Annotated in this window: 47 protein-coding genes and 1 pseudogene (1 of these 48 cut by a window edge); 31 read left to right on the top strand and 17 right to left on the bottom strand. The window is 70.5% G+C overall.

Features of this window, described 5'->3' with window-relative positions; all coding sequences use genetic code 11:
• The 4 genes from cas6e to ACPT94_RS33150 all read left to right on the top strand — a co-directional run.
• Nucleotides 1-680 carry the 3' portion of a type I-E CRISPR-associated protein Cas6/Cse3/CasE gene (gene cas6e / locus ACPT94_RS33165; protein ID WP_425247517.1) on the top strand. 79 nt of this gene lie to the left of the window's left edge, so 680 of the gene's 759 nt are visible here — the last part of the coding sequence; the start codon falls outside the window, past its left edge; it ends in the stop codon at nt 678-680.
• 4337 nt (nt 681-5017) lie between these two features.
• On the top strand, nt 5018-5269 hold the full coding sequence (locus tag ACPT94_RS33160; RefSeq protein ID WP_079662466.1) for a type II toxin-antitoxin system Phd/YefM family antitoxin: 252 nt from the start codon (nt 5018-5020) through the stop codon (nt 5267-5269).
• Nucleotides 5257-5655: a PIN domain-containing protein gene (locus tag ACPT94_RS33155; protein WP_355737139.1), complete on the top strand. Its 399-nt coding sequence runs from the start codon at nt 5257-5259 to the stop codon at nt 5653-5655. Before ACPT94_RS33160 ends, ACPT94_RS33155 begins: the two co-directional genes overlap by 13 nt.
• A 678-nt stretch (nt 5656-6333) precedes the next feature.
• Nucleotides 6334-6534 (top strand): response regulator transcription factor, encoded by a 201-nt coding sequence (locus tag ACPT94_RS33150; RefSeq protein ID WP_360344949.1) that lies wholly within the window; start codon nt 6334-6336, stop codon nt 6532-6534.
• Nucleotides 6535-6688: 154 nt separating this feature from the next.
• On the opposite strand, the gene ACPT94_RS33145 is transcribed toward ACPT94_RS33150, so the two are convergent.
• Nucleotides 6689-7312, bottom strand: a complete 624-nt coding sequence (locus ACPT94_RS33145; RefSeq protein WP_079662470.1) for a TetR/AcrR family transcriptional regulator — start codon at nt 7310-7312, stop codon at nt 6689-6691.
• 204 nt (nt 7313-7516) lie between these two features.
• On the opposite strand from ACPT94_RS33145, the gene ACPT94_RS33140 reads away from it, so the two are divergent.
• From ACPT94_RS33140 to ACPT94_RS33105, 8 genes are all read left to right on the top strand, one after another.
• Nucleotides 7517-8332 carry an oxidoreductase gene (locus tag ACPT94_RS33140; protein ID WP_360344866.1) on the top strand — a complete coding sequence of 272 codons (816 nt, stop codon included), beginning with the start codon at nt 7517-7519 and terminating at the stop codon, nt 8330-8332.
• Nucleotides 8333-8445: 113 nt separating this feature from the next.
• Complete coding sequence (locus ACPT94_RS33135; RefSeq protein WP_360344868.1) at nt 8446-10086, top strand: NAD(P)/FAD-dependent oxidoreductase; 1641 nt, start codon at nt 8446-8448, stop codon at nt 10084-10086.
• Nucleotides 10087-10097: 11 nt separating this feature from the next.
• Complete coding sequence (locus ACPT94_RS33130; protein ID WP_425247542.1) at nt 10098-11555, top strand: ATP-binding protein; 1458 nt, start codon at nt 10098-10100, stop codon at nt 11553-11555.
• 191 nt (nt 11556-11746) lie between these two features.
• Complete coding sequence (locus ACPT94_RS33125; RefSeq protein ID WP_360344872.1) at nt 11747-12625, top strand: alpha/beta fold hydrolase; 879 nt, start codon at nt 11747-11749, stop codon at nt 12623-12625.
• A 59-nt stretch (nt 12626-12684) separates the two neighbouring features.
• Nucleotides 12685-13200 carry a DUF302 domain-containing protein gene (locus ACPT94_RS33120; RefSeq protein ID WP_360344874.1) on the top strand — a complete coding sequence of 172 codons (516 nt, stop codon included), beginning with the start codon at nt 12685-12687 and terminating at the stop codon, nt 13198-13200.
• A gap of 266 nt (nt 13201-13466) precedes the next feature.
• Nucleotides 13467-13718 carry a hypothetical protein gene (locus tag ACPT94_RS33115; protein WP_425247516.1) on the top strand — a complete coding sequence of 84 codons (252 nt, stop codon included), beginning with the start codon at nt 13467-13469 and terminating at the stop codon, nt 13716-13718.
• A 314-nt stretch (nt 13719-14032) separates the two neighbouring features.
• Nucleotides 14033-15076 carry an NAD(P)/FAD-dependent oxidoreductase gene (locus ACPT94_RS33110; RefSeq protein WP_425247515.1) on the top strand — a complete coding sequence of 348 codons (1044 nt, stop codon included), beginning with the start codon at nt 14033-14035 and terminating at the stop codon, nt 15074-15076.
• A gap of 94 nt (nt 15077-15170) precedes the next feature.
• Nucleotides 15171-16802 (top strand): MFS transporter, encoded by a 1632-nt coding sequence (locus ACPT94_RS33105; RefSeq protein ID WP_425247514.1) that lies wholly within the window; start codon nt 15171-15173, stop codon nt 16800-16802.
• Nucleotides 16803-17532: 730 nt separating this feature from the next.
• On the opposite strand, the gene ACPT94_RS33100 is transcribed toward ACPT94_RS33105, so the two are convergent.
• From ACPT94_RS33100 to ACPT94_RS33085, 4 genes are all read right to left on the bottom strand, one after another.
• Nucleotides 17533-17703 (bottom strand): hypothetical protein, encoded by a 171-nt coding sequence (locus ACPT94_RS33100; RefSeq protein ID WP_425247513.1) that lies wholly within the window; start codon nt 17701-17703, stop codon nt 17533-17535.
• A gap of 82 nt (nt 17704-17785) precedes the next feature.
• Nucleotides 17786-18145: a thioredoxin gene (gene trxA / locus ACPT94_RS33095; protein ID WP_425247512.1), complete on the bottom strand. Its 360-nt coding sequence runs from the start codon at nt 18143-18145 to the stop codon at nt 17786-17788.
• A gap of 20 nt (nt 18146-18165) precedes the next feature.
• Nucleotides 18166-19155 carry a thioredoxin-disulfide reductase gene (gene trxB / locus ACPT94_RS33090; RefSeq protein ID WP_425247511.1) on the bottom strand — a complete coding sequence of 330 codons (990 nt, stop codon included), beginning with the start codon at nt 19153-19155 and terminating at the stop codon, nt 18166-18168.
• Nucleotides 19152-19565: an arsenate reductase ArsC gene (locus ACPT94_RS33085; RefSeq protein ID WP_425247510.1), complete on the bottom strand. Its 414-nt coding sequence runs from the start codon at nt 19563-19565 to the stop codon at nt 19152-19154. The genes trxB and ACPT94_RS33085 overlap by 4 nt, the downstream gene beginning before the upstream one ends.
• A gap of 91 nt (nt 19566-19656) precedes the next feature.
• Between ACPT94_RS33085 and ACPT94_RS33080 the strand changes: the two genes are divergently transcribed.
• The 4 genes from ACPT94_RS33080 (at nt 19657) to ACPT94_RS33065 (ending at nt 22705) form a co-directional block, all read left to right on the top strand.
• Nucleotides 19657-19965 (top strand): ArsR/SmtB family transcription factor, encoded by a 309-nt coding sequence (locus ACPT94_RS33080; protein WP_425247509.1) that lies wholly within the window; start codon nt 19657-19659, stop codon nt 19963-19965.
• A 40-nt stretch (nt 19966-20005) separates the two neighbouring features.
• Nucleotides 20006-20776, top strand: coding sequence for an aquaporin (locus ACPT94_RS33075; RefSeq protein ID WP_425247508.1), 771 nt, complete (start codon nt 20006-20008; stop codon nt 20774-20776).
• Complete coding sequence (locus ACPT94_RS33070; RefSeq protein WP_425247507.1) at nt 20773-21828, top strand: ArsO family NAD(P)H-dependent flavin-containing monooxygenase; 1056 nt, start codon at nt 20773-20775, stop codon at nt 21826-21828. Before ACPT94_RS33075 ends, ACPT94_RS33070 begins: the two co-directional genes overlap by 4 nt.
• Nucleotides 21829-22168: 340 nt before the next feature.
• Nucleotides 22169-22705: a DinB family protein gene (locus tag ACPT94_RS33065; RefSeq protein WP_425247506.1), complete on the top strand. Its 537-nt coding sequence runs from the start codon at nt 22169-22171 to the stop codon at nt 22703-22705.
• 48 nt (nt 22706-22753) lie between these two features.
• Here ACPT94_RS33065 and ACPT94_RS33060 read toward each other — a convergent pair whose 3' ends face one another.
• A complete protein-coding gene (locus ACPT94_RS33060) occupies nt 22754-23128 on the bottom strand; it encodes an ArsR/SmtB family transcription factor (RefSeq protein WP_360344893.1) in 375 nt (124 codons plus the stop codon).
• A 49-nt stretch (nt 23129-23177) separates the two neighbouring features.
• Nucleotides 23178-24239, bottom strand: a complete 1062-nt coding sequence (locus ACPT94_RS33055; protein WP_425247505.1) for a flavin-containing monooxygenase — start codon at nt 24237-24239, stop codon at nt 23178-23180.
• 107 nt (nt 24240-24346) lie between these two features.
• Between ACPT94_RS33055 and ACPT94_RS33050 the strand changes: the two genes are divergently transcribed.
• The 4 genes from ACPT94_RS33050 (at nt 24347) to ACPT94_RS33035 (ending at nt 29609) form a co-directional block, all read left to right on the top strand.
• A complete protein-coding gene (locus tag ACPT94_RS33050) occupies nt 24347-25711 on the top strand; it encodes an FAD-dependent oxidoreductase (protein WP_425247504.1) in 1365 nt (454 codons plus the stop codon).
• Between the two features lie 27 nt (nt 25712-25738).
• On the top strand, nt 25739-26197 hold the full coding sequence (locus ACPT94_RS33045; RefSeq protein WP_425247503.1) for an ArsI/CadI family heavy metal resistance metalloenzyme: 459 nt from the start codon (nt 25739-25741) through the stop codon (nt 26195-26197).
• An 8-nt stretch (nt 26198-26205) separates the two neighbouring features.
• Nucleotides 26206-27417, top strand: coding sequence for an MFS transporter (locus tag ACPT94_RS33040; RefSeq protein ID WP_425247502.1), 1212 nt, complete (start codon nt 26206-26208; stop codon nt 27415-27417).
• Between the two features lie 707 nt (nt 27418-28124).
• Nucleotides 28125-29609: a ricin-type beta-trefoil lectin domain protein gene (locus ACPT94_RS33035; RefSeq protein WP_425247501.1), complete on the top strand. Its 1485-nt coding sequence runs from the start codon at nt 28125-28127 to the stop codon at nt 29607-29609.
• Nucleotides 29610-29824: 215 nt separating this feature from the next.
• On the opposite strand, the gene ACPT94_RS33030 is transcribed toward ACPT94_RS33035, so the two are convergent.
• Nucleotides 29825-30784 (bottom strand): DUF3152 domain-containing protein, encoded by a 960-nt coding sequence (locus ACPT94_RS33030; RefSeq protein WP_360344905.1) that lies wholly within the window; start codon nt 30782-30784, stop codon nt 29825-29827.
• 139 nt (nt 30785-30923) lie between these two features.
• On the opposite strand from ACPT94_RS33030, the gene ACPT94_RS33025 reads away from it, so the two are divergent.
• The 4 genes from ACPT94_RS33025 to ACPT94_RS33010 all read left to right on the top strand — a co-directional run bounded on the left by ACPT94_RS33025 (nt 30924) and on the right by ACPT94_RS33010 (nt 34648).
• On the top strand, nt 30924-31616 hold the full coding sequence (locus ACPT94_RS33025) for a response regulator (protein ID WP_360344907.1): 693 nt from the start codon (nt 30924-30926) through the stop codon (nt 31614-31616).
• 35 nt (nt 31617-31651) lie between these two features.
• Nucleotides 31652-33100, top strand: coding sequence for a sensor histidine kinase (locus ACPT94_RS33020; protein ID WP_425247541.1), 1449 nt, complete (start codon nt 31652-31654; stop codon nt 33098-33100).
• Complete coding sequence (locus ACPT94_RS33015) at nt 33097-33723, top strand: hypothetical protein (RefSeq protein WP_425247500.1); 627 nt, start codon at nt 33097-33099, stop codon at nt 33721-33723. The genes ACPT94_RS33020 and ACPT94_RS33015 overlap by 4 nt, the downstream gene beginning before the upstream one ends.
• A 91-nt stretch (nt 33724-33814) precedes the next feature.
• The gene (locus ACPT94_RS33010) at nt 33815-34648 is read left to right on the top strand and encodes an SAM-dependent methyltransferase (protein ID WP_360344911.1); all 834 of its coding nucleotides are present in this window, start codon (nt 33815-33817) and stop codon (nt 34646-34648) included.
• Nucleotides 34649-34688: 40 nt separating this feature from the next.
• Here the strand turns inward: ACPT94_RS33010 and ACPT94_RS33005 are convergent, their stop codons facing one another.
• On the bottom strand, nt 34689-36158 hold the full coding sequence (locus ACPT94_RS33005) for an APC family permease (RefSeq protein ID WP_360344913.1): 1470 nt from the start codon (nt 36156-36158) through the stop codon (nt 34689-34691).
• A 77-nt stretch (nt 36159-36235) separates the two neighbouring features.
• Nucleotides 36236-36970: a FadR/GntR family transcriptional regulator gene (locus ACPT94_RS33000; protein WP_360344915.1), complete on the bottom strand. Its 735-nt coding sequence runs from the start codon at nt 36968-36970 to the stop codon at nt 36236-36238.
• A 709-nt stretch (nt 36971-37679) separates the two neighbouring features.
• On the opposite strand from ACPT94_RS33000, the gene ACPT94_RS32995 reads away from it, so the two are divergent.
• Nucleotides 37680-39134, top strand: coding sequence for an amino acid permease (locus tag ACPT94_RS32995; RefSeq protein WP_360344917.1), 1455 nt, complete (start codon nt 37680-37682; stop codon nt 39132-39134).
• 171 nt (nt 39135-39305) lie between these two features.
• Here the strand turns inward: ACPT94_RS32995 and ACPT94_RS32990 are convergent, their stop codons facing one another.
• The 5 genes from ACPT94_RS32990 to ACPT94_RS32970 are packed head-to-tail and all read right to left on the bottom strand — an operon-like array spanning nt 39306 to nt 45301.
• Nucleotides 39306-40712: an MATE family efflux transporter gene (locus ACPT94_RS32990; RefSeq protein WP_360344919.1), complete on the bottom strand. Its 1407-nt coding sequence runs from the start codon at nt 40710-40712 to the stop codon at nt 39306-39308.
• 45 nt (nt 40713-40757) lie between these two features.
• Complete coding sequence (locus ACPT94_RS32985) at nt 40758-41903, bottom strand: cysteine synthase family protein (protein WP_425247499.1); 1146 nt, start codon at nt 41901-41903, stop codon at nt 40758-40760.
• 13 nt (nt 41904-41916) lie between these two features.
• Nucleotides 41917-43284, bottom strand: a complete 1368-nt coding sequence (locus ACPT94_RS32980) for an alanine racemase (RefSeq protein WP_425247498.1) — start codon at nt 43282-43284, stop codon at nt 41917-41919.
• The gene (locus tag ACPT94_RS32975; protein ID WP_360344923.1) at nt 43281-44315 is read right to left on the bottom strand and encodes an ornithine cyclodeaminase family protein; all 1035 of its coding nucleotides are present in this window, start codon (nt 44313-44315) and stop codon (nt 43281-43283) included. Before ACPT94_RS32975 ends, ACPT94_RS32980 begins: the two co-directional genes overlap by 4 nt.
• Nucleotides 44312-45301, bottom strand: a complete 990-nt coding sequence (locus ACPT94_RS32970; RefSeq protein ID WP_360344925.1) for a TauD/TfdA family dioxygenase — start codon at nt 45299-45301, stop codon at nt 44312-44314. Before ACPT94_RS32970 ends, ACPT94_RS32975 begins: the two co-directional genes overlap by 4 nt.
• 287 nt (nt 45302-45588) lie before the next feature.
• Between ACPT94_RS32970 and ACPT94_RS32965 the strand changes: the two genes are divergently transcribed.
• The 4 genes from ACPT94_RS32965 to ACPT94_RS32950 are packed head-to-tail and all read left to right on the top strand — an operon-like array spanning nt 45589 to nt 50493.
• Nucleotides 45589-47112, top strand: a complete 1524-nt coding sequence (locus ACPT94_RS32965) for an ABC transporter substrate-binding protein (protein ID WP_360344927.1) — start codon at nt 45589-45591, stop codon at nt 47110-47112.
• Complete coding sequence (locus ACPT94_RS32960; RefSeq protein WP_425247497.1) at nt 47097-48122, top strand: ABC transporter permease; 1026 nt, start codon at nt 47097-47099, stop codon at nt 48120-48122. Before ACPT94_RS32965 ends, ACPT94_RS32960 begins: the two co-directional genes overlap by 16 nt.
• The gene (locus ACPT94_RS32955) at nt 48119-48934 is read left to right on the top strand and encodes an ABC transporter permease (protein ID WP_425247496.1); all 816 of its coding nucleotides are present in this window, start codon (nt 48119-48121) and stop codon (nt 48932-48934) included. The genes ACPT94_RS32960 and ACPT94_RS32955 overlap by 4 nt, the downstream gene beginning before the upstream one ends.
• Complete coding sequence (locus ACPT94_RS32950; RefSeq protein WP_425247495.1) at nt 48931-50493, top strand: ABC transporter ATP-binding protein; 1563 nt, start codon at nt 48931-48933, stop codon at nt 50491-50493. Before ACPT94_RS32955 ends, ACPT94_RS32950 begins: the two co-directional genes overlap by 4 nt.
• A 47-nt stretch (nt 50494-50540) precedes the next feature.
• Here the strand turns inward: ACPT94_RS32950 and ACPT94_RS32945 are convergent, their stop codons facing one another.
• A complete protein-coding gene (locus ACPT94_RS32945; protein ID WP_425247494.1) occupies nt 50541-52637 on the bottom strand; it encodes an RICIN domain-containing protein in 2097 nt (698 codons plus the stop codon).
• 286 nt (nt 52638-52923) lie between these two features.
• Here ACPT94_RS32945 and ACPT94_RS32940 point away from each other — a divergent pair, with 286 nt between their 5' ends.
• On the top strand, nt 52924-54003 hold the full coding sequence (locus tag ACPT94_RS32940) for a LacI family DNA-binding transcriptional regulator (RefSeq protein WP_360344937.1): 1080 nt from the start codon (nt 52924-52926) through the stop codon (nt 54001-54003).
• A 195-nt stretch (nt 54004-54198) separates the two neighbouring features.
• Here the strand turns inward: ACPT94_RS32940 and ACPT94_RS32935 are convergent, their stop codons facing one another.
• Complete coding sequence (locus ACPT94_RS32935) at nt 54199-55632, bottom strand: glycoside hydrolase family 43 protein (RefSeq protein WP_425247493.1); 1434 nt, start codon at nt 55630-55632, stop codon at nt 54199-54201.
• Nucleotides 55633-56094: 462 nt separating this feature from the next.
• Here ACPT94_RS32935 and ACPT94_RS32930 point away from each other — a divergent pair.
• Nucleotides 56095-57109 (top strand): annotated as a pseudogene (locus ACPT94_RS32930) (LacI family DNA-binding transcriptional regulator); the annotation flags it as partial.

Genomic DNA, 57109 nt, shown 5'->3' with positions numbered 1-57109 from the left:
TGGATGCCCACCACATGCATCGCATCGTGATGGGCGGCTTCAAAGGGTGGGTCCCGGACGGCGCCGACGCCCCCCGCGCCCAAGTCGGCGTTCTGTCCACCTGGTCCGCCAACTTGGCGACACAAACCCTGCTGATCATCGTTCAGTCACGCGTACGCCCCGACTGGACCGCCATCCCACGCGGGGCCCTCTGCGCCCCAGTCGACATCCGTACCGTCGACGAGACCATCAGCATCGGGGACCGATTCACGTTCCGCACCGTGGTCTCCCCGACCAAGACGCGGGCGGACCTCAAGCAGAAGGGTAAACCTGTCATCAAGCGGCTCCCGCACGTCCTCCCCGCACACGTGCGCACGTGGTTCGAGGACCGCCTCCAACCCGCTGGAACAGCCGCCACCGCGCCAAGCGGCATCCCCCGCATAGGCGCCGACGCCGAGCGGACCACCCTCGCCATCCGGATGCTGCCGCCGGTCAGTACCGACCACCACAAGGGACTGAAGATCACCCGCGCCGAAATCCGCGGCACCCTCACCGTCACCGACCCGGCCACATTCACCAAGACCATCACCACCGGCCTCGGCCGCGCCCGCGCCTACTCCTGCGGCCTCATCCTGACCAGACCCACCCAGGAACAATCCGAAGTTCAGGCAGGCACACTGCGGCTCGACGCAAGTGCATGAAATCGCACATGATCGCCACGAACGTGCCAGCTCAGGAAGGGTCGGTCCCGCGCACCGGGGATAGCTCCGGGGACCTCGACGTCCTGATCGGCGTCGACTAGTCGGTCCCGCGCACGCGGGGATGGCTCCTCGCGTGCGCGGCGGCGGTGTGGGAGGCCGGGTCGGCCCTGCGCACGTGTCGCGACGCGGGGATAGCTCCCGGACCAGGTCCGGACCGCGTTCGCCGACCCAATCGGCCCCGCGCACGCAGGGATAGCTCCTTCAAGGCGGTGTACGGCGGCGGCAGCATCACGTCGGCCCCGCGTACGCGGGGATAGCTCCTTGGCCGCGGTCTCAATGTCCTAGCGGGAACCGTCGGCCCTCATACGCGGGGATAGCTCCGGTCCGGCGCCCACGACTGCAGCACAGCAGTCGTCGGCCCCGCGCACGCGGGGATAGCCCCTACCTGGCGGGCGGGAACACGCTCGCGATGACGTCGGCCCCCCGCGCACGTGGGGATAGCCCCACGTGGGTTCCGGTGACTGGGGCGCAGTTGGTGTCGGCCCCGCGCACCCGGGGATAGCCCCCTGCGGCTGGCACCCAAGGCGGTGATGACGCTGTCGGCCCCGCGCACGCGGGGATAGCTCCGAATGCCAGAACGCAGCGAACTACCTGTTGTCGTCGGTCCTGCGCCTGCGGTGATAGCTGCCCCTCCTGCGGGGCCTCGGTCACGATGGTGAAGTCGGCCCCGCGCCCGCGGGACAGCTCCTACATCGCTCTGCTGTTCAACGGCAGCACGCCACCGGCCTTGCGCGTGCGATAGCTCCATCGTCAAGATGTACTCGCGGATGCTCCCGTCATCGACTCCGCCCATGCGGGGATAGCTCCCTTATCCAGGGCCCGGCAACCCTCTACTCTGGGTCGGCCCCAGGCACATGGGGATAGCTCCGCCCAGATGCTAATGACGTGCTGGCTCCACGCAATGGCCCCGCGCACGCGGGGATGGCTCCCCGGGCGTGTGGGTCATGAGCCAGCCGGGCGCGTCGGCCCCGCGCACGCGGGGATAACTCCTGGAACGGCAGGTTGTTCTGCCGCCAGTAGAAGTAGGCCCCGCGCTCGCGGGGTAGCTCCTTCGGCTCGGGTGCGACGACGGCCGACAACTGATCGGCCTCGTGCACGCGGGGATAGCCCCCAGGGAATCGACACCCCGGACATGGCGGGCACGTCGGTCCCGCCTACGCGGGGACAGCTCCCGAAACCCCCTGGAGGTGCTGCATAGTTCGTTGTCAGTCTCGCGTCCGGGGATAACTCCGCCATGGAGGACGCGTACACCGCGGTGCTGAAGCTGTCCTCCCGCGTGCGGCGATAGCCCGTAGGGTGTCATCGTTGAGGCGACGAAGGAAATTTCGGTCCCGGTACACGGGAATAGCTCTTGGACGTAGAGCGGCGTCAGCGTCCTGGCGATGTTGGCCTCGGACGTGGGGATAGCTCGACCACCAACGCCGGCGGCTCGGGCGGCTACTCGTCGGCCCTGCGCACGTGGGGATAGCTCCGACGGCACGTCGGAGACGCACACGGACATCTCGTCGGCCTCGCCCGCACGGGATAACTCCCCAAATTGGACAGGGTTCGTCCTTGTCAAGGAGCCGGCCCCGCCGACGCGGGGATGTCTCCGGGACGACGGTGCCGAGCAGCGGTCACATGATGTCGGCCCCGCGCACGCGGGGATGACCCCCGGTTCGGCGGGTTCGTCTACAACGCGGACGCCGTCGGCCCCACGTACGCGGGGATAGCTCCTACGGCCGCGCCCGTGGCTACGGCCAGACCAAGTCGGCCCCGCGTATGCGGGAATAGCTCCCCCTCGACCATCAGGGTCTTGGGCACTTCAAGGTTGCCCCCGCGCACGCAGGGATAGCTCCGCGCTCGCACGACGCTGGAAGATGGACGTCGAGTCGGCCCTGCGCACGCGGGGATAGCTCGATGGTCTCCTGGACGTACTCCAGGCCCGGGTTGTCGGCCCGCGTACGCGGGGATAGCCCTGGCGCCCAGGCCGCCGAGCTCGCCACAGGGTGGTCGGCTCCGCGCATGCGGGAATAGCTCATCCTTCAGGGCGTCGGCGACGATGTCGGTGTCGTCGGCCCCTCGTGTACGGGGATAGCTCCGGCAACCCGTCGTGGGACTGCTTGGGCCTGATGTCGGCCCCGCGCATGCGGGGATAGCTCCATCACCCAGGGCTACTTGTCCCGCAACAATGGGTCGGCCCCGCGTACGGGAGGATAGCTCCGGGCGCTTCCGCGCCTTCAAGGAACGGGTGCTGGAGCCCTCGCACGCGGGGATAGCTCCAACCGGGACGGCCGGTGGTCGCCGCGGAATCCGTCGGCCCCGAGTACTCGGGGATAGCTCCAGCGCCCACGTCTGCAAGTCCATCCAGCGGTCGGCCCCGCGCACGCGGAGATAGCTCGGATCAGATCACGATGGGCCGCAAGACCCTGTCATCGGCCCAGCGCACGCGGGGATAGCCCCGAGGTCAACAAGTTCATGTCGCCTATGAAGGTGTCGTCCCCGCGCAGGCGGGGATAGCTCCGTCCCTGGTAACGACCACTGGGACCCGGGTACGTCGGCCCCGCGCACGCGGGGATAGCTCCCTGGGCGTCATCCACGACTCCACGAAGTTCTCGTCGGCCCCGCGCACGCAGGGATAGCTCCGTCGCCACGCCCTGGTGTCTCGCGGAGTTCGGCCCCGCGCCCGCGGGGATAGCCCGTACGGTGTCATCGTTGAGGCGACGGAGGAAATGTCACCTCCGTGTAGGTGGGGACAGTTCCACTCCGGGTGTCCAGCAGTACGTCGGCCTCAAGTCGGCCCCTCGTACACGGGGATAGCTCACAGGCGTCGTGGCACGTTCACCTCGGCACCAGGTCGGCCCCGCGCACGTGGGGATAGCTCCGATCACACCGCCGCCTGGTCCGAGGAGGCGCAGTCGGCCCCGCGCACGCGGGGATAGCTCGGGCGTGCCCCTCACGACCGGGACGGTGACAGAGTCGGCCCCGCGCAGGCGGGAATAGCTCGCACGTTCACGTCGTCTCCGACGGACACCGCACGTCGGCTCCGCGCATGCGGGGATAGCTCCCAGGCCTCGACTTTGGGCAAACGATCGGGATTGTTGGCCTCGCGCACGCGAGCATAGCTCCGGGCAGGTCCCTCGTGCTATCAAACGCAAGACGTCGGCCCCTCGTCGGCGGGGATAGCTCCACTCCCGGCGTCCAGCAGTACGCCGGCCTCAAGTCGGCCCCGCGCATGTGGGGATAGCTCCTACGTGCGCGCGGATCCGATGGCGCGGGCGCTGTCCGCCTCGCGCACGCGGGGATAGCCCGTACGGTGTCACCGTTGAGGCGAAGGAGGAAATGTTGGCCCCGCGTACTTGGGGGCGATCCACCTGCCCCTGAGTCGCTGCGCGTTGGAAAGGAAATCCGCTGCGCATGGTTTCGAGACCCTCTCCCCAGCTGGGGAGAGGATCCTTGGACCGGGTGTACCTGTCCATCCGGGACGCATTCGGGACGCAGGCTGGACACAAGGATCGGAAAAGACTGACAAGGACCGGGAAGGAACGCGGCTCAAAACCCCATCTGACCTGGGAAAGCAGCCAAGATGAGCATTGATCGACAAGGGCCGCCAAGATCCTCAAAGGACTCATAATCCGTCGGCCGTGGGTTCGAGTCCCACCCGCCCCACTGTGCAGGTCGCTGACCTGCGGAAACGTCTCATCAGGGTTGCGGATTCGGGACTTTGGGCCCCGGGGCTGAATCCGCTGCTCGTGACTTCAAGTCTGTGGGTGGGGGCGTTCGTTCGAATCGCTCTGACCTGTGCTGATGTGATGGCTTGGGCGTTGGGCGCGCCTCCATGGCCGACGTTTTCGAGGGGTTGGACGCCCGATTCTGGACGCCGGCTGGACACGAGGAATCGCGGGTGCCGTGCGTTGGCTCAGGTGATTGCGGGGAAAACGGCCCGTACTGGAAACGGCCCAGCGCGCCCTTGTCTCACGCCGGGGTGCGTGCGCCGCTGTGAGACGGCGAGGCAGCCGGCGAGTCCCATGATCATGGCCGTTCAGTGCAGTGGGGCACCCGGTCAGCGAGGGAGGTCTCGAGGCGACGGGTGAGGACATGGGCGGCCCGGAAGGCGGTCACCGCGCAGGGGTGTCGCAGCGTGGGTCGGGAGGGGAAACCCTTCGCCTCCCTTGTGCTGGCCCCTGAACTGGGCTGCTGCAAGTGCTGTGCCCTGCGGTGATGCCGTAGCGGGGGATGCGGTGAGCGGGGCGAAAACGCGTCTTGTCGGGTATCAGATTCTCTGAGAAAATCAGGTCATGAAGACGATGACCGCTACCGAAGCATCACGGAACTTCGCCTCCGTGCTGGACAGTGCGGAACGCGGGGAAACCATTGTGATCACCCGTGGAGGCAAGCGTCTGGCCGTGCTGGCTCCCGCGCCCAAGGCCACGGGACGGGCGGTGAAGGACGCTCTCCTGCGTCATGTCGGCACCCTTGATGACGCCTTCGAGGACGACGTGACGGCCACCCGTGATCTGCTGACGCTGGACGATCCGTGGAGCGACTGATCCTGGACACCGGCGTGCTGATCGCGATCGAGCGCCGGAAGGTCTCCCTCGATCAGGCGTTGGCCGACGACGACGATCCGGCGATCGCCGCCATCACAGCGGCGGAACTGCTTCAGGGGGTGGAACTGGCGGACGACACTAATCGGGTTGCCCGCCAGTCCTTCGTCGACACCGTCCTCGCCACCATCCCGGTCGAGGAGTACACCGTGGACGTGGCCCGCGCGCACGCGCGGCTGCTCGCGCATGTCCGCAGGGCTGGCCAGCCCCGAGGTGCCCACGACCTGATCATCGCGGCCACCGCGCTGACCACCGCGCGTACCGTGGTCACCTACGACAAGCGAGCCCGCTTCGACGACCTTCCCGGAGTTCGGGTACGTCAGGTGTGACAGGCCGTTGGCAGACGGCCGAGGGTTTCGAGGCCGTTCCGGGCAGCCTCGCGAGGGCCAAGGGACGTCGGGCAGGAATGTCGGTCCGCAAACCCCCGTACGCGCGACTCTTCGGTCAGGGGCTGCTCGCCGCGCCGAGTGTCTCCCAGTGGAGCGTGCGCTCACACCAGCGGTTCAGGAGCGTACGGTCATGTCCTACGGCGAGGAGTCCCGCGCCGGTGGATCGCCGGTAGCCCGTCCACTCTCCGCGTTCCCGACCCTCGGGCCGGGCCGGTGTCTCCTCCTCGGCCGACGTCCTTGTTGACCGTCTCTGACTTCGTGGGGAAAACGGCTTTGTCGGAGACGGATGGGAGAGGGCCACCGGTCTCCGGCGCGGTGCTCTACGGAACCTGTCGCGCCGGCCCGGCTCTGCTCGCGGACCGGGCGGCCGAAGCGGTCGCCAGCGCTTACCGGCGACTGGCCGCCGAGCCGGTCATCCGTGACGAGGTCGACCGCCGCCTGCGCCTGCTGTACGCCGCGCCGTCGGCGGGCAGTGCCGCTCGAAGAACTCCGCCAGCTTCTTGCCGAGTTGCGGCGCATGGTCCAGCAGGTCTCCGACGGTGATCTGCGTGGTCGGCTGCTCGGCATGGCCAGCCGACTGGCTCAACCTCCGCCACGGCCTCGGTACCGGGCCCGCCCCTGGCACCCCGGGAACGCGACGTCCTGGCGCAGGTGGCACTGGGCTGCAACAACGCCGAAGCCGGTCGCAAGCTCTCGCTGCTGCCCGAAACGGTCAAGTCGTATCTGCGCAGCGCGATGCGCAAGCTGGGAGCGAGCGCCCGCTTCGAGGCGGTAGTCGCCCGCACGTCGATAGACGTTGCCTCCTCAGGGTGGGCGTAGTGGCCCCCCGGGCCGATGGGTGCCCAGCCATCGCCCGAGGACCTGCCTCACCGCCACCCGCACTGGTCGTCCCGCGACCGACCCGTGCGTTATCAGGAGCCTGCAGCCACGCTCACGGTCAGGTGCCTGTGCAACGAGGCCGGCCGCGCCCTTCTCAGGTGTGGCGCGGGCGAGGCAGCAAGGCGAACGCGCTCTCCGCTATCGAGGTCAGGCGGTCGGGGCCGTGGCCGTACGCGCCCACGACATCGCTCCCGCGGATGATGGTCAGAAGAAGGTACGCGAGGTCGTCGGGATCCGCGTCGGGGTCGATGTCGCCGTTGCGCTGCGCCGCTCGCACACACTCGGCCACCGCCGCCCGGACCACGGAGAAGCAGTCGTTGGCCAGGCGTTTCACCTCGGGGTCGGAGGCGCCGATCTCCAGGGCCATCTTGGCGGCGAAGCAGGCAGCCCCCGCCCGGTCAGAGGCGGGGGGTACGTCGGCGGCGAGTGGCACCCCGTGGACGGCGCGGAGCAAGTACTGGTGCAGTCGTTCCAGGGCGCCCTCGTCCGGTCCGGCGAGCATCTTGCGCGGACCCTGCGCCAGCCGGGCGAAATAGCCGGCCATCGCCTCCAGCAGCACGCCATGCTTGCCGTCGAACGCGCCGTAGAGACTGCCGCGGCCCAGGCCGGTGGCGGCACTGATGTCGTCGACGCTCGTGCCGTTGTAGCCCGAGGTGCGGAACTGTCGCTCGGCGGCATGGAGGACGTGGTCGCGGTCAAAGCTTCGTGGTCTCGCCATACAAAGACGGTAAAGGCGACCCACCCTTCTTGACAACTCAGTACAGAACTGCCTAGGTTTCGGACTGTTCAGTAAACAACCGGCCTGAGCTCGCCGGACAGGCTTGGTCCGGGCGTGCAGGACCGGTGCGGACCGTGTCGGCCTCAGCGCGGGCGACCCCGCGCAGCGCCCGACAAAGTCATGGCCACAACCGAAGGAACCACCATGCAGACAGCTCCCCGAGTGGCCCTCGTGACGGGCGCCTCCTCCGGGATCGGGCGGGCGGCGGCGCTTGCCCTCGTGGGCGCTGGCTTCGCGGTGGTCGGCACGAGCCGCAACGCGGCGAACGCCGAGCCGCTCGCCGGGGTGACGTTCCTCGATCTCGACGTGGCCAGCGACAAGTCGGTCCGCTCCCTGGTCGGGGAGGTGATCGATCGGTTCGGCCGGATAGACGTCCTGGTCAACAACGCGGGCGTGGGCGCGGTCGGCGCCGGCGAGGAGAGCTCGATCAGCCAGGCCATGGAGGTCTTCGACATCAATGTCTTCGGCGTGATGCGGATGGCAAACGCAGTGTTGCCCCACATGCGCGCCCAGGGCAGTGGCCGCGTGGTCAACGTCTCCTCGGTACTCGGTCTGATCCCAGCCCCCTTCATGGCCGTCTACGCCGCCACCAAGCATGCGGTCGAGGGCTACTCCGAGTCCGTCGACCACGAGCTTCGCGAGCACGGCGTCCGGATGCTGCTGGTCGAGCCGGCCTACACAAGCACGAGTTTCGAGGCGAGCAGCATGGCACCCGACTCGCCCCTGCCGATCTACGCCGCACAGCGGGAGGTCTCCCGAGACGTGCTGGCCACGGCCGTGCGCAACGCCGACCACCCGGACGTTGTCGCGAAGGTGATCGTCGCGGCCTCCACTGATTCGAAGCCCAAGCTCCGGTACACCGCCGGCTCGATGGCCAAACGCGTCAGCGCCCTGCGCCGGGTCGTGCCCTCGCGCGCCTTCGACAGAGAGATCCGCAAGCTCAACCGACTGGTCGGCTGACCCCGCAGTGCGGGGCGGCGCCCGAGGAGACGCACATGTCCGAACCAGAGACACCGAAGCCAGCATCAGCATCTCTCGTCCGACCGCTCTTGGACGCTGCGCGGACCGTCATCATGACGGTGGACGACGATCCCGGGGTGTCCCGGGCCGTCGCCCGTGACCTGCGACGGCGCTACGGCGCGTCGTACCGGATCGTGCGCGCGGAGTCCGGCGAGTCCGCGCTGGAGGCGCTGAGTGAGCTGAAGCTGCGCGGCGACCTCGTGGCGGTGATCCTGGCCGACTACCGCATGCCCCAGATGAACGGCATCGAGTTCCTCGAACAGGCCCTGGACGTGTATCCGGGCGCCCGGCGCGTGCTGCTGACCGCGTACGCGGACTCGAACGCGGCGATCGACGCGATCAACGTGGTCGACCTCGACCACTACCTCCTCAAGCCGTGGGACCCGCCGGAGGAGAAGCTCTACCCGGTTCTCGACGACCTGCTGGAGGCGTGGCGGTGCAGTGACTTCCGGCCGCTGCCGAGCACCAAGGTCGTCGGTCACCGGTGGTCGGCGCGCTCGTCGGACGTACGGGAGTTCCTGGCCCGTAACCAGGTGCCGTACCGCTGGTACTCCACCGAGGAACCCGAGGGGCAGCGGCTGCTCACGGCCGCGGGGCAGGACGGGCAGCGGCTGCCGGTGGTGATCACGGCGGACGGTACGGCGCTCGTCGAGCCGGAGGTGCCCGAGCTGGCCGCGCACGTGGGGCTGGCGACGACACCCACGGCCGACTTCTACGACCTGGTCGTCATCGGCGGCGGCCCGGCCGGGCTGGGCGCGGCCGTGTACGGGGCCTCGGAGGGCCTGCGTACGGTGCTGGTGGAGCGGTCGGCGACCGGCGGGCAGGCCGGGCAGAGCTCGCGGATCGAGAACTATCTGGGCTTCCCGGACGGGGTGTCCGGCGGCCAGCTCACCGACCGGGCGCGACGCCAGGCGGCGAAGTTCGGCGCCGAGATCCTCACCGCCCGCGAGGTGACCGGGCTGGAGAGCAGCGGGGCGGCACGGCTCGTACGGTTCGCGGACGGGTCGCAGATCGCGGCGCACAGCGTGATCCTGGCGACCGGTGTGTCGTACCGGCAGCTGGAGGCGCCGGGCGCCGACGAGCTGTCGGGCCGCGGGGTGTTCTACGGGTCCGCGCTCACCGAGGCCGCCGCCTGCCAGGGCCACGACGTGTACATCGTCGGCGGCGCCAACTCGGCCGGGCAGGCGGCGATGTACCTGTCCCGGGGGGCCAAGTCGGTCACCCTGCTGGTGCGCGGAGCGGACCTCACCGCGTCGATGTCGCACTACCTGATCCAGCAGATCGCCGAGGCGCCGAACATCTCGGTGCGGGCCCACACGGTCGTCGAGGCCGCGCACGGCGACAACCACCTGGAACAGCTGACGTTGCGCGACACGAGGAGCGGGCAGACCGAACGGGTCGACGCGCAGTGGCTGTTCGTGTTCATCGGCGCGGCCCCGCTGACCGGCTGGCTGGACGGCACGGTGCTGCGGGACGAGCGCGGGTTCATCCTGGCCGGACCCGACCTGACGGCCGACGGGCGGCCACCGGCCAACTGGGAGCTGGACCGGCCCCCGTACCACCTGGAGACCAACATCCCCGGCGTGTTCGTCGCCGGGGACGCGCGCGCGGAGTCCGCCAAGCGGGTCGCGTCCGCCGTCGGAGAGGGAGCCATGGCCGTGATGCTCGTCCACCGATATCTGGAGCAGTCGTGAGCGGGCGGCTGATGCCGTGCAGCGCGGCGGAGATCAGCTCGCTGTTCCTGTTCGAGAAGCTGGACTCCGAACAGCTCGGCAGGCTTTGCAGCGAGGGTCGGATCGAACTGTTCGACCCCGGGCCGGTGTTCGCCGAAGGTGACCCGGCGACCTGCTTCTACGTGATGATCGAGGGCACGGTCGTCATGTCGCGCCGGGTGGGCGGCGACGACATCGAGGTGAGCCGCACGTCCCAGCCAGGGGTGTACGCGGGGGCCGTGATGGCGTACGTCGGGGACGGGAAACCGCAGCGGTACATGAACTCGTTGCGGGTGTCGGAGCCGACACGGTTCTTCGTGCTGCCCGCCGAATCGTTCGCGAACGTCATGCACGAGTGGTTTCCGATGGCGGTCCATCTCCTGGAGGGGCTTTTCCTCGGTTCGCAGACCTTTCAGCGGGCCGTCGGGCAGCGCGAACGGCTGCTGGCGCTGGGCTCGTTGTCCGCGGGTCTCACCCATGAGCTCAACAACCCGGCCGCGGCGGCCGTACGGGCCACCTCCTCGCTCAGGGACCGGGTCGCGCACATGCGCAACAAGCTCGGCGCCATCGCCTCGGGCGACTATCACCACGACGCCCTGAAGGCCCTGGTCGACCTCCAGGAGCGTACGGCCGAGCGGGTCTCCAAGGCGCCGGCACTGAGCCCGCTGGAGGCGTCCGACCGGGAGGACGAACTCGCCGACTGGCTGGACGACCACGGTGTCCCAAACGGCTGGCAGATCGCGCCGACCTTCGTGCAGGGCGGTCTCGACGTCGACTGGCTGGAGCAGATCGCGGCGGCATGCGACCAGGAGGAAATCCTGCAGAGTGCCATCGGGTGGCTCACCTACACGGTCGAGACCGAGCTGTTGATGTCCGAGATCGAGGACTCCACCACCCGTATCTCGCACCTCGTCGACGCCGCCAAGCAGTACTCACAGCTGGACCGCGCCCCCTACCAGGTCGCCGATGTGCATGAACTCCTCGACAGCACGCTGCTGATGCTGTCGGGCAAGATCGGTCCCCAGGTCAAGGTCGTGAAGGAGTACGACCGTTCGGTGCCGAGGATTCCGGCCTACCCGGCCGAGCTGAACCAGGTGTGGACCAACCTGATCGACAACGCCGTCTCCGCCATCAAGGACGCGGGCGGCGAAGGGACGTTGACCGTACGCACCGCTGTGGTGCACGACCGGCTGCTGGTGGAGTTCCGCGACTCGGGCCCGGGGGTGCCGGCCGAGATCCGCGGGCGGATCTTCGATCCGTTCTTCACCACCAAGCCGGTGGGCGAGGGCACGGGGCTGGGGCTCGACATCTCCTGGCGGATCGTCGTCAACAAGCACCACGGTGACCTGAAGGTCGAGTCCGTACCCGGCGACACCCGCTTCCAGGTGCTGCTCCCCCTCACCGCCACCGACCCCGATACCGTCCCCGACCCGGCCCAGGAGCCGGCATGACCAAGGACACCGGAATCGACCGCAGCGGGGGTGACGTCGGCCAGGACGTCGACTCCAGAGCGCAGGCGGTGCTCTCTGAGACAGGACACTTCGGGCGACCGCACCTCTTTGCACCCGATCAACTTCACAGACCGGCGAAATAATCTGAATGCCTGTATTTCGGCATTCTCTTCACCGGAGAGGACAGAACCATGGAACGCAACGAGTCTCCCGACGCGACGTACGCGAGAACCTGGAGCAACGGCCGCGGCGAGGTGCGGTTCTTCACCCGGGCCGATGGCTCGCGGCTGCGCTACTACACCGTGGGCACCGGCCCCGCCCTCGTTCTGATGCACACCGTGCGCGGCCAACTCGACTACTTCCAACGGGTGATCCCGCTGTTGTGGGACCACTACACGGTCTACGCGCTGGATCTGCCCGGGATGGGATGGTCCGACATCGTCCCCGGCGCACAGTACGAGGAGCCGCAACTGCGGGCCGCGGTCGTCGAATTCGTCCGCGGACTGGACCTGCACGACGTCACCCTGTCGGGCGAATCACTCGGCGGCGCCCTGTCCCTGTCGGCATCGATCGACCTGAAAGACCGGGTCAGCCGGGTCGTGGCGTTCAACAGCTACGACTACCCCCAGGGCGGGGAGCGGGGAAACTGGCTTGCCCGGGCCATCATCTCCAGCGTGCGGATGCCCGTGCTGGGCCCGCTGTTCGCCCCCCTCGAGCCGCGGCCCGTCTTTCGGGCAATTCTGCAGGGCGGCTACGTCGACAAGACGAAGCTGCCCGAGGACTTCATCACCGAGCTACTGAGGAGCGGCCGCCGCAAGGGCTACGACAAGGTGTCCCGAGGGATCTTCCGCAGCCTCAAGGGATTCGACCGGGCCCGCGAGCGCTACCCGCGCGTGTCGGCACCCGTCACCCTCGTCTACAGCGAAAACGACTGGTCCAAGCCCGCCGAGCGAGACAGGGTGGCCAACGGGCTGGCAGACGTCCACCGCATCACCGTGCCCCGCACCGGCCACTTCTCCGCCTTGGAGCGCCCCGACGAGATGGCGCGGATCCTGCTCGACGCGGCCTGACCTGACCCGGCAGCTATCGGCACCCGCCGCCCATCCCCGTCAGGACATGAGGAAGCGCCATGACTCAGGCCGTCCCCCACCTCGTCAACCGCCTTGTCATCGACACCGAGGACTCCTTCGACGACGTCCGCCGGCGCTACGAATCGCTGGTACCCGCCATCGATTTCGCCGAACTCGTCGAAGTGATCGCAACAGGTGACCTCGCACGGGTGCAGGCATACACCGCCGACCGCACACCCCATTCCTTCGCCGTCTTCTGGACCCTGGACCCGATGCCGGCGATGCGGCTGTCGGGACATCAACACCGCGCCGTCACCTACATGATGGGAAACAACGTCATCGCGGAAACCATGTTCCGGCACGACCCCGGCGTCATCTTGTACGCCCCGCTGCGCACCGCGATCTACGAGACCGCCTCCGGCCGCGTGCAGTTCAGCATCGACCAACCGTCGAGCAAATTCGCCAGCTTCGGCGATCCCCGCATCGCCGAGGTCGGAGCACAACTCGACGCCAAAGTCGCTGAACTGCTCCGCCTCATGACACTGCCGGTACCACCGGAGCTGATCACGGCCTGACCCTTGGCACTCCAGCATCGTTTCGCTGTCTGACCTGGTCAGAGGCATCGTCGGGAGTGTAGTGGGCTGGTGGCCCGTCAGGGACGGTCTTGCCGGACCGCCCCTCCGATGAGAGGCATCGCCGCCGGTACAGCCTGCTCGGGTAGGACCGCCCCATTGCTGCGGGGGTCCCCTCAGAACCGTGCGGGCCCGTTGTCCGAGCACACGACTCAAGCAAGCCCTGATGGCTCGCGGGCGTATGCGGGTGCTGGCTTGTGTGTGCGCCGTTGTTCTCTCCAGTAGTCGGCAAGAGCTGGGGTGTCGACGGACGACGCGCCCTTGGCCATCTGGTGCCGGACGATCTGGTGACGTACGTGAACGCCGCCTTCGCGGCCCCCGCACTGATCGGTGCATTGCTGCTGCCGACCAAGCCCGTGATCACCAAGAAGCCCCTACTCGACATTCCGGGCATCGTCGTAGTGAGCGAGGGTCGACCTGCCGTACTTGACAACTTAGTACAGAACCGCCTAGGTTTCTGACTGTTCAGTACACAACGGTCCTGAGCTCACCGGACAGGCTGCGTGCACGCCTGGCGCGATCGAGGGCAACCCATGCCTTTGAACTCCTCCGCGCCGCCTGGCGTTGCGATGCCTTCCAGGCCGAAAAGGCACGGTCTGACCTCGCGATCCTGGCGACGGCGTTCATCGACGTACTGGATCTGTACATCACGAACGACCCCAGCAAACCGGGGCCGGACTCTTCACAACAGCCCAAGACGGTCGCCGCCCACATCCTGCGCTTCCTGAACGGCTGCCCCCTCCAACCACCCAGAACTCGAAGGATTGACCGAACCATGACTGATCAGGAAAGGCAGGAGGCCGTGACTGCGGCGACTCCTCCGTACGCGAGCGACGCTCTGCCCGAGGGGGCCGTCGACGCGGTAGTGATCGGCGGGGGCGCCGCGGGGCTGAACGGTGCACTGATCCTCGCCCGCTCCCGCCGCTCGGTCGTCGTGATCGACAGCGGCTCCCCGCGCAACGCGCCCGCGGAGGCCGTGCACGGCCTCATCGCCCTGGACGGCACCCCGCCGTCCGAGATCCTTCGACGGGGCCGGGAGCAGGTGCGCCAGTACGGCGGACGCGTCGTGTTCGGTGAGGTGGTCTCGGCCGAGTCCGCCGCCCCGTCGGCGGACGGGGACCTGAGGTTCACCGTCACCCTGGCCGACGGCCGCAGCGTCACCGCCCGCAGCATCCTGGTGGCCACCGGCCTGAAGGATGTGCTGCCCGAGGTGCCCGGCCTTGCCGAGCACTGGGGACACAGCGTGGTGCACTGCCCGTACTGCCACGGCTGGGAGGTGCGCGATGAACCCATCGGCATCCTCGCCACCGGCCCGGCCTCCATCGGCCACGCGTATCTGTTCCGCCAGCTGACCGAGGACCTGACCTACTTCACCCACGGCACCGACCTGGACGAGGACAGCCGCGCCCGCTTCGCCGCCCGCGGCATCCGCGTCATCGACACCCCGGTCACCGAGGTCGTCGACGACGCGGACGGTGCCCTCGCCGGAGTGCGCCTGGCCGACGGCCAGGTCGTGGCCCGCCGCGTCCTCGCGGTCGCCCCGCAGATGCAGGCCCGCACCCATGGCCTGGAAGGTCTGGGCCTGCCGGTGCAGGACCTGCCGACGGGCCGCACTTTCGCCTCCGGTATCGACGGCACCACCGAGGTGCCGGGTGTGTGGGTGGCCGGCAACGTCACCGATCCGGTTGCCCAGGTCGGGGCCTCCGCAGCGGCCGGCGCGCTGGCCGGCATCGACATCAACAAGGTGCTGGCCATCGCGGACACCGATGCGGCCCTCCAGGGGATCGCCGAGGGAAGCCGACAAGGGGCCACAGCGTGATCTTGAAGCCCGGAGATCTCAGTCCGTCATCCGCTCGCCTCACGGGCAGTCAAGTGATTCCGCGCGTCCGCCCCGTCCCCCTCAGGAGCTACTGATGTCCTTCCTTGCGAATACCCCCGTAGAGAAGATGCCCGGGCCTTACGCGCGGCGCTGGTGGGCACTGCTCGTGCTGTGCCTGAGCCTGCTGATCACGGTGATGGCGAACACGTCGCTGATCGTCGCCGCCCCCGACATGACCACCGACCTGGGCCTGAGCAGCAGTGATCTGCAGTGGGTCGTCGACAGCTACACCGTTCCGTACGCGGCGCTGATGCTGGTGCTGGGCTCGATCGGCGACAAGTACAGTCGGCGCGGCGCCCTGGTGCTGGGTCTGCTGCTCTTCGCCGCCGGTTCGGTGATGGGGAGCCTGGTCGACGAGACCTCGCTGGTCATCGTGGCCCGCGCCATCATGGGTATCGGTGCCGCGGTCGTGATGCCGGCCACGCTGTCCCTGGTGGTGGCGACCTTCCCTCGCAGCGAGCGGACCAAGGCCATCACCGCCTGGGCTGCGACCTCCGGGGTGGCGGTAGCCGTCGGCCCGCTCGTCTCCGGCTGGCTCCTTGAGGACCACGCCTGGGGCTCGACCTTCCTGATCAACGTGCCGATCGCCGTCCTCGCCGTGGTCGGCGCGCTCGCCCTGGTACCGCCGTCCAAGGCGGAGGGCATGGGCCGGATCGACTACGTCGGTGGTCTGCTGTCGATCGTCACCGTCGGCTCCCTGATCTACGCCGCCATCGAGGGCCCGCACTTCGGCTGGGGCGCCGGCCCCGTCACCGCCGCCGTGGTCGCCGGCGTCGGTCTGGTCGCCTTCGTCGCCTGGGAGCTGCGGCACCCGCACCCGATGCTGGACGTCCGAAAGTTCGCGCTGCGGCCCTTCACCGGTTCGATGCTCGCGGTGATGTTCTTCTTCTTCGGTATGTTCGCCGTGCTCTACTACTCGACGCAGTTCCTGCAGTTCGTCCTCGGCTACGGCGCCCTGGACACGGGCCTACGGCTGCTGCCGCTGGGCGGTGCGGTGTTCCTCGGGTCCGCGCTGACCGGGATGCTCACCCCGAAGCTGGGGGTGAAGGTGATGGCCGTGACCGGCTTGACCGTCGGCACGGCGGGCATGTTCCTGCTCACCCAGATCGACAAGGGGTCGACGTACGGGGACTTCCTGGTGCCGCTGATGATGCTGGGCCTCGCGCTCGGCCTGGCCATCTCCCCGGCGACCGACACGATCATGGGCTCCTTCCCCGAGTCCGAGCTGGGCGTCGGCGGCGGTGTCAACGACACCGCGCTGGAGCTGGGCGGGGCGCTGGGCATCGCGGTGCTGGGCTCGCTGCTGGGCACGGCCTACCGGGACGAACTGACCGACCTGGTGGGCAACCGGCTCCCGGCGGAGGCGATGGAGACCGCCAAGGACTCGGTCGGCGCCGGCCTGGCCGTCGCGCAGCGGGTCGCACAGGATCCCTCCGCCGGGCCCCAGCAGGCCCAGGCCGCCGTGGACGCCGTCCACCAGGCATTTGCCCACGGAGTCGCCCAGACCAGCCTCATCGGCGGGATCATCATGGCCGCCGGAACCCTGATCGTCCTCGCGGTCCTGCCGGGTCGGCGCGGGTTCGTGAGGAAGAGCGCCGAGCCGGGGGCCGGGACGACGGCGAGCGAGGCGGCGACTGTGCGGGAGCACACCGGGTCCCCCCGCTAGATCGCCGACGGGGCGTCCACCGGATCGACGAGGACGCGCCCGCCCGCCGGAGCGAGTGGCACCGCCTTCGCCGGATCACCCGCCAGGCGCGTCGGGCAGGAGCCCGGCGGCGCGAGACGCGCAGGGCGCGGGCGTGGTCCACGGTCCACGGCCACGGATACCCCTCGGGGCCGGCGCGGGGTATGCGCGGTGGAAGGCGAATCCGCTGCTCGCGCGTCCAAGGCTCATTGCCGAGCTGGAGCGATCGCCTCGGAAGTCGGCTTCACGTGTCCGTCCAGAACGCGTTCTGGACGCAGGTTGGACACAAGGATCGGAAAAGACTGACAAGGGCCGAGAAGGACTGAGGTGCCAAACCGCATCTGACCTGGTAAAACGGCCGAGATGAGCATTGATCGACAAGGGTCGCCAAGATCCTCAAAGGACTCATGATCCGTCGGCCGTGGGTTCGAGTCCCACCCGCCCCACTGTGCAGGTCTGTGACCTGCGGAAACGTCTCAGCGGGCGTGCGGGTTCAGGACTTTGGGTGAACGGACTAAATCCGCTGCTCGCGAGTTCGACAGCGATGTGGTGATCCGTAGTTGGGCGCTTGGTTGACCTGCGGTTATGAGTCGTTCGGTGGCTCTCGCGGGCTGGGGCGGATGGTCTGATCGGCGGGCGAGGGCGGTAGTTGGGACGTTGATGGGACGCAGGGAATCGGAAGTGGCTGCGTTCGGGCGTTCTGTTGATGTGATCAAATGCTGTCTAGCGAGGCGGCGCGCGGATGGGCCGGACGTCGGCGACGGTCTTGCCGGTCGGCCACCACCACGGTGACCTCGCCGTCGGGATCCAGCTCGCGGGCGCGCAGGGCCGCGCTGATGCCGGTGTCGCTGCCGCCGATGGCGACGATACGTCTGCCGGCCACGGGGCTCCTCCGTCAGATCTGTCGGAGAAGGAGCAGAAGATGAGCCGGTGGGGCGCTGGGGGCGCCCCACCGGCGTCGCGCGTCAGGCGAGGTGGTCGGCGAGTTCGCGTTCCAGGGCGGCCTTCGGCTTGGCGCCCACGATGGTTTGCACGACTTCGCCGCCCTTGTAGAGGTTCATCGTCGGGATGGACATGACGCCGATGGGGGTCCTCCCGCTCGAGCGAAGCCGAGAGTGGGGGAGGGCGGCGATGGCCGGGTTCTCGTCGATGTTCAGCTTGACGATCTCGATCTTGTCCGCGTGTTCGGCGGCGATCGCCTCCAGTGAGGGGGCGATCTGGCGGCACGGGCCGCACCAGGCGGCCCAGAAGTCGACCAGGACCGGCTTGTCGCTGTTCAGGACGTCCTTTTCGAAGGTGTCCTCGGTGACGTTCTTGAGCGCCATGACGTTGCTCCGGACGGTGGTCAGACGGCGGCCGGGACGGGTTCGCCCGCGGCTTCGGCGTCGCTGAGGGCGGCGAGGTACCGCTCGGCGTCGAGGGCGGCCGCGCAGCCGGAGCCCGCGGCGGTGATGGCCTGCCGGTAGGTGTGGTCGACCACGTCGCCGGCGCCGAAGACGCCGGGGATGTTCGTGCGGGTGGAGGGGGAGGCGACCTTGAGGTAGCCCTCGCCGTCCAGGTCCAGCTGGCCGGCGACCAGGTCGGTGCGCGGGTCGTGGCCGATGGCGACGAACAGCCCGGTGGCCGGGAGGCGGGTCGTCTCGCCGGTGGCGGTGTCGCGCAGGGTGAGCCCGGCGAGCTTGCCCCCGTCCTCGTGGATCTCGGCGACCTCGCTGTTCCAGAGGAAGGAGATCTTCGGGTCCGCGAAGGCGCGGTCCTGCATGGCCTTGGAGGCCCGCAGGGTGTCACGGCGGTGGACGATCGTCACGGACCTGGCGAAGCGGGAGAGGAAGGTGGCTTCCTCCATCGCCGTGTCGCCGCCGCCGACCACCACGATGTCGTGCTCGCGGAAGAAGAAGCCGTCGCAGGTCGCGCAGTACGACACGCCCCGGCCGGACAGCGCGTCCTCGCCCGGGAGATTGAGCTTGCGGTGCTGCGAGCCGGTCGCCACGATGACGGCCTTGGCGCGGTGGACCGTGCCGGCGCTGTCCGTCACGGTCTTCACGGCGCCGGTCAGGTCGACCTCGACGATGTCGTCGGGGACGAGCTCGGCGCCGAAGCGTTCGGCCTGGGCCCGCATGTTGTCCATCAGGTCCGGGCCCATGATGCCGTCGCGGAAGCCGGGGAAGTTCTCCACCTCGGTCGTCTGCACCAGCGCGCCGCCGGCCGTGACCGCACCCTCGAAGACCAGCGGCTTCAGCGAGGCGCGCGCGGTGTAGAGGGCTGCGGTGTAACCGGCGGGGCCGGAGCCGATGACGATGACGTTGCGTATGTCCGTACTTGTACCCGCGCTCATGCCTGGGGCTCCGGCGCGATCTCCTTGATCAGGCCCTCGACCAGCACCTTGATCTCGTCACGGATCGGGCGCACAGCCTCGACGCCCTGGCCCGCCGGGTCCTCCAGCTGCCAGTCCAGGTACCGCTTGCCGGGGAAGACCGGGCAGGTGTCGCCGCAGCCCATGGTGATGCAGACGTCCGATTCCTTCACGGCGTCCACGGTGAGCATCTTCGGGATCTCGGCGGAGATGTCGATGCCGACCTCGGCCATGGCCTGAACGGCGGCCGGGTTGACGTGCTCGCCCGGGTTGGAGCCGGCGGAGCGGACCTCGACGCGGTCCCCGGCCAGGTGGGTCAGCCACGCCGCGGCCATCTGGGAACGGCCGGCGTTGTGGACACAGACGAACAGCACGGAGGGCTTGTCGGACATCAGAGGTCTCTCTTGTCTCACGACGGCATCAGGTGCGAATGATGTCAGCACCCGGTGGTGTCAGCCACCACTGATGTGACAGTATCAGCCCATGATGACGTCAGTCGACACTGACCTGATCCGGGTACTGGCCGACCCGCTCAGGCTCCGGATCGTGACCCTGCTCGCCAAAGAGATGCTGTGCACCACCCACCTCGTGGAGGAGACCGGTGCCCGGCAGACCAACCTCTCCAACCACCTGAGAGTGCTGCGCGAGGCCGGGGTCGTGGAGACGGAGCCGTGCGGCCGGTTCACCTACTACCGGCTCAAGCCCGACGTCATCGCCTCCCTCGCAGGCCAGTTCGCCGACCTGGCCGAGTCCGCCCGCACCGCCGCCGACAACAAGCGGTCCTGCCCCTGATCCCTCGCCGCCGTCCCGCGACCGCACCAAGGAGTCCTTGTTGACCGCCACGCACGAGTCCGCCGCGGAGTCAGCCATACCTTCCGCCGAGCCGCAGCCCGCGCCGGGCGCCACCCCGCCGCGCAGGCCGCTGGCGGCCCGGGCCGCCGCCGAACTGTTCGGCACCGCGGCCCTGGTGGCGGTGGTGATCGGCTCCGGGATCCAGGCCACCGAGTTGACCAAGGACGTAGGGGTGCAGCTGCTGGCCAACTCCCTGGCCACCGTCTTCGGCCTCGGTGTCCTGATCCTCCTGCTCGGGCCGGTCTCCGGCGCACACTTCAATCCCGTGGTCACGCTGGCCGAGTGGTGGACAGGTAGGCGCGGTGGCGCGGGGGTGACACTCCGCGAGGCGGCCGTCTACGTCCCCGCTCAGATCGTCGGTGCGATCGCGGGCGCGATCCTGGCGGACGCGATGTTCGGCAAGCCGTTGGTGGAGTGGTCCACGCACGACCGGTCCGCCGGGCACCTGCTGCTCGGCGAGGTCGTCGCCACCGCCGGCCTGATCCTGCTGATCTTCGGCCTGGCCCGCACCGACCAGCTGCTGTTCGCACCCGTCGCCGTCGCCTCATACATCGGCGCCGCGTACTGGTTCACCTCCTCGACGTCCTTCGCGAATCCCGCGGTGACGATCGGCCGTACCTTCAGCGACACGTTCGCGGGCATCGCGCCCGGCTCTCTCGTGGGCTTCATCGGCATGCAGCTGATCGGCGGCGTGGTCGGGCTGGCGCTGGTGGCGCTCATCTTCCTGCCTGGGCGGGAAGCCGCCGAGTGACACGCGCCTCGCAGGTGGTGGTGATCGGCGGCGGCCAGTCCGGGCTCGCCGCCGGATATCACCTGCGCCGCCTGGGCATCGACTTCGTCATCCTCGACGCCCAGACCGCGCCGGGTGGAGCCTGGCAGCACACTTGGGACTCCCTTCACCTGTTCTCCCCGGCCGCCTACTCCTCCCTCCCCGGACGGCTCATGCCGCCGCAGGCCGGGGAGGAGTACCCGGACGCCAGCCACGTGATGGCCTACCTGCGCGATTACGAGAAGCGGTACGAGCTGCCCGTGCACCGGGCCGTTCGCGTGCTGGGCGTACACCGCGACGGCGAGCTCCTGCGCGTGGAGACAGACTCCGGCACCCGGCACGCCCACGCCGTGATCAGTGCGACCGGCACCTGGTGGCGTCCCTTCCTGCCCGCCGTCCCCGGACGCGGGGACTTCACCGGTCGGCAGCTGCACACGGTCGACTACCGCAGCCCGCAGGATTTCGTGGGCCGTCGCGTGATGGTGGTGGGCGGCGGCAACTCCGGCGCCCAGATCGCCGCCGACCTCGCCCACGACAGCGAGCTGACCTGGGTCACCCAGCGCCCGCCCCGCTACCTGGCCGACGACGTCGACGGCCGCGCCCTCTTCGATGCGGCCACCGCCCGCCGCCGCGCCCTCGACGAAGGCCGCACCGACACCGGCGGCGTCGCCTCACTCGGCGACATCGTCGCCGTACCGCCCGTCCGTGAAGCCCGCGACCGCGGCCTGCTCAAGGCCAGCCCGATGTTCACCCGCCTCGTCCCCGGCGGCGTCGAATGGGCCGACGGCACCCGCACTGCGGCCGACGCCGTCGTCTGGTGCACAGGATTCCGGCCCGCCCTCTCCCACCTCGCTCCGCTCCAACTTCGCGGCCGACGCGGCCACATCGCCACCACTGGCACGCGAGCCGTGGACGAACCGCGCCTGCATCTCCTCGGCTACGGCGACTGGACCGGCCCCGCCTCCGCCACCCTCATCGGTGTCGGCCGCCCGGCACGCGAAGCGGCCCGCGAGATCGCCGACCTGCTCGCTTAAGGTCCACTTCCTGACACATGCAACGCCCACACGAGGACCGGGGAGCAGATACCGCACCGGCCTTGCCGGCTTCCGTCCTCTCCCACGGCCCACGTCTGGCTCAGAAGCTGCCTAGTGCCGCGACAGGCAACGTTCGCCCCGTCGCGACGCCCGGCACGCCCTCTCGCCGCACCGGCCGAAAGCCCAAGTACATCCAGTACGAGGGCTTCCGGCCGGCACACCGAGAGCACGCACCGGACCCCGCTCCTCAACGGGCAAACGTTGCCTGCCGCGGCACTAGCGAGGATCATCGTGCTGCCAGGCATTCAGCCGTAGCCGATGCGGAAACGAGCGGGACGGGGTGAGCGCCCTGGACGAGCGACGCCCACTGGACCGGCAGGCCGTTCATGCCGAGCTGGAACGTGTCCGATCCGACTTCCACCAACTCCTTGCGGAAGCGAGCGCCACCGATCTGCACCGGCCGACGGACGGGACGCGGTGGACCAACGAGCAGCTGCTGTTCCACATGCTCTTCGGCTACATGCTCCTCCGCGCCCTCCTGCCCCTGCTGGGCGCCTTCGCCAGGCTGCCGCGCGCCGTCAGCCGGACATTCGCCGGTCTGCTGAACGCTGCGGCCAGACCGTTCCATGTCATCAACTACCTCAGCTCCGTGGCCGGCTCGCGCTACTACAACCACCGCCGGATGGAAGCGAAGATGGACCGCACTCTCGCTTCCCTGCATCGACGCCTGGACCGCGAGAACGCCGCCTCCCTCAGCCGCGGCATGCACTACCCGCCCCGCTGGGACCCCTTCTTCCATGACTGGATGACCCGCGCGGACCTGTATCGCTACCCCACCCAGCACTACGACTTCCACCGCACCCAGCTCACCCTGTGACCTGCGCACCACTGAGGCAGTCGATACTCAGCGCGTTCCTGGTCGCGGTCAGGCCGCGGCCGGCGCGAAGGTCAGCAGCTTGCCCATCGCGGCCAACACGGACGGCTCAACCCGGTAGTACACCCACGTGCCGCGCCGCTCGGAAGTCAGCAGCCCGGCCTCCTTGAGCTTCTTCAGGTGGTGGGAGACGGTGGGCTGGGACACACCGACATCGGAGATGTCGCACACGCACGCCTCGCCGCCCTCGTGCGAGGCGACCGCGGAGAACAGCCGCAGCCGCACTGGGTCGCCGAGGGCCTTGAACATCCGCGCGGCCGTCTCGGCCTCCTCCGCGGTGAACGGGCGCTCGGTGAGGGGCGGACAGCACGGCGCCACAGCATCCGACTCGGACTCGAGCAGCGGCAGCACCTTGGTGTTCGACATACGTCTATGTTGACATACGTCTAACCAAGCGGACCAGGGGCGGATCGACTCAGCCGCGAGCGAGGTGAGCCGCAAGGTGTCGCGCCACGCGAGCGGCGTCCCGGCCGACGCCGCGCAGCGAGTTGGACGACAGGCTTCGCTGCCACTCCAGCCCGACGAATGCCAGGCCGGGGTGCATCAAGGAGATGCCCTCGCGCTGCCAGGGACGGCCCGTGTCGTCGAGCGCACCGTCCAGGCCGGCGAGGAAGGGCAGGTCCGGCCGGTAGCCGGTGGCGAGAAGGATGGTGTCGACCTCCTCACGCCTCCCGTCGGGCCAGCTCACCTTGGGGCCGTCGATCCCGGTGAACAGCGCCTGCCGGTGCGGCGCACGCTGGGCGAGCGCGGCACGGTAGCGGCCATCATCGATCACCGGCTGCGTCGGTGAGGTGCGAAGGAGGCGGCCCAGCGGGGCCCTGTCCAGGCCGGTGCGGGCGAGCCAGAAGTGCAGGTCGCGGCCGAGGATGCGCTGCCTCGCCAGCCTCACCGGCCTCCGGCTGGCCAGTGTCACCCGGGCCACCTGGGCGAGTTCGGCGGCGATCTGCACCGCGGAGTTCCCCGCTCCCACCACGACGATCCGCTGCCCGGCGAACGGAGCCGGACTCCGGTAGTCGGCGGCATGCAGCACCGTTCCCGTGAAGTCTTCCAGGCCCGGCAGCGCCGGCCGATGGGGGCGACCGAACGTGCCGGAGGCGGCGACCACGGCGCGCGCCGCCAGTCGGCCGCCGCCCACCAGCTCCACCTCGAACCCCTCGTCGGCCCGCCGGACCCCGGCAACGCGGCAGCCGGTGCGGACGTCGGCGTCCAGACGCCCGGCATACGCGGTCAGATAGGCGACCACCTCGTCCCGGTGCGGATAGCGGTCCGGATCCTCGCCGGGAAACGGCATCCCCGGCAGTGAGCTGTACCGGGCGGGCGAGAAGAGCGTGAGGCTGTCGTAGTAGCGCGGCCATGAACCTGCCGCCTGCTCGGACGCCTCCAGCACGACCGGCCGCAGCCCCTGTCCCCGCAGTGCGTACGCCGCCGCCAACCCCGACTGGCCCCCGCCGATCAACGCTACGTCGATCCGCTCCATGCCTCCATCTCCCTGATTCGGTGAATGTCTATGTTGACGCTCATCAATACAGGTGCCATTCTGGACCGCGCAAGACATCGACAGACGTCGAAACAAAGGGGAACGCTGTGAACACGCCCACCACCGACCAGCTGCCCGTCGTGGTCATCGGAGCCGGCCCCATCGGCCTGGCCGCCGCTGCACACCTCGTCGAGCGCGGCCTCGAACCGCTGGTCCTGGAGGCCGGCCCCTCCGCCGGCACCGCCGTACGCGACTGGGCGCACGTCCGGCTGTTCTCACCGTGGGCCGAGGTCACCGACCCCGCCGCCGAGAAGCTCCTCGCCCCCACCGGCTGGGTCCGCCCCGACGGGGCCACCTACCCCACCGGCGGCGACTGGGCGGAGCACTACCTCCAGCCGCTCGCCGACGTCCTCGGCGAAAAGGTCCGCTACGGCGTCACCGTGACCGGCGTGGCCCGCGCGGGACGGGACCGCATCGTCGACGCCGACCGTGACGAACAGCCCTTCACGGTGCACGTCCAGCTGGCCGACGGCCACGAGGAGCGCCTCACCGCCCGCGCCGTCATCGACGCCTCCGGCACCTGGACCATCCCCAGCCCGATGGGCGCCGACGGCCTGCCCGCCCTCGGCGAGAAGACAGCAGCCGACCGCATCTCCTACCGCGTTCCCGACCTCAAGGACCCTGCTGCTCGCGCCCGGTACGCGGGCAAGCGCACCGCCGTCATCGGCTCCGGTGCCTCCGCCTTCACCGCCCTGGCCTGTCTCGCAGACCTGGCCAAGGACGAACCGGACACGCACGCGGTGTGGATCCTGCGTCGGGGCATCGCCGCAAACACCTACGGCGGCGGCGAAGCCGACCAGCTCCCCGCCCGCGGCGCCCTCGGCCTGCGCGCCAAGGCCGCCGTCGAGGCCGGCCACGCCAGCGCGGAGACCGGCTTCCGTACCGAGGCTGTGGACCGTGACGGCGACCAGCTCGTGCTCGTCGCCGAGGACGGCCGCCGCCTGGACCCGGTCGACGAGATCATCGTCCTGACCGGCTTCCGCCCCGACCTGTCCTTCCTGTCCGAGGTCCGCCTCGGCCTCGACGAGCGCCTCCAGGCCCCGACCGCCCTGGCCCCGCTCATCGATCCAAACGTCCACTCCTGCGGCACCGTCTACCCGCACGGCGTCAACGAGCTCTCCCACCCCGAGCAGGGCGTCTACCTGGTCGGCATGAAGTCCTACGGCCGCGCTCCCACGTTCCTGGCGATGACCGGCTACGAGCAGGTCCGCTCCGTCGCCGCTGCCCTCGCCGGCGACCGCGAGGCCGCCGAACGCGTCGAACTGACCCTGCCGGAGACCGGCGTGTGCGGTGGCGCGGGCCTGTACGACGACCCCGACGCCACCCAGAGCAGCGAAGGCGGCGGATGCTGCGCGGCCCCGGCCACCCTGCAGATCGGCATTGGCGCACCTGCCGCCTCCGGCGGTTGCTGAACTCCCCACCATCGAAGGAGGTTCGTCATGTCCCGCGTACAGCTCGCCCTGCGTGTCACCGACCTCGACGCGTCCGTCGCCTTCTACACGAAGCTGTTCGGCACCGAGCCCGCCAAACTCCGAGACGGCTACGCCAACTTCGCCATCACCGAGCCCCCGCTCAAGCTCGTCCTGATCGAAGGCCCTGCGGGCGAGCCAACCCGCATGGACCACCTCGGGGTCGAGGTCGAGAGCACCGAGGCCGTCCACGCGGCCACCACCCGCCTGAGCGAGGTCGGCCTGGCCACGGCCGAGGAGAGCGACACGACCTGCTGTTACGCCCTCCAGGACAAGGTCTGGGTCCACGGCCCCGGCCAGGAACCCTGGGAGGTCTACGTCGTCAAGGCTGACGCCAACTCCTTGGCCAAGCAGCAGGGAAGCACCTGCTGCACCAGCCCAGCCGACGCCGATACCAACGAACCGGCAGTCGCGGGCGGCTGCTGCTGACCCCGCCCATGACCAACCTCCACACCAGCGAGGCTATGACCGGCACGGGGGACTGGTCGCGGCCTCGCGCCCCACTTCCCGCGCTCTGCCTGACGCAGATCACCAGCTGGGGAATCGTCTACTACGCCTTCCCCGTCCTCAACGCCGAGATCACCGCCGACACCGGCTGGCCCGCAAGCGCCACGACCGCGGCGTTCTCCCTGGCACTGGTCGTCTCCGCGGTCGCAGGCATCCGTGTCGGGCGGATTCTCGACCACAACGGTCCACGCACCGTCATGACGGCCGGATCAATCCTCGGTTCCCTGAGCCTGCTGCTCATTGCTGAGGCCTCGAACCTGCTTGCGTTCTTCGCCGGGTGGGCGCTGGCCGGGTTTGCCATGGCGTCTACCTTCTACCAGCCGGCCTTCGCCGCCCTGACTCGCTGGTGGGCACCGGACCACGTCCGCGCCCTGACCATCGTCACCCTCGCAGGCGGCCTGGCTTCCACGGTCTTCGCACCTCTGACCGCATTCTTCGCCGACCACTTCGGCTGGCGTGGCACCTACTTGATACTCGCCGTCGTCCTGGCCACGATCACGATCCCCGCCCACGCACTGGCCCTGCGCGCACCGTGGCCCGCGGCCCCACCCGCCCCCACGCCAGCGGCGGCAACCGTCGCCACGGTGGCCCGCAGCCGAGCGTTCTGGCTTGTTGCGGCCGCCTTCACCCTCTCGGCGTTCGCGATGTACGCCGTCGTCATTGCACTGGTTCCGCTGATGCTCGAGCGCGGCTACTCCAGCGGCCAGGCGGCATGGGTGCTCGGCCTCGGTGGTGCCGGACAGACCCTTGGCCGCACCGTGTACGCGTCCTTCGCGCGCCGCACCCGAGTAACTGCACGTACCGCTGCGCTGATTGCTCTCGGTGGCGCGACCACAGCCGCATTCGCGACCATACCCGGCCCGTACCCGCTGCTGATCGCCGTGTCCGTGACAGCCGGAATCGTGCGCGGCAACCTCACCCTGCTGCAGGCAACCGCGATCACCGACCGTTGGGGCACCACCCACTACGGCCGCCTGTCCGCACTGATGGCCGCCCCAGCGACCACGGCGGCCGCCCTTGCCCCGTCAGCCGGCGCAATACTCGCTACACCGCTCGGCGGATACCCGACGCTCTTCCTGACCCTGGCCTGCCTGTCCGCAACTGCCGCGGGACTCGCTGCAGGCAGCCGCGCATGCTGCTGAGCGGCGCGGCCGAACCAACAGTCCACCTCTGCTTACCAGGTCGCTCGCTGCGCCCCACCGCACGACTTGCTTCTGAACGGACACTGATCGGCAAGGGCCGCCAAGATCCTCAACAGACTCATAATCCGTCGGCCGTGGGTTCGAGTCCCACCCGCCCCCCCACGCACGTCTGTGACCTGCGGAAACGTCTCTTCTGGGGCGTCGGCATTCCAACTCGGGCTCGACGGATTGAATCCGCTGCTCGTGGGTTCAACTCCGTTGCCGTCGGTGTTGGTTCGATTCAGTCTGACCTGCGCAGATGCTGTGGCCCGGAGTGAGGGCGGAGCTCCGCGGGCGGCGATGAGGTAGTCGGCGACGGTCACTCGTCCGCTCCGGTGTCGCGGTCGTCGCGTGCCGCGCTCGCGCTCGTGGGGCGATATGCGCGCTTGTCGTCGGGCTGAGCGCAGGGGCGTGCGATGCGGGTCTGCCGTGCCGTCGGCACCGCTCCGGGGCCGGTGAAAGGGGCTGTGCCGTTTGCTTCGGAACCGTCACGGGGCTTGTCACTCGCGTGGGCGCTGTGCCACTCTCCGCCATGGTTACGTAAACATGGCCGGTTCTGAGGGGTCCAGGTCTGCAACCGGACCCAGGTTCATCAGGTTCATCAGTGCCTCGGCTCAGGTGACGAACCCGCACTCCGCCCTCCACGTTTTCCCGTCACTGGAGACGACATGACAAAGACCCCGACGAGGTCGAGAAGACTGGCCACTGTGCTCATGGCCGGCTTCGGCGCGACACTCATGCTGCTGACCACCCCCGGCCCCGCCCTCGCCCAGCAGGCTCCCGAGAGGCAGGCCGCCTCGCACGCGTCGGTGAAGCCCGCCCCGAAGGGCGGTACCAGTGACTTCCGCGGAGTGAACTGGGCCGACCCGCGCGACAACTACGCCAGTGACGCCGTGGTGCCGAGCGGGCTGTCCGTGACCGACGACTACCGCACCGTGTACCGCACCACGGACAGGATGGTGCGCGGCTTCAAGAAGAACTTGGGCGCCAACACGCTGCGACTGCCGATCAACCCGGCCACCGTGGGCACCACCTGGTGGAAGTCGTACCGGGCGACGATCGACGCGGCCACGGCCTACGGCGACAAGGTCATCGTCAGCTACTGGGAGGCCGACACCAGCAAGGACGGCCTGGTCGACGACACGGCCGCCTGGAAGACGATGTGGAACACCGTGGTGCGGGAGTACAAGCACAACCCACGGGTCTACTTCGAGCCCATGAACGAGCCGCACGGCTACACCCTGGACCAGTGGGTGTCCGTCACCAGCGGCTGGCTGGCCCAGCACAAGGACGTCCCGCGCGGCCGTGTCGTGATCAGCGGTACCGGCTACAACGACAACGTCACCGGCGTCGGCGCGGCACCCGAACTGCGCGGAACGCTGCTGTCGTTGCACTTCTACGGGTTCTGGAACAGCTACACCCAGCAGTCGGACTGGACCGCCGACCTCGAAGCCCGTCTCGGCGAGTACGCCGGGCGGACCATCATCGACGAGGCCGGCGCCCCGATGACCATCGGCCTGAACTACGGCGCGTGGAACGGCAACATCTACACCTCGTACCTCGCCTCCGTGGCCAACACCGCCCGCAGCAAGGGGATGGGACTGGTGTACTGGCCGGGCCTGCGCTTCGGCGACTCCTACTCGATCGAGTCGCTGGACTCCAACGGCAACCTCGTGGACAACAGCGCCACCGGAGTCGCGCTGCTGCGCTGGGGTTACGGCTTCGGCACGACCCCGCCGGTCAACGACCTGCCGCCCGCGCCTCCCGGCGAGGTCCTGCGCGGAGTGGGCTCGGGCCGCTGCGTCGACGTGCCCGGCTTCAGCACGGCCAACGGCACCCAGCTCGACCTCTGGGACTGCAACGCCGGCGGCAACCAGTCCTGGAACTGGAACGCGGACAAACAACTCACCGTCTACGGCAACAAGTGCATGACGGTAGGAGGCACCGGAGCCACGGCGGGAGACCCCGTGATCATCACCGACTGCACCGGCACGGCGGCACAGCAGTGGAACGTGAACGCGGACCTCTCCGTGACCAGCGTCGCGAACCCGGCGCTCTGCCTGGACGCGGCCGGAGCGGGCACCGGCAACGGCACCTCGGTCGACGTCTGGTACTGCAACGGCGGCAGCAACCAGCAGTGGACGAGGAGCTGACGCCGGCATCTGGCCGCCTCGGCCACCGGCTCTGAGCGCCGGCGCCGTCGCGCTTCGCCCCACGGCGAGGCCGGCGGCGCTCCGGTGCTCACGCGGACCATTGGCCGGGAACGTCAGGCGACCGGGACGGCCTAAGCGCCGGGGGCGTTCGCCGTGCCCTGCTGTGGTTCGGACCATGGTGGCGGGTGGGGGTCCCGGGGTGGGCGGGTGGCCTGCTAGGGGACGGCCGGTCCCGTCAGGTACCGGCCCTGCTCGTCGTACGGCCAGACGTTGGGCACGCACCCGTGCATGCCCTTGATCTGCTGCATCATCGCGGGAGCCGGTTGTCCCGGCCCGGGGCAGCCGACGTGGTTGTGGTGGAGGAAGTGGCCGACCTCGTGGTTGATGATCAGTGCGCGGTAGGCCGTGACGTCCTTGGCGTAGACGGGGGTCGCGAGCAGCCAGCGCTCGAGGTTCACCATCACGTTCTGTTGCCAGCTGCAGTTGTAGTCGCCGTGGGTGTCCAGGCCGCCCTCCAGGCAGATCTTGTCCACGGTTCCGGGCGTCGCGACCCGGACGACGAAGTCGGTCGTGCCGCTGGACACGCGCTGGAACGCCGAGTGGCCGTCCGTCGTCCAGCCGCGCTTGTCGGCGAGGATGCGTTCCACCTGCCGGGCCACGTCGGCGGCGGACAGGTCGAGGTTGTCCTCGACCTCGACCCGGTAGCGCAGGGGTGTTCCGGATCCCACCTTGGCGCTTCCGCCTGCCGCGACGGTGAACGTCCCCGGTCCCGTGGGCGGGATGTCGGGCTTGGAGGAGGTGTCCGGGCGCGGGGAGGGGGAGCCGGCGGACCGATGGGCCGACGGGGACCGGGAGGTGTCTGCCGATCCGGTGGAACCGGCGTCGGAGCCGGCCTTCCCGGCGGAACCGGAGCCGGAGCCGGAACCGGAGCCGGGTTCGGCGCGGCCGGCGGGGCCGGGGCTGGTCGCGGTCTCCTCGGTGGGCTCGGTGCGGGCGGTGTCGTGCGTGCTGTCCTCGCCGGACGTGGTCGCGTCCACGGCCGCGAAACCGGCGGCACCCAGGACGGCCAGCGCGACCAGGCCTGCCCAGAGCGGTCCCTTCCGCTTGCGCGGAGAGGCGTGCAAGGCGCCGCTCCGGTGACGGCCACGGGTGGGGCGTGCTGTGCGCGTGGTCATGTTCGTCAGGCTGTGATCGCATTGTGATCGGATCTGGCCCAAGCGATAACGAAAAGGTAACGGTCAATCCGTTGCAGGTTTATATGATCATCCGGTAACAAAGGCTCGGGCGGCTGGAGTTCGTGCGGATACTGAGCGCATGCCACGCGTTCTCCTGATCGAAGACGACCGAGCCGTGCGGGAGGGAGTCGCACTCGCCCTGCGCCGCCAGGGTCACGAGGTCGCCGCCGTCGACACCGGGGAGGACGGGCTGGAGCGGCTGCGGTCCTTCCGGCCGGACGTCGTGGTGCTGGACCTGATGCTGCCCGGCATATCCGGCCTGGACGTGTGCCGCGGGATACGCACCCTCGACCAGACCCTGCCGATCATCATGGCGACCGCGCGGGGCGACGACGAGGACATCGTCGTAGGGCTGGAGGCGGGGGCCGACGACTACGTCGTCAAGCCCGTGCAGGCCCGGGTGCTGGAGGCGCGCATCCGCGCCGTGCTGCGCCGCGCGGCCGGCGCGCCCGCCGAGGGCGGCATACCGAAGATCGACACGTACGGAGACCTGGCCGTCGACCGGGCCGGGCTCTCGGTCGCCCTGCGGGGCGCGCCGATCGCGCTCGCCCCGTCCGAACTGCGGCTGCTGCTGACCCTGTCCGCCTCGCCCGGCCAGGTGTTCAGCCGACAGCAGTTGCTGCAGGCGGTCTGGGAGCACAGCTACCACGGGGACGCCCGTCTGGTGGACGCCTGCGTCAAGCGGCTGCGCGCCAAGATGGGCGAGCCGCCGCGCGAACCCCGCTACATCCAGACGGTGCGCGGCTTCGGCTACCGGTTCGCCGCACAGTGAAGCGTCCACGCGTCCCCCAGCTGCGCGGACTGCGGATGCGGCTGGTCGTGGCGTTCGTGCTCGTCGCCGGCCTCACGGCCGCCACCACCGGCGCCCTGACCTTCCGTGAGGCGCGTACGGGTGTGCTCCAGCAGAGCCAGGACGCCGTGATCAAAGTGCTGCGCACCCAGGTCGACCGGCTCGCTCCGCAACTCGGCTTCCCGCCGGACGAGGCCCAACTGCGGCGGCTGGCGACCGACGTGGCCCGCGCCGAGCCCTCCGGGACCTGGCGCGTCCTGGCCACCTACGGCGACCTCAGGGCCACCTCCGTCGACGACGACCCCTTCGAGGAGCTGACCCCCGCCCTGCGCAAGGCGGTGGACTCCAGCATGGCCACCGTCTTCCAGCGGGTGGACAGCGGCGACCACACCTCCCTCGTCGTCGGCATGACGGTCACCTTCGCCGAGCCGCCCAGGAAAGGCGAATACGCCTCCGGGATCCATGTCTTCCTGACCGTGCCGCAGACCACGGAACGGGCCTACGTCGACGCCCTGGTCACCGCCGTCGAACGGGCCACCGTGCCCGCGCTGGCGCTGGCCGTGCTGCTGGCGCTGCTCGCCGCGCGCGGGGTGCTGCGGCCGGTACGGGCGCTGCGCCGCGCCACCCGCAGCATCGCCGAGGGACGGCTGGACACCCGGCTCACCGTCGACGGATCCGACGAACTCGCCGATCTGTCGCACACGTTCAACGAGACGGCCGCCGCGCTGGAGGAGTCGGTGGCCGAACTGCGCGGCATGGAAGCGCGGGCCCGCCGGTTCGCCGCGGACGTGTCGCACGAGCTGCGCACCCCCCTGGCCGCCATGTCGGCGGTCACCGACGTCCTCGACGAGGACGCCGCCCGCCTGGATCCGGACACCGCCACCGCGGTCCGCCTGATCAGCGAGGAGACCGTGAAGCTGGCCCGGCTGGTGAACGACCTCATGGAGATCTCCCGCTTCGACGCGGGCGCGGCGGTTGTGCACCTGGACGAGATCGACCTCGCCGAGTCACTGCGCCGCACCCTCGCCGACCGCGCCTGGACCGGCCTCGTGGACACCGACCTGCCGCCGCCCGACGCCCTGCGCACACGCGTCGACCCGCGCCGCCTCGACGTCGTCGTCGCCAACCTGGTCGGCAACGCCCTGCGGCACGGGGCCCGGCCCGTCGCACTCCGCCTGTACGAGGGCGGGGAGCCGGGTGTGCGGCGGCTCGCGGTCATCGAGGTGTCGGACAGCGGACCCGGCATCCCCGACAGCGTGCTGCCGCACGTCTTCGAGCGGTTCTACAAGTCGGACGCCGCCCGCACCCGCACCGAGGGCAGCGGCCTGGGCCTCGCGATCGCCGCGGAGAACGTCCGGGTGCACGGCGGCACCGTCCGCGCGGCGAACCGGCCCGAGGGGGGCGCCGTCTTCACGGTGGAACTCCCCTTGCCCAGCGACCAGTTTCCCGAGGAGAACCGCTGGTGACTCCGCCACCCCGATCCACGACCGCGCTCCGCCGCACCGCGCTGCTGTTCCTCCCCGTCCTGTGCGCACTCGCCTCCTGCGACATTCCCCCGACCGGCGTGGTGCAGGCGGGCGGTCCCGCCGGCGGGGTCGTGCCGACGGCACGGGTCTACTTCGTGCGGGGCGGCGCCCTGATCGGTGTGTCCCGCCCGACCGACGCGCCGGGCGACGTCGACTCGGCCCTGGAGACGCTGATCCAGGGCCCGACCGACGTGGAGCGCGGCAAGCAGATCACGACGGACCTGCCACCGCTCACCGGTCTGCCGACACTCGCCCCGGATACCGCGGCCACCCTGCCCACACTCGGCCCGGACACCGCGGCCACGGACGAGGCCAGTGGCGCGCCGCAGGAGAGCTTCTCGCTCTTCGACCGCGTGACGGTGAGAGAGCGGGACGACGAGATCGCCGTACAACTCTCCTCAGCGAAAGCCGAGTTGGGCGATCTCGCGGCGGCCCAGGTCATCTGCACGGCCGTCGCGGCCCAGCGCGTCGCCGACCCCGCAGCCGAACCGGCGCCGGTGCGCGTCACGGCGGCGGACGGCCGGCGCGTCGAGGCAACCGGCGCGGAGTGCCCGGCCGACTGAGCATCCCGGGCATGCCAGGATGATGATCCGACAGTCACTCATCCCGTCTCACGCGGTGGCGGGACCCGGGTCCAGGACGGAGCCAGGCAGGATGACCTCTTCTCTCAGCGGCGGCGCCGGCGGCGGTGCCGCCCAGCCCTTGCAGATCGACACGAGCAAGCCCCATCCGGCCCGGATGTACGACTACTTCCTGGGCGGGAAGGACAACTACGAGGTCGACCAGGAAGCCGCCGAGAAGTTCATCAAGGCTGCCCCCGAGGTACGGGTGGCCGTCCGTGCCAACCGGCACTTCATGCACCGCGCCGTCCGGCACGTCGTCGCCGAGGGCGGCATCCGGCAGATCCTGGACATCGGCACGGGCCTGCCGACCGAGCCCAACGTGCACCAGATAGCGCGCGCCACAGCTCCCGGGACCCGCGTGGCCTACGTCGACAACGACCCGATCGTCAGCGCCCACTCGAGGACTCTGCTGGACGACGACGACACCAGCACCTCCGTCGTCCTGGCCGACCTGCGCGATCCCCGGGCCGTCCTCGACCACCCCGACGTGCGCAGGGTCATCGACTTCGACGAGCCGGTGGCCCTGCTGCTGGTCGCCGTCCTGCACTTCATCACCGAGGCGGAGGACCCCGACGCCCTCGTCGCCACCCTCCGCGACGCGCTGCCCACCGGCTCCTACCTCGTGCTGTCGCACGCGACGGGCGACCTCCACGAAGACCGGCGCGAAGGCGCGGCGGCCGTCTACAACAACGCCAGCGCCACCATGAATCCCCGAACCCGCTCCCGCGTCCTGGACTTCTTCGGCGACTTCACGCTGATCGACCCGGGCCTGACCCTGGTCCCGGACTGGCGCCCCGACGAGCCCCTCGCGCCCGACACCCCGCCGATCGGCATCTACGGCGCGGTGGCCCGCAAGAACGGCTGAACCGGCAACGCCGCGCACGGGCCGTACCGGACCGCCGGGCTCAGTCCGCGTCGGCGACGATGGAGCCGACGCGTTCGGCCAGGGTCGGGTCGCGGCGGACCAGGAGGGCCGCGTAGCCGACGGCGGCGAGCAGGGCGCCGATCGCCGCGTAGGGGAACCAGTTGTACGGCGCGGGCTGGCCGGGCTTGGCGAGGTAGTACAGCGGGACCAGGATGGCCACCGTGCCGAGCGCGGGCAGCACCAGATGCCGGACCACCCGGAACTCCTGCGGGCGGTACCTGCGGTAGTACAGGGGCAGGGCGATGTTGGAGGCGAGGTAGACCAGCAGGATCAGGATGGCGCCGAGCGTCGAGGACTCGGTGAAGAAGACCACCGGGTTCATCGAGCGGCCGTCCGAGCCCAGCAGGTGCCCCAGACCCCAGCCGCCGATGATCAGCAGGGCGATGGCGGTGAAGGTGACGATCGCGTTGTTCGGGGTGCGGCGGATGGGGTGGACGTAACCGAAGAAGGAGGGCAGCAGACCCTCGCGTCCGGCGTTGAACACCAGGCGGGCCTGGGAGTTGATGCCCGCGATCAGCACGCCGAGGGTGGAGGTCAGACCGCCGAGGTAGGCGAGGAACGCCAGCACGCCGAGGGTGTCGTGGGCCACCTCGATGAAGGGGATCCGGGACGCCCCGAGTGCGGTCACGTCGTAGCCGAAGCCGGTCACCGTCGCGTAGGCGAAGAGAATGTAACTCACCGTCATGATCGCGACGGAGGAGAACACCGCGCGGCCCACGTTGCGCCGCGGATTCTCCGTCTCCTCGGCGAGTGCCGCCGAGTTCTCCCAGCCGATGAACAGGTACACCGCCAGCGGGAAGCCCGCCGCCAGTCCCTTGAAACCGTCGCTGATGTGGCTGGGCAGGAACGGGTCGAAGGACAGTTGGCCGCGGTGTTCCACCAGCGCCGCGACCGAGACCACGACCAGCACCAGCATCTCCGCGCCGAAGAAGTAGCCGGCCCACTTGGTGGAGACCACCACCCCGCGCAGCATCAGCACCACCGCCAGCCCGGTGAGCACCAGCGTCCAGATGATCCACGGCAGGTCCACGCCCGTGTAGTGGTGCAGGGTGATCTGCACGAACCCGCCGGAGATCGAGACGACGCCGGCCATCGCGATGATGTAGCCCAGCGCCGCCAACAGCGCCGTGGTCACCGCGCTGACCGGTCCGAACGTCCTGCCGACGAAGGTGATGAAGCTGCCCGCCGAGGGGTGCGCCCTGGAGAACTCCGCCAGCGTGTTGCCGAGGAGCGCGACCGCGACACCCGCGGCCGCGATGGTCAGTGGCGACGCCACCCCCGCGGTGGTGGCCAGGAAGGCGAAGCCGAAGAAGAAGCTCATGGCCGGGCCGACGTTGGCCATCGTCGCGGCGGCGATGTCCGCCATGCCGAGGACGCCGCCGCGCAGCCGCTGGGGCGCGCCGCCGACGGGACCCGGCGGGGACAGCGGACCGGCTCCGGGGTGGGGCATGGCGGCAACTCCTCGTGCGGTGTGGCGGCGTGGTGGGTGCGCGGGCTGTCGAGGGTCGGGCGGGCACGGGCCGGGCGTCAGCGGTGCCGGGAACGCTGGTGTGCCTTCACCGCCCGCACGGCCGGATCGGTCGCACCCCGCCCGAGTTCGGTGAGCAGTTCGGCGTGGCAGCGGTTCTGCGCCCGTACCGCCTCGGGCTGCGGCGCGGGCAGCAGCAGGCACAGGCGGCCGAGCAGATCGGCGGCGAACTCGCGGATTCCGGCGCCGCCGAGCGCCTCCGCGAGGTCCAGGTGGAAGCGGGTCTCCAGCTCGGCCAGGCGTGCCGGGTCGTCGGTCCGTTCCATCTCCTCGACCAGTGCGCGCAGTCCGTCCAGCCGCTCGGCCGGTACCTCTCCCGAACCGTGCGCCACGAGGCCGCACTCGAGCAGCAGATGGAAAGCGTCCAGTGAAGCCGCTTCCTCGGCGTCGTGCATCAGGGCGACGACCGTGTCCCAGCCCTGCGCGACGAAGGTTCCGCCCGCCCGTCCGCGCCGGCGGTCGAGCAGGCCGTCCTGGCACATGCCCTCCAGGGCGCGGCGCACGGTGATCTCACTGATCCCCAGCTCCTCGGCGAGGACCCCGGCGTCCGGCAGCCGGTCCCCCGGCTGCACCGATCGCAGGCGTACCCGCAGCGCGATCCGCGACCGGACGAGATCGGATCCGCTCTGGCCGCCGAGGGGCAGCGCACGGGCGTGTCCCACGCCGATGACCGAGGTCGTAGGAGCCGGGCCTGGCTGGTGGTAAGGCCCGAACTTGCCCGCTGCATTCACCACGGCGCCACCCTAACGGCCCGCTGATCGCGGCCGGGGTCCGCGACGAACACGGTTGCCGACGTCCCGGCGTGCGCCCCGCCGGGGGCGGGCTCGTGCTCGGTGAGCGGGAGGGGCCGGGGGCGGTTCCCGTGACGATGCCACGGTGTGCTGCATGGGAGCTCCCTGGGCGAGGGGGACGTCGGGAGGAGGTTTCCGAAGCGGCTCGGAACAGCTGGGGGACGGCACTGCGGGGGCGTCGCGAGGGGAGTAGCGGATCGCGATGGAGGAAAAATTAGAGCAAGGTGAACAGTTAAACAAGACCTCGCGGTGACCGGCCCGGAAGCTGGGGGAGGGTCAGGCCGGCGGCCGGGCCGCCATGGGCCTGAGCAGGGAATTCGCGCCCTGACAGGAGCGTCGTCGGGGTCCGTCGGCAGGGCGTGGGCGGGGCGGGGCGCCCTGGGTGGGCGGCGCACGGACGCCATGGGGCGGACGACAGGACCCCTTGTTTTTTTCGATCGTCGTGAACTATTTTCCTGACCGCCACCGGCACGACCGGTCCAGCAGGCACCGGGCCCGGAGGCCGCGGTCCACCATGCCCTCTCCACGACCGTGATCGCCACCCGCCCCGTCCCCCGGCACCTCGCACGCCCCGCCCGGCGGAATCCTCCCGGCCACCCCGACCGGTCCCGCCGGACCTTCCCTCGTCCCCACTCGCTCCCTGGATGTCGAGATGACAACACGAGCCCCTCTTCCCACCACCGATTCGGTGACCACCGGCCCAAGCGCCCCAGAAGGATCCGGCCTGCAGGCCGGGCTGAAGAACCGCCACCTGTCGATGATCGCGATCGGCGGTGTCATCGGCGCCGGCCTGTTCGTCGGCTCCGGCTCCGGCATCGCCGCGGCCGGCCCCGGCATCCTGATCTCCTACCTGCTCGTCGGTGTTCTCGTCGTCCTCGTCATGCGGATGCTCGGCGAGATGGCCGCGGCCAATCCCACCTCCGGATCGTTCTCCGCCTACGCCGACCGTGCGCTGGGCCGCTGGGCCGGCTTCACCATCGGCTGGCTGTACTGGTTCTTCTGGGTCGTGGTGCTCGCTGTCGAGGCGACCGCCGGCGCCAAGATCCTGGCCGGGTGGATCCCCGCGGTCCCGCAGTGGGGCTGGGCCCTGATCGTCATGGTGGTCCTGACCGCCACCAACCTCGCCTCGGTCAGCTCCTACGGCGAGTTCGAGTTCTGGTTCGCCGGGATCAAGGTCGTCGCCATCGCCGCGTTCATCGTGATCGGCGGACTCGCGATCTTCGGCCTGCTGCCCGGTTCGGACCACCCGGCATCCGGCTTCTCCAACCTCACCGCGCACGGCGGGTTCCTGCCCAACGGTCCGGGCGCGATCCTCACCGGCATCCTGATGGTGGTCTTCTCCTTCATGGGCAGCGAGATCGTCACCCTGGCCGCCGGCGAGACCGCCGACCCGCGGGCAGCGGTCACCAAGGCCACCAACAGCGTGATCTGGCGGATCGCCGTGTTCTACCTGGGCTCGATCCTCGTCGTGGTGTCGCTGCTGCGCTGGGACGACCCGGCCATCCTCAAGGACGGCTCGTACGTCGCCGCACTGAACTCCATCGGCATCCCGCACGCCGGCCAGATCATGAACGCCATCGTGCTCACCTCGGTGCTGTCCTGTCTCAACTCCGGCCTGTACACCGCCTCCCGGATGGCGTTCTCGCTCGGCCGCCGCAGCGACGCCCCGGCCGCCTTCGGCAGGACCACGGGCCGCGGAGTGCCGCAGGCGGCCATTCTGGCCTCGGTGGTCTTCGGCTTCGTCGCCGTCGCCTTCAACTACCTGTGGCCGGACACCGTCTTCCAGTTCCTGCTGAACTCCTCCGGCGCGATCGCCCTGTTCGTCTGGCTGGTGATCTGCTTCTCCCAGCTGCGGATGCGCAAGACCCTGCAGCGGGAGGCGCCGGACAAGCTGGTCATCAGGATGTGGCTCTACCCGTACCTGACCTGGGCCACCATCGCGATGATCACCTTCGTCCTGGGCTACATGCTCACCGACACCGCCGACGGCGGCGGCCGCGACCAGGTGGTCCTGTCCACCCTGGTGGCCGTGGGCGTGGTCGTCGTCGCACTGGTCCGCGACCGCCTGGGCCGCAACCGGTCGCACGACACCGTCACCCCGTCCTAGGGACGGGGCCTGCCGAGCAGCGGCTGCCCTCGACCGGCGGCGGTGGTGCGCCCTCCCCCCCCCCCCGCATCGCCGCCGCCCTCTCGCGGAGGCCGCTGCCCGCACCGGACGCCGCAGGCCACGGCGACCGGAGGCCCGCGCCGTGGACCGGGATGCCCGGCACGCCGGCGATCAGGCGCGGGACGGCGCCGGTTCCGCGGCCCTGGGCAGACGGCCGAGGCCTCGGTTGTAGCGGGTCAGGAGGAGTACGGCGGTGGTGGCGAGGCCGATGAGGAGGCCGAGCCAGATGCCGAGGGTGTCCCAGCCGAGGGCGAGGCCGAGGAGGACCGCGGCGGGCAGGCCCACGAGCCAGTAGCCGACGAGGGTGACCCGGAAGCCGCCCTTGGTGTCGTCGAGGCCGCGCAGCAGACCGACGCCGATGTTCTGGGCGCAGTCGAAGAACTGCAGCACCGCGGCGACCAGGAGCAGCTGGGTGGCGATCTCGACCGCCCTGTCGTCACCGCTGTCGAAGAAGGGGGCGAGCACCAGGCCGGGCACGGTCACGTACATCACCCCGACCACGGTCATCACCGCCGCCGCGCACGCCAGGGCCGTGGTCTTCAGCCGTTGGGCCGCGGCCAGGTGGTGCAGCGCCAGCTCCCGGCTGACGCCGATGGACGCGGCGTGGGAGAGGCCGACGGCTATCTGGAAGACGATGTAGACGAGCTGGTTGACGGCGGTGTGCGCGGCCAGCGCCGACGTGCCGAAGCTGCCCGCGAAGAGTGCGACGACGAAGAAGAAACCCGCCTCGGAGCCATAGGTGGCGGCGATCGGCGTACCCAGCCCGGTGAGCCTGCGCAGGGTGGCCGGGCGGGTCTTCCAGATGCTGAGCGACAGCACCGGGGCGAGCCGGGCGTCGCGCCGGGCGGAGAGGTACAGGGCCAGGCACGACAGGGCGTACACCAGGCTGGTGGACAGGCCGATGCCCGGCAGGCCCAGCTCCGGGAAGATCCAGGTGCCGTGGATGAGGGCCCAGTTGAGGCCCGCGTTGACGGCGATCGAGGCGAGGGTGATGCGCAGCAGGGCCTGGGGGCGGCGCATGCCGACGGTGAACTGCCGTATCGCCTGGAACCACAGGCAGGGGACCAGACCGGGCGCCATCGTGTAGAGGACCGGCTTGGCGGCGTCGACCACGTCCGGGTCCTGGCCGAGCCAGATCACGGCGTGCCCGACGAGCACCATCAGGACGGCGCCCGCGACCCCGACCAGGGTCGACAGCAACAGGCTCGCCCGGACGAGGTCGCGGACCTCCTCCTGGGCGGCCTCACCGTCCTCCGAGCCGGCGGACTCCGCCCGCGCGTCGGCCGCCGCGACCTGGTTGCCGACGGCGGTGACCATGCCGACGCCCATCGTGCGCAGCTGGTTGAAGATCACCATGGCGAGGCCGCCCGCCGCCAGGGCCTCGGTGCCGAGCAGGCCCATCATGACGGTGTCGGTGGTGGTCAGGGCGACCTGGGCGAGCTGGGTGAGCGCCAGCGGCACGGCGAGTGAGGCGAGGGCGCGGCTGTCGCCGAGGAGGCGGGCGAGGGCGGGCGGCATCGGTTCCGTTCCTGTGGGTGGGGGTCGGTACGACGGGAGTAATACTCAGGTTTCCCTGGCGATGTCCACGCCGGGCACCTTGGCGGACCCGCTCGTCCGGCCGGGGGTCCGGGGGTCGTCCCCCGGGGAGACGCGGTCCGCCCGGGCTCCCGGCGCGACGCGGCGGAGCTTGGCGAGCAGCTCGTCCACCTCGCGTTCGACGTCGGGGGAGAGCAGGTCCCGGGCGCCCATCCAGTCGTCGTCGAAGACGGTGTCCAGGTACTTCTCCCCACCGTCGTTGATCAGGGCGACCATGGTCGTCCCCGGCGCGAGCGAGGTCATACGGGTCAGCGCCTCGTACACCACCCCGCCCGCCGAGCCGCCGAGCAGCAGCCCGGTCCGGCGGGCCACGGCCCGCGCGGTGGCGAAGGCCTCGATGTCGCCGACCTTCGCGCCCTCGTCCAGCAGCGAGTAGTCGACCATGGCGCCGATCGTCGCGCCCTCCGGAGTGCCGGTCCCCGACTGGTGGTAGTCGTGCGCGGGCGGCCCGTAGGCGATGGAGCCCTTCGGCTCGACCCCGACGATCCTGACCCCGGGCACGGTACGGCGCAGCTCGCCCCCGGTGCCGAACAGTCCGCCGCCGGTGCCGACCGCGCCGATCAGGACGTCGATACGGCCCTCCAGCGCGGCGTCGAGCTCGCGGGCCACCGGGTGGTAACCGACCCCGTTGGCGAGGTTGTTGTGCTGCTCGGTGAAGTACGCGTTGTCCGACTCAGCGGCCATCCGCTCCGCCAGCTCCTCACGCGCGGCCGTTGCGAGGTCGTCGTCGCCCTCGTCGGCGACGTAGACGAGTTCCGTGCCCATGGCCTTCATGGCGCGCAGCTTGTCCTTGGCGGCGTGGTGGTCGACGACCGCGGTGAACGTGTAGCCGCGCTCCGCGGCGACGACCGCGAGACCGAGGCCGGTGTTGCCCGAGGTGGACTCGATGATCCGGCCGCCGGGGCGCAGCAGCCCGCGCTCCTCGGCGTCGATCACCATCTGCCGGGCCATGCGGATCTTCGCCGTCCCGGTCGGGTTGAACTGCTCCAGCTTCAGCAGCAGCCGTGCGTCGCTCTCGGTGCGGCACAGCTCGAACAGCGGGGTGGCGCCGATGAGTTCGGACACCTGGCGGACGACGGGCGGTCGGTGCAGGGGGTGGTCCAGAGGGTGCATGGCTGAGAACTCCCTACGGGTGGCGGTCGAGACGCCAGCGGGGACGGGCGGAGGCGGACTGGTCGACGGGATGCTCGATGACGACCTTGGGCGGTAGGGGCAGTTCGTGGAACGGCGACTCGTTGGAGTCCATCTGGTAGCCCGCCGTGTTGAGGTACACCAGCAGGTCACCGGCGGCCGGCCGGACCGGGAAGGGGACCTTGCGCCAGGTCAGCAGGTCCGACTCCAGACAGGTGGCGGCGCCCACACAGGCCGGGTACGGGCCGTCACGGTCGCCGTACGGCGTACCCGGCACCAGCACCGGCTCCGGCAGGTACTCGCTCTCGAACCACTGCTCGGACAGGCTCAGGCTGGTGCCGTCCACGGTGAGGATCGCGTAGCCCTCGCGCTCCTTGACGCCCTGCACGGCGAACACCGTGCACCCGGCCTGGTCGAGCAGCGCCCGTCCGGGCTCGACGAGCAGCCGAACCCCCGCGGACCTCAGCAGCCCGGCCAGGGACGCGTGTTCACCGGCGGGCGTGGCCGCCAGCACGGCGCGCAGGGCGTCGGCGCCGGCGACGGGGGAGTGGTAGGGGTAGAAGCCGGCGAAGGCCTTGCCCGCGTGGTAGTGCTCGGGCCGCTGCTCCTCGGAGAACCGCCGCCAGTCCCGCGCCCCCACGTAGTCGACCGCGAAGCCACCGCCGATGCTGACCCGGTCGGCGCGCAGCCCCAGCTCCCGGGCGCGCCGGCACAGTCGTACCGACTCCCCGGCCAGGTCCGCGCGTTGGCGGACGTCGTAGCCGGACAGATGGAAGCTGAAGCCCTCCAGGTCGACGGCGCCGTCCCGGTCGGCGCAGCGGCGCAGCGCCGCCTCGGTCTCGCCGGCGTCCAGCCCGAAGCGGCTGTGCGGCTGGACGGAGGGCAGTCGGCGGAGCAGCACCCGTGCCGTACGCCCGACGTCGCTCGCGACCGCCAGAACGCGGTCGAGCTCGTCCAGGGCGTCCACGGCGACCAGCGCCCCCTGGAGCACCGCGACCCGGAGCAGCTGCTCCGACTTGGCCGGCCCGGTGACCACCACATCGGTGCCGCGCACCCCGTGCGCCAGCGCCTCACGCAGCTCCCCGTGGCTCGCCACGTCCACGCCCAGGCCCAGCGCGGCGGCCCGTTCGACGTACACGGCCGCCTTGTTGGCCTTCTTGGCGAAGTAGATCTGCCCGTCGACCCCGGCCTGGGCCATCGCCGCGCGGAACGCGGCGGCGTTGGTGTCGAACCGCCCGGGGAACAGCAGGTGGTACGGGCCGCCGAGGCCGTGGTGCAGCTCCTGGAGCAGCGGGTCGGCGAGGACCGACCGCACCTCGTCCGTCGTGTGCGCGGGCAGCGACGGCGGGGCGCTCGTCGTCACGTCCACAACGGCACCGCCGTACCGAGCCCCTGCGCGAGCGCGAGCTGCGCGAACCGGTGACCGAGCGCGATGTCGGTGACGACCAGCCCGCTGTTGTACGCGAAGATCCGCTGACCGGGATCCGTACGGCCCCGCGCGCGGCCCGCCAGCACCTCGGGGAACTCGGCGTCCACGTCGCGCAGTTGCCCGTCGGCGTCCGCCATGTCGGTGCCGGTGACCCGCATCTGGGCCTCGCTGGTGGCGATGACGCGGTCGGCCGTGTGCAGGGTGGAGGGCGCGATGCCGTACCCGACCAGCACGGACAGGGCGGATGCCTTCAGCCACTCGGCCTCGACGGACGCGGGCGTGTTGGGGCCGGCGGTGGCGAGCACGATGTCCGCCTCCTCGGCGGCCGTGCGCAGATCCGTCACGATCTCCAGCTCCCGCTCGGGGAAGTGGTCGTGCAGCTGTTCACGGACGGCCCGGACGCCGTCCGGGTGGGTCCCGAAGAGCATCAGCCGGTCCAGGTCCGGCAGGGTGGTCAGCAGGAAGGGCAGCGCGAGCCGGCCCTGGACGCCGGTGCCGACGACGAGGGCGCTGCGGCTGTCGGGGGCGGCGAGTTCGCGGGCGAGGAGCGCGGAGACGGCCGGGGTGCGCAGTGCCCCGACGCGGCCGCAGTCCATCATCGCGACCGGCAGGCCCGTGGCGTCGTCGTAGAGGGTCAGCGTCGTGTAGTAGTGCTGCTTGTCGCGGTCCTCGTGGAGGCCGTACTTGTAGGAGGTCTTGATCGCGACGACCCCGCGCACCCCGTCCCGGCCGAGCATCGCGTACGCGACCGAGTGGCCGTCCTCGGGTTTCACGGTGAGCTTGCGCGGGTTGTCGGAGCGGCCGTCCGCCAGCGTGCGGTACGCCTGCTCCACCACGGAGACCACGTCGGACAGCGTGATGTCGATGCCGGCCACGTCGCTGGTGCTGAGGACGCGCAGTGTCCTGTCGTCGGGTGCCATGGGGTTCCCCTCGCTCGCCTGGACGTCGATGTCGGTTCCGGTCATGCGTACGCCTCCACCGCGGCCTGGCCGTAGCCGTGCTCCGACTCCTCGGCGGGCGGTCGGGTGCGGCGGCCCCGCACCCGCACGGAGGAACGTTTCAGCCAACGGTCCGTGCCGTCGTAACGGGCCTTGAAGGGGACCCGGCCGTGGACCACCAGGTCGTTGTCGACGACCAGGACCTCGCCGGGCTTCAGGCTCACCGCGACGCTGACGCGGGCGAGTTCCTCCTCCAGCCGGGCGTAGGCCGCGCGGTGGTCCTCGGGCGCCCTGTCCAGCGGGGTGTAGGCGGGGTCGAAGCGCAGGGTCAGGCCCTCCTCCGACTGCCACAGAGTCGGCACGGCGGGCGGCTCGCCCTCGTACCCCTGGGCCTCCTCGTAGGCGTCGTCCGGCAGGATCGGCAGGACCGGTCGGCTGAGCAACTCCACGTCGGCCTCCGAGAGTGCGACGTTGCGGATGCCGGCGGCGGTGGTGGCGACGGCGTCGTGGTTGCGCATGCAGCCGAGGACCAGGAGGTGGGCCCGGCCGGGATGGAAGGCGTCCTCGGTGTGCGGGCTGAGCAGCACGCTGCTGCTGGCGCCGGTCTGCTCCTCCTCGTGGCCGGGACTGGGCACGATGTTGTGCACGAACCGGCCGTCCTGCTGGCCCTCCCAGGCGATGGGGGTGCCCATCACCGTCGAGAGGAGGAGCAGGACGACGTCGTACACGGCACCGGCGTCACCGGCGGTCGACCAGTGGTCGGGGGTGGGGCCGAGCGCCGCGTCGTCGACGGGCAGGCCCCGCAGCACGAACAGCCCGTCGGCGGTGTCCACGGGGCGGCAGGCGTGGCGTATCCGGTCGCTCAACGAGGCGGCGGCAGCGGGGATTCGGGCCAGCAGGCCCGGATGGGTGGGTGAACCGTCGTACGAGGTGAGCAAGGCGCGGGCGGCGGCGGTCAGTTCGGCCACCGAGTCGGGATCGAGCGGGCGTACGGGTGCGATTCCCGTGGGCATGGGGGATCCGTCCGTTCCGGTGCGGGCAAGAGTGGGCGGTGATCTCCGGGCATGGCGACGAAGGCCTTCCGAGGTGGGCCCGCGTGGGTCGGACGCGGTCTCGGGCAGCCCGTCGGAAACATAGCCAGCCCACAGATGTCAGGGAAGGCTTACCTAAGTTAGACCTATGTCACATGGCCGGTGGTCTTGTCGCACAGGCCCGGCACAGGGTAGGTAAGGCTAAGCAAACCGGCCAACTGCGGGAAAACGAGGGACAAGTGGAGCTGACGCGACGTCACATCCTTTGGATGGGTGGGGCCATCGGGGCGGGTGCCCTGCTCACTGCCTGCGGAGGCGGCGACGAGGAGCCGACCGGATCCGCCACGGGCGGCACGGCCAAGCCGCGCAAGGGCGGCACCCTGCGGGTCGGCGCGCTCGGCCGCGCAGGCGCCATCACCCGCGACCCGCACGGCAGTCAGGCCAACGAGAGCGACTACCTCATCATCAGCCTGCTCTACGACACCCTCACCGTGCCCGGCGCCAAGCCGAACACCGCACCCCGTCTCGCCGCGAGCTGGAAGTCGTCCGAGGACCTGAAGACCTGGCGGTTCACCCTGGCCAAGGGCGCGAAGTTCCACGACGGTTCACCGGTCACCGCCGAGGACGTCGTCTTCTCGCTCAAGCGCCTGCGGGCCACCCCGGCCGGCGCCTCCCGGCTGCCGGGCATCCAGGAGAAGAACATCAGCGCCGAGGGCGCCGACACCGTCGTCCTCGTCTCCGACTACGCCAACGCCGAACTGCCCCTGCTGACCCGGCTCACCACGTTCGTCGTCCCCAAGGGCACCACCGACAAGGACATCGCCAAGGCGCCCGGCACGGGCCCCTTCAAGCTCGACTGGTTCCGCGGCGGCAACGCCCGCCTCGTGCGCAACGACGACTGGTACGGCGGCGAGGTGTACCTCGACGCCATCGAGGTCAAGATCTTCGAGAGCCCGCAGGCCATGGCGAGCGCCCTCCTCGCCGGGCAGATCGACCTCGCCTCCAACGTCGGCGCCGTCGCCGCCCGCACCGCCGAAAGCCGCAAGGACATCCAGACCGTTCGCCGCCCCAACGACATGGCGATGCCCATCGTCATGCGCACCGCCGACGGCCCCTTCGCCGACGCGAAGGTCCGCGAGGCACTGCGCCTGGCCGTCGACCGCGAGGCCATGGTCGAGCAGGTCCTGTCCGGCTACGGCACCGTCGCCAACGACATCCTGGGCACCGGCGACCCGGCCTACGACAAGAGCGTCCCGCAGCGCACCCGCGACCTCGCCAGGGCCAGGGAACTGCTGAAGGAGGCGAAGTTCGACACCTCCAGGACGTACGAGCTGTACACCACCGAGGACATCTCCGGCCTCGCCGAGTCGGCCACCCTCTTCGCCACCCAGGTCCGTGAGGCCGGCGTCAAGATCAAGGTCGTCAAGCAGGAGTCGGCGACCTTCTGGGACAAGACCTGGCTCAAGGGCGACCTCTACACCACCTACTGGGGCACCAACGACTCCGTCGTCTTCTTCGCCAGCAAGACCATGGTCTCCGACAGCGGCCAGAACGAGGCCGGCTGGAAGGACTCCGCGTTCGACGCGGCCTACCAGAAGGCCATCGGCACCGCCGACGCCGCCCGGCGCACCCAACTCCTCAAGGAACTCCAGCAGATCGAGTACGACAGCTCCGGCTACCTGCTGTGGGGCATGGCCGACGGCATCGACCTCGCCGGTCCCAAGGTGAACGGACTGCCCACGCTGCCCGGTTACGGCAGGGTCCAGGTCGAACAGGCATGGCTGGCCCGTTGATTCCGGACACGGCCACGCCGGCCGGGCCCTCTCCCACGGTGGAGAAGGCCCGGCCGGCCCGTGCGCCCGCCCTGCTGATCACCGCCCGGGTCGGCCTCGTCGTCCTGAAACGGGCGGTCCTGCTCGGCGTGCTCCTCGCACTGGTCTTCGGCACGGTCGAACTGCTGCCGGGCGACGCCGCGGACGCCACCTCCGAACGCGGCGAGAGCGCCGCCGACACCGCGGAACGACGACGGCTCCTCGGCCTCGACCGGCCGGTCCTGGAACGCTTCTGGAACTGGATGAGCGGCCTGCCCACCGGAGACCTCGGCACCTCGGCACGCGGCGAGAAGGTCACCGACCTGCTGTCCACGGCGTTCCCCAACACCCTCCTCCTCGGCGGCCTCGCGCTGCTGCTCACCACGGTGGTGTCCGTCGCCCTCGGCTGCTGGGCCGCGCTCCGGCCCGGCGGACGGGTCGACCGGGCGGTGTCGGCCACCGCCACCGCGGTCCTCGCGCTGCCCGAGTTCGTGGTGGCCGTCGCCCTGGTCCTGGTGCTGTCGCTGTGGACGGGCTGGCTGCCCGCCGTCACCCTCACCGACGCCGACGGAACCCCCTCCGACTGGACCATGCTGATCCTGCCCGCACTCGCCCTGACCGTCCCGCAGGCCGGCTGGAACGTACGCATCGTGCGCGCCGCCCTCGCCGACGAGGCCCGCGCCCCGCACGTGGAGACCGCCGTCCTCGACGGACTCCCGCCGCACCGCGTCCTCACCCACCACGTCCTGCCCGGCGCCCTGCCCACCATCACCGCCGGCCTCGCCACCTCCACCGGCATGCTCCTCGGCGGCGCCGTCGTCGTGGAGACCGTCTTCAACTACCCCGGCGTCGGCTCGGTCCTGGCATCGGCGGTCACCGACCGCGACAGCCCCGTGATCGCCGGCGTGACGGCCCTCGCCGGCGCGGTCATCACCGGCGTGCTGCTCCTGGCCGACCTGGTACGGGACGTGACGGCGGGAGGCAGCCGATGAGCCCCCGCCTGCGCGCCACCGCCGTACGCGTGCTGCCCGCGCTGCTGCTCGTCTGCCTGGCCGTCGTCGGGCCCGCGATCGCGCCGCATCCCATCGACGCCCCGGTCACCGCACCCTATGCGGAACCCGGCTCGGACGCCCTGCTCGGCGGCGACCAGCTCGGCCGGGACGTGCTCAGCAGACTCCTGGCCGGAGGCCGCGACCTGGTCCTCTCCGCACTGCTCGTCGCGGTGCTCGTCACCGGCAGTGCCGCGGTGCTCGGCGCGATCGGCGCGCTCCGGCCCCGCGTCGGGCGCCTGGTGGAACGCACCGCCGACGTGGTGATGCTGCTGCCCGCCGTGCTCGGCATCCTCCTCGTCACCCTCTCCTGGCCGGACGGCGGCCGACTCGCGGTGATCGCCGCCGCCGTCGTCCTCGGCGTGCCGTACGCGGTGCGCCTCGCGGCCGGCGCGGCCGGCCCGGTCGCCGCGTCCGGCTACGTCGAGGCCGCGGCGGCGGGCGGTGAACGGCTGTGGCACCTGGTTCTGCGCGAAGTGCTGCCCAACCTCCGGGCCACCCTCCTCGCCCTGTTCGGCCTGCGCTTCGTCGCCGCCGTCTACCTGGTCGCCACCGCCGGCTTCCTCCAGGTCGGTCCCCAACCCCCCGCCGCCGACTGGGCGTTGATGATCCGCGAGAACTCCTCCGGCATCCTGCTCAACCCCTGGGCCGTGGTCGTCCCCAGCGCCGCCGTCGGCCTGCTCGCCCTGAGCGTCAACCTCGCGGCGGCCGCCCTCGCCCCGCAGACCGGCCGGAAGGCGGTGACCGTCCTGTGAGCCACACGACCGACCGGTCCCGGAAGGACGACTCCCCCACGCCCGCCGCCACCCCGGCCGCTCGGATCACGGACCTCACCGTGGCCGCCCCCGACGGGAGGATCCTGCTGCGGGATGCCCGACTCACCCTGCGGCCGGGCCGGCTGGTCGCCCTGACCGGCCCGTCCGGCTCGGGCAAGACCACGCTGCTGCGGGCCCTCACCGGCCTCCTGCCGCCCGGCACCGAGCGCACCTCCGGGCACGTGGAAGTCCTCGGCCGCGACGTGTTCGCCCTGTCCGAACGGGAGCTGCGTGCCCTGCGCCGCGAGCGGCTCGCCTATGTGGGTCAGGACCCCGGCTCGGGCCTGAACCCCCGGATGCGCGTGCGCTCCCTCCTGCGCGAACTCTCCGCGGACCGCACCCCGGAGGCGGTGCGGGCACTCCTCGCCGAGGTGCGGCTCCCGGACGACGGCCGCCTCGCCATGCGGCGGCCGGCCGCCCTGTCCGGCGGACAGCAGCGCCGCGTGGCCCTCGCCCGCGCTCTGGCCCGCCGCCCCGGGGTTCTTCTCCTCGACGAGCCGACCGCCGGGCTGCACCCCGAACTCCGGGACGAGATCGGCGAGTTGCTGTGTCACCTCGCCGGCGAGCACCAACTGGCCGTCGCGCTCTCCTGCCACGACCCCGAACTCGTCGAGCGGATTGCGGACGAGGTGGTGGAACTCGGCGCGCGAGTCCCCCGGCCCCGTACCTCCGGCAGGACCGAGGCGCCGGCCGAGAGCCCGGCGGGGCGCGGGCCGCAGGACCCCGGATCGGCGGCCGTACCCGTGCTCGACGTGTGCGACCTCCGTGTCACCTTCGGCCGACGCTCGGACGCCCCGGCGCTCGACGGCGTCACGCTGACGGTCGCCCCCGGATCGGCGACCGGCATCGTCGGCGCCTCGGGTTCCGGGAAGACCACCCTCGTTCGTGCCGTGGCCGGGCTGCAGCCGATCAGCGCGGGCACGATCCGCCTCGACGGGGTGCCGCTGAGCACCGGGCCGCGCGGCCGCAGCCGCGAACAGCGGCGTCGCGTCCAGCTCGTCACGCAGAACCCGCTCGGCGCCCTCAACCCCAGCCGCACGGTCGGCGCCGCGATCGGCAGGCCGCTGCGGCTGCACCGGCGGTGCGCGTCCCGTGAGGTGCCGGCCAGGGTGGCGGGCCTGCTCGAACAGGTGGGCCTGCTGCCGGAGTTCGCCTCCCGCTACCCGCACGAACTGTCCGGCGGACAGCGTCAGCGGGTGGCCATCGCGCGGGCGCTGGCCGCCGACCCGGACGTGCTGATCTGCGACGAGGTGACCTCGGCGCTGGACTCCGCCACCGCCGAGGCGATCATGGACCTGTTGTTCCGGCTGCGAGAGGAGCGCGGCACGGCCCTCGTCCTCGTCAGCCACGATCTCCCCCTCGTCGCCGACCGCACCGACACGGTCACCGTCCTCGACGGGGGCCGCACCGTCGAGTCCGGCCCCACGTCCACCGTCTTCACCGCCCCGAGCCATGCGGCGACCCGGGCTCTCCTGCGGACGCCGGCGGGGATGCCGTGAAGTACCCGGTCTCCTCCGCCCGGGAATCGAGCAGCGACGTCAGTCCATCAGTTGAGCGTCCACTTCTGGTTGGTCCCGCCGTTGCACGTCCACAGGTCGATTTTCGTCCCGTTGGCGGTGCCGCTGCCCACGGCGTCGAGGCAGAGGCCGGACAGGTTGTTGGTGAGGGTGCCGTCGGTGTTGACGGTCCACTTCTGGTTGGTGCCGCCGGTGCAGTCCCAGATGATGACCTTCGTACCGTTGGCGGTGCCGTTGTTGTCGGCGTCGAGGCACTTGTTGCCGTAGACCACGAGCTCGCCGCGTGAGGTGTACGTGAAGGTCTGGTTGTGTCCGCCGACGCAGTCCCACAGGGTGAGCTGGGTGCCGTTGGCGATCGCGTTCTTGGCGATGTCCAGGCAGCGGTGGGAGGCGGTCCCGATGATCTCGTTGCCGTTGGCGCCCGGGATGCCCTGAAGGAGCACGGCATCGAGGTTGGGCGACCAGCCCCCGCTGTTGGAGAACTTCATGGTGTTGGCGCCCTTGGCCATGCCGACCAGCACGGAGACGGTGCCGGGGGTGGTCCAGGAGCCGGTCGGCGGGAACGAGACCACCGTGGGCTGCTGGCCGTTGACCTGGAGCGTCGCCGTACGGGCGGTGCTGTCGCCGTTGACGTAGGCGAGGGTGGCGAGCTTCACGCCGGAGGCCGAGGCGTTGACGTTGTTGAACGTCAGGGTGTTGGCGGAGCCGTTGCCGATCCAGCCGACCAGCGAGCCGCCCGAGCAGGTGGCGCAGGTGGCGGTGGCGGCGCTGCCCGCACGGGTGTTGGAGGAGGACTCCGCCTCGTAGGTGGTGCCGGAGGCCTCGGTGCCGGAGACGGTGAGCAGCACCGCTTCGCCGGCCGGGACGCCGGTGGTGTAGCTCGTGGCGAGGCTTCCCGCGTCGGTCGCCGTCCACACGTTGCGTACGTGGGCGGAGGCCGTGGTCAGACCCAGGTCGGCCCAGCGGGCGGTGATGGACGCGGCGGAGGAGGTGCGGTTGAGCAGCAGCACGGCACGCTTGCCGGTGCCCGACAAAACCTTGCTGTAGACCTGCAGGCCCTTGGTGTCCTCGGCGACCTTGACGCCCTGGAGGCCGCGGGGATCCTGGTCGATGGCGATGACCTCGGGGTTCTTCAGGATCGACGCGGTGGTGGAGCTCATGGTGGTGAGGTTGTTGCCGGCCAGCAGCGGGGCGCCGGAGATCGCCCACAGGCTCATGTGCGTGCGGTTCTGGGCGGCGGTGAAGCCGTTCATGCCGACCATCAGCATGTCGGGGTCGTTGTAGTAACCGGTGTGCTGGGACGACGGGTGCAGCGTCTTGTCGAAGTTGGCCAGCATGTTGGCCGTGGACGGGCTGTTGCCCCAGAAGATGATGTCGGTGCTGGTGCGCCACATCGGGGCCGCTCCCGCGGCCCAGTTCCAGGGCCTGCCGGTGCCCCACTCGCAGAACGACAGGACCAGCTTGCGGCCGGTGACCGCGGCCGCGGCGTCGTTGGCGGCGCTGATCGCCTTGTACGTGGTCTCCTGGTCGAGGCCCTCGGCGTTGCCGCCGCACCAGTCGATCTTGACGAAGTCGAAACCCCACTCCTGGAAGGTCTGCATGTCCTGCTGGTAGTGACCCTCACTGCCGGTGTTGGGCGCCGCGGGCCTGGTGGTGGGGAAGTAGTAGCCGCATCCCTGCTTGCCCGCGTCGGTGTAGATGCCCGCCTTCAGGCCCTTGCTGTGGATGTAGTCGGCCATGGCCTTCATGCCGCCGGGGAACAGGCTCTCGTCGGTGACGATCTTGCCGTTGCTGTCGCGGGCGCCCTGCCACCAGCCGTCGTCGATGTTGACGTACTTGTAGCCCGCGGCGGCCATTCCGGACGAGACGAGTGCGTCGGCCTGGGCCTTGATGGTGTTGAAGTCGATGCTGCTGGCGAAGCTGTTCCAGGACGCCCAGCCCATCGGCGCCGGCGGGACCGCGACCTGGTCGGTGGTCACCGCGACCGGCTCGGTCCGGCCGAGGTCCGCCGACGGTGTCCGGCCACCGCCCAGGGCCACCAGCCCGCCGAGAGCCAGGCTGAGGGCCAGCGCCTGGACGGCGATGGGTCTTGTCCAGTGGGGCAGGGCGGTTCTTCCTGATGGCATGGGGCCAACCCTTTCGGTCGGGGAGTCCGGAGCGCTCCCTGCCCGCGGTGTTACCGTTCACATTTCTGCTCTGCGGAATTCGGTAGCTGGCGGTACTGGAGTGCGCGCCGGTGAGGCAGGAGTAGTGTGAGCGGTAACATTTTGTCTCGCAATACTCCGCGGGGAACTTTCTCCCGGCGTCCCGTCAGGCGAGGCGGTTGACGGGCCCCGACTCTTTGTGATGACTTCGTGGCCCGGCTGGGAGAAGTCACCGCCCGGCCCATACCGACGAGGAACCGCCCCCGCCATGCAGGAAGCGACCCCTGCCCCCCGCCCCGGCGGAGGACCGCAGGCTCCGAAGACCGCCAGCATCCGGGACGTCGCCCAGCGGGCGGGCGTGTCCCACCAGACCGTCTCCCGGGTCGTCAACGGCCACCCCCGGGTCAAGGAGTCGACCCGGGCCCGGGTCCTGGAGGTCATCGCCGAGATGGGCTACACGCCCAACCGGATGGCCCGGGCGCTGGCCGGCGGTGCGGTGCGCTCGGTGACCGTGCTGACCTCCGACACCTCCCTGTACGGTGCCTCGGCGACCCTGAAGGGCATCGAGGAGGCGGCGAGGGCGGCTGACTTCGCGGTCGGGATCAGCGTGCTCGACGCCGGCTCGGCCCAGCAGCCCGCGGATGTCACGGCCCGGGTCAGCCGGCCGGGAGAGGCGGTGCTGGTGATCGCCTTCGACGCACCGGGCGTACGGGCATGGCAGGCACTGCCCGCCGGGTTCCCGGCAGCGGCGGTGGTGGAAAGGCCCGAGGACGGCCGCCCCGGCGACCGGCCCCAGCTCTGGCTGGACGACCGGGCGGCCGCCGCCCAGGCCACCCGCTATCTCCTGGGCCTCGGCCACGAGACCGTGCACTACCTGGCGATCCCGTCTTCCACCACCCGCGTCGGCCAGCGCACCGAGGGCTGGCGCGACGCCCTGCGGACGGCCGGCAAACCCCTCCCGGAACCGCTCGACGCCGGCTGGAGCCCCCGCTCCGGCTATCTCGTCGCCCGCTCGCTGCTGGCCGACCCGTCGGTCACGGCCGTGCTCTGCGGCAACGACGACCTGGCGCTCGGCGTACTGCGCGCGGCCAGGGAGGCGGGCCGTGATGTGCCGGGCGACCTGAGCGTGGTGGGCTTCGACGACGCCCCCCACGCCGCCTACGCGCATCCCGCCCTGACCACCGTCCGCCTCGACTTCGAAGGCCTCGGCCGGGGCTGCTTCGGCCTGCTCCACCGGCTCCTCGAACCCGACACCGCCCCGGCCCTGCCCCTGTGGGCCGAGCCGGAGCTGATCGTGCGGGAGAGCAGCGGCCCGGCTCCGCTGCGGCGGGACCGGCCCAAGGGCTGAACCGCTCGCACCAGAAGAAGTGGTAGCCGCCGCGGCCGGTGAGGGTGCGCAGGATCTGGGGGACGGCGGTGACCAGCCGCCCGCGGGCCACCAGGTGACGAACCGGGACGGCTCACGGGTGGGATGCCGGCGCGTTGCCGAGGGCGGCGGCCGGCGGGCGCGCCGTGAGGGCGCCGGCATCCCTGTCGGTGCGGGTCAGCTCGTCACGCGGAAGGTGGCGTCGCTGCGCCCCGTCGCGGTGGTGATCGGGTCGAGCCGCAGTTGGTAGGCGTAGTGCCGGACGTAGCGGTCCGGGTAGTTGTACGACTGGAACGACGACCACGTGGCATCCGCGAGCCCGGCGACCTGGCGGAACGTCGCGTCCTGGGCGAACTGGCCGGTGCCGTCGTCGTAGGCCAGCTGGAAGTCGAAGTCGGAGTGCCGCAGGAAGTAGCCGGGGAAGTTCACCGACTCGAAGGAGACGGTGCCGGAGCCCGCCAGGCCGGGCCTCAGCCGGAACTGGGCGTCCTGGGCGGGGCTGACGTTCGGGTCGATGCGCACGTCGAAGTTGGTGTGCCGCACGTACCGGTCCTGGTAGTTGTACGACTGGAGCCGGTTGATCGCCGTGTTGGGCCAGCGTGCGAGCACGCGGCTCTCCTCGGCGGCCGTCAGGTTCAGGATCCAGCCGTGGCGCTTCTTCGTGCCGCCCATGTCGTAGCTCGTCGACGTCTGCTTCCGGTAGGCGGCGGGGTTGGACGGGTCGGCGGTCAGGACCGGCATGTAACCGCCGCTGGTGGCGTACTGGTCGAGGTAGAGGGCCCACTTGTCGGTGCCGTTGAACTTCATCCACATCGGGCCTTCGACCTGCGAGCCGGTCAGCCCGATCCCGGAGAGGTTGCCGAGGCTGGTCCACGTCCCGAGGATCGAGTTGCTGCCTTCGAGGGTGATCTGCCCGTCGCCGGAGGCCCGCACGTAGCGGTAGTCGCCGACACCGGACGGCACCTCGATGATCTGGGTGTCGATGATGCCCTGGGTGCCGGGACGGTCGATGTACAGCTGCGGGGCGGTGATGGTGCGGAAGTCCGTGGTGCGGACGTAGTAAATACGGTGCTTCAGTACGCCGTTGAGGGTCGCGTTCGTCGCCCAGTACAGGACGTAGTCGTTGGTCTCCGGGTCCCAGATCGCCTCGGGCGCCCACGCGTTGCGGCCGTCGGGGATCGCGCCGGCGACGTTGAGCAGCCACGGCTGTGACCAGGTGACCAGGTCCGTGGACTCCCACACCACGAGGTTGCGGCTGCCGTTGTTCTGGGCGTCGTCCCACGACTGTCCGCAGCTGATGCACAGGTCGGTGGCGATGATCCAGTACTTGCCGCCGCCCGGGGCGCGGACCAGGGCGGGGTCGCGCACTCCCCTCGTGCCGACCGTGGAGCGCAGGACCATGCCGCCGCCGTTGAGGTCGTTCCAGTGCAGGCCGTCGGTGCTGTGCGAGAGGTACATCTGCTGGTTGGTCGCCCCCTCCCCGGTGAAGTGCACCATCAGGTAGCCGGGGTCGGCGGCGGCGGCCCGCTGAGGTGTGGCCAGGGCCTGGGAGGTGAAGAGGAGGCAGGCGGCGACCAGTATCGCCGCGAGCCGGGAGAAAACCGCGGGCATGTGCGTTTCCTGTCTCTCTACGGGTGCCACGAGCGGGTGACGTGTTGTCACGTGCGTGACCACTGGTAGCCGCCCGCGCGCCGGGCGCGGCAGTGGCGGACGACAAGGCCGTCCGCCGCGGTCGGCGCAGGTCGGATGCGCGAGTAATGAGGGGGCCGGCAGCCCCAATTGTTCGAGATATGGAACGACGTCCGGAAATTCGGCCAGACGCTATAGGCGTCATGAGGAGGTGTCAAGACGGCCGGGGAGACGGGCTGATGAGTTCTGGAACGGCGTCCGCGCGGCCTGCGGCCCCGGGCCTCACCCACGTTTCCCGGCGGGCACGAGAAATTCGGCGCGAGGCGTTGACAGTCGTCCGGGTTACTCCTAACTTCACTGCACGCGAACCGGTTCGACGGTGGATACCTGACCGACTTCATGGAAAAGTCGAACCGATTCGACCGCTCACAGCAAGGAGTGCCCGTGAACATCGGTGAGATTGCCCAGCGGGCTGGTGTCTCGCGGAGCACGGTGTCGTACGCGCTCAGCGGCAAGCGGCCCGTGTCCGAGGACACCCGTCAGAAGATCCAGCGGGTGATCGACGAGCTGGGTTACCGGCCCAACGCGAGTGCGCGGGCGCTGGCCAACGGCCGGACCAGCACGATCGGGCTGGTCTTCCCGCCGGCCGGGAACCACTACACCGGGATGCAGCTGGACAGCTGGACTTCATCGGCAGTGTGGTGGAGGCCGCCGCGGCCCACGACTACGACGTGCTGCTGTCGCCGAGCGGGGTGGACAGCGACCGCTCGTTCCAGCGGCTGCTGGGGGAGCGGCGGGTCGACGGGGCGATCCTGATGGAGATCAGGCTGGCGGACGACAGGGTCGATCACCTGGCCGCACTCGGCTTCCCCGCGGTCGCCATCGGCCGTACCGCCCGCCCGGAGGACGGCTGGTGGGTGGGTCTGGACCACACCGCGCTGGCGGCGGCCTGCGTGCACCATCTGGCGGATCTCGGCCACGGCCGGGTCGCCTTCGTCAACCGTCCCGAGCAGTTGCTGCGGGCGGGGTACGAGTCCGCGCACCGGGGCCTGGAGGGCTTCACCAAGGCCGCGGCCGAGCGCGGGCTGACGGTGCGGACGTACTGCTGCGGGGACGACGCCGCCTCGGGTCAGGCGTGCATGGAGCGGATCCTGCACGACGACCCGGCCACCACCGCTGTGGTCACGCTGAACGAGGCCGCCCTGGGGGGCCTGTACCGGGGGCTCGCCCAGGCCGGCCGCCATGTGCCGCGCGACTTCTCCGTCACGGGGGTCGTGGCCGGCCGGTGGGCGGAGACGGTGACCCCGCAGCTGACCGCGGCGGACGTGCCGGCGGAGGAGATGGGCCGCCGAGCCGTCGACCTGCTCGTCGAACGGCTCGACCATCCCACCGCGCCGCCCCGGCACCACCTCCTCGCACCCCCGATCTCCCTGCGGGCCAGCACCGGACCCGCCGGCGG

It is taken from the genome of Streptomyces aurantiaciflavus (assembly GCF_049808595.1).
Lineage (GTDB): Bacteria > Actinomycetota > Actinomycetes > Streptomycetales > Streptomycetaceae > Streptomyces.
This window is presented reverse-complemented; position numbering and strand designations above follow the sequence as displayed.

What these genes read in the sequence shown, in the direction of transcription:
- ACPT94_RS33035 (WP_425247501.1), top strand. Translation starts at nt 28,125, where the DNA reads ATGACAAAGACCCCGACGAGGTCGAGAAGACTGGCCACTGTGCTCATG.
- ACPT94_RS33120 (WP_360344874.1), top strand. Translation starts at nt 12,685, where the DNA reads ATGACTCAGGCCGTCCCCCACCTCGTCAACCGCCTTGTCATCGACACC.
- ACPT94_RS33060 (WP_360344893.1), bottom strand. Translation starts at nt 23,128, where the DNA reads ATGTCGAACACCAAGGTGCTGCCGCTGCTCGAGTCCGAGTCGGATGCT.
- ACPT94_RS33110 (WP_425247515.1), top strand. Translation starts at nt 14,033, where the DNA reads ATGACTGATCAGGAAAGGCAGGAGGCCGTGACTGCGGCGACTCCTCCG.
- ACPT94_RS33030 (WP_360344905.1), bottom strand. Translation starts at nt 30,784, where the DNA reads ATGACCACGCGCACAGCACGCCCCACCCGTGGCCGTCACCGGAGCGGC.
- ACPT94_RS33080 (WP_425247509.1), top strand. Translation starts at nt 19,657, where the DNA reads ATGATGACGTCAGTCGACACTGACCTGATCCGGGTACTGGCCGACCCG.
- ACPT94_RS33010 (WP_360344911.1), top strand. Translation starts at nt 33,815, where the DNA reads ATGACCTCTTCTCTCAGCGGCGGCGCCGGCGGCGGTGCCGCCCAGCCC.
- ACPT94_RS33020 (WP_425247541.1), top strand. Translation starts at nt 31,652, where the DNA reads ATGCGGCTGGTCGTGGCGTTCGTGCTCGTCGCCGGCCTCACGGCCGCC.
- ACPT94_RS33125 (WP_360344872.1), top strand. Translation starts at nt 11,747, where the DNA reads ATGGAACGCAACGAGTCTCCCGACGCGACGTACGCGAGAACCTGGAGC.
- ACPT94_RS33025 (WP_360344907.1), top strand. Translation starts at nt 30,924, where the DNA reads ATGCCACGCGTTCTCCTGATCGAAGACGACCGAGCCGTGCGGGAGGGA.
- ACPT94_RS33085 (WP_425247510.1), bottom strand. Translation starts at nt 19,565, where the DNA reads ATGTCCGACAAGCCCTCCGTGCTGTTCGTCTGTGTCCACAACGCCGGC.
- ACPT94_RS32995 (WP_360344917.1), top strand. Translation starts at nt 37,680, where the DNA reads ATGACAACACGAGCCCCTCTTCCCACCACCGATTCGGTGACCACCGGC.
- ACPT94_RS32945 (WP_425247494.1), bottom strand. Translation starts at nt 52,637, where the DNA reads ATGCCATCAGGAAGAACCGCCCTGCCCCACTGGACAAGACCCATCGCC.
- ACPT94_RS32935 (WP_425247493.1), bottom strand. Translation starts at nt 55,632, where the DNA reads ATGCCCGCGGTTTTCTCCCGGCTCGCGGCGATACTGGTCGCCGCCTGC.
- ACPT94_RS33055 (WP_425247505.1), bottom strand. Translation starts at nt 24,239, where the DNA reads ATGGAGCGGATCGACGTAGCGTTGATCGGCGGGGGCCAGTCGGGGTTG.
- ACPT94_RS33040 (WP_425247502.1), top strand. Translation starts at nt 26,206, where the DNA reads ATGACCAACCTCCACACCAGCGAGGCTATGACCGGCACGGGGGACTGG.
- ACPT94_RS32985 (WP_425247499.1), bottom strand. Translation starts at nt 41,903, where the DNA reads ATGCACCCTCTGGACCACCCCCTGCACCGACCGCCCGTCGTCCGCCAG.
- ACPT94_RS33005 (WP_360344913.1), bottom strand. Translation starts at nt 36,158, where the DNA reads ATGCCCCACCCCGGAGCCGGTCCGCTGTCCCCGCCGGGTCCCGTCGGC.
- ACPT94_RS32965 (WP_360344927.1), top strand. Translation starts at nt 45,589, where the DNA reads ATGGGTGGGGCCATCGGGGCGGGTGCCCTGCTCACTGCCTGCGGAGGC.
- ACPT94_RS33130 (WP_425247542.1), top strand. Translation starts at nt 10,098, where the DNA reads ATGCCGTGCAGCGCGGCGGAGATCAGCTCGCTGTTCCTGTTCGAGAAG.
- trxB (WP_425247511.1), bottom strand. Translation starts at nt 19,155, where the DNA reads ATGAGCGCGGGTACAAGTACGGACATACGCAACGTCATCGTCATCGGC.
- ACPT94_RS32990 (WP_360344919.1), bottom strand. Translation starts at nt 40,712, where the DNA reads ATGCCGCCCGCCCTCGCCCGCCTCCTCGGCGACAGCCGCGCCCTCGCC.
- trxA (WP_425247512.1), bottom strand. Translation starts at nt 18,145, where the DNA reads ATGGCGCTCAAGAACGTCACCGAGGACACCTTCGAAAAGGACGTCCTG.
- ACPT94_RS32970 (WP_360344925.1), bottom strand. Translation starts at nt 45,301, where the DNA reads ATGCCCACGGGAATCGCACCCGTACGCCCGCTCGATCCCGACTCGGTG.
- ACPT94_RS32940 (WP_360344937.1), top strand. Translation starts at nt 52,924, where the DNA reads ATGCAGGAAGCGACCCCTGCCCCCCGCCCCGGCGGAGGACCGCAGGCT.
- ACPT94_RS33105 (WP_425247514.1), top strand. Translation starts at nt 15,171, where the DNA reads ATGTCCTTCCTTGCGAATACCCCCGTAGAGAAGATGCCCGGGCCTTAC.
- ACPT94_RS33045 (WP_425247503.1), top strand. Translation starts at nt 25,739, where the DNA reads ATGTCCCGCGTACAGCTCGCCCTGCGTGTCACCGACCTCGACGCGTCC.
- ACPT94_RS33145 (WP_079662470.1), bottom strand. Translation starts at nt 7,312, where the DNA reads ATGGCGAGACCACGAAGCTTTGACCGCGACCACGTCCTCCATGCCGCC.
- ACPT94_RS33135 (WP_360344868.1), top strand. Translation starts at nt 8,446, where the DNA reads ATGACGGTGGACGACGATCCCGGGGTGTCCCGGGCCGTCGCCCGTGAC.
- ACPT94_RS32975 (WP_360344923.1), bottom strand. Translation starts at nt 44,315, where the DNA reads ATGACCGGAACCGACATCGACGTCCAGGCGAGCGAGGGGAACCCCATG.
- ACPT94_RS33160 (WP_079662466.1), top strand. Translation starts at nt 5,018, where the DNA reads ATGAAGACGATGACCGCTACCGAAGCATCACGGAACTTCGCCTCCGTG.
- ACPT94_RS32960 (WP_425247497.1), top strand. Translation starts at nt 47,097, where the DNA reads ATGGCTGGCCCGTTGATTCCGGACACGGCCACGCCGGCCGGGCCCTCT.
- ACPT94_RS32955 (WP_425247496.1), top strand. Translation starts at nt 48,119, where the DNA reads ATGAGCCCCCGCCTGCGCGCCACCGCCGTACGCGTGCTGCCCGCGCTG.
- ACPT94_RS33140 (WP_360344866.1), top strand. Translation starts at nt 7,517, where the DNA reads ATGCAGACAGCTCCCCGAGTGGCCCTCGTGACGGGCGCCTCCTCCGGG.